Annotated in this window: 45 protein-coding genes and 1 pseudogene (2 of these 46 cut by a window edge); 20 read left to right on the top strand and 26 right to left on the bottom strand. The window is 40.4% G+C overall.

Going from position 1 to position 57,671, the window contains the following annotated elements; genetic code table 11:
- On the top strand, nt 1-656 hold the 3' portion of the coding sequence (locus PS1M3_RS17535; protein ID WP_008126578.1) for a LysR family transcriptional regulator. 223 nt of this gene lie to the left of the window's left edge; 656 of the gene's 879 nt are visible here — the last part of the coding sequence; its start codon lies off the left edge, out of view; it ends in the stop codon at nt 654-656.
- 132 nt (nt 657-788) lie between these two features.
- Here PS1M3_RS17535 and PS1M3_RS17530 read toward each other — a convergent pair whose 3' ends face one another.
- Together PS1M3_RS17530 and PS1M3_RS17525 are read right to left on the bottom strand one after the other, a co-directional pair.
- A complete protein-coding gene (locus tag PS1M3_RS17530; protein ID WP_138740906.1) occupies nt 789-1,235 on the bottom strand; it encodes a hypothetical protein in 447 nt (148 codons plus the stop codon).
- A gap of 323 nt (nt 1,236-1,558) precedes the next feature.
- Nucleotides 1,559-2,020: a thioredoxin family protein gene (locus tag PS1M3_RS17525; protein ID WP_033024905.1), complete on the bottom strand. Its 462-nt coding sequence runs from the start codon at nt 2,018-2,020 to the stop codon at nt 1,559-1,561.
- A 129-nt stretch (nt 2,021-2,149) separates the two neighbouring features.
- On the opposite strand from PS1M3_RS17525, the gene PS1M3_RS17520 reads away from it, so the two are divergent.
- The 4 genes from PS1M3_RS17520 to PS1M3_RS17505 all read left to right on the top strand — a co-directional run bounded on the left by PS1M3_RS17520 (nt 2,150) and on the right by PS1M3_RS17505 (nt 7,379).
- Complete coding sequence (locus PS1M3_RS17520) at nt 2,150-4,705, top strand: CotH kinase family protein (protein WP_008126574.1); 2,556 nt, start codon at nt 2,150-2,152, stop codon at nt 4,703-4,705.
- A gap of 77 nt (nt 4,706-4,782) precedes the next feature.
- The gene (locus tag PS1M3_RS17515) at nt 4,783-5,697 is read left to right on the top strand and encodes a polyphosphate polymerase domain-containing protein (RefSeq protein ID WP_008126573.1); all 915 of its coding nucleotides are present in this window, start codon (nt 4,783-4,785) and stop codon (nt 5,695-5,697) included.
- Nucleotide 5,698: 1 nt separating this feature from the next.
- On the top strand, nt 5,699-6,286 hold the full coding sequence (locus tag PS1M3_RS17510; RefSeq protein WP_039037236.1) for a DUF4956 domain-containing protein: 588 nt from the start codon (nt 5,699-5,701) through the stop codon (nt 6,284-6,286).
- Between the two features lies 1 nt (nt 6,287).
- On the top strand, nt 6,288-7,379 hold the full coding sequence (locus tag PS1M3_RS17505) for an OprO/OprP family phosphate-selective porin (RefSeq protein ID WP_203987854.1): 1,092 nt from the start codon (nt 6,288-6,290) through the stop codon (nt 7,377-7,379).
- A gap of 383 nt (nt 7,380-7,762) precedes the next feature.
- Here PS1M3_RS17505 and PS1M3_RS17500 read toward each other — a convergent pair whose 3' ends face one another.
- From PS1M3_RS17500 to PS1M3_RS17490, 3 genes are all read right to left on the bottom strand, one after another.
- Nucleotides 7,763-8,644 carry an NAD(P)-dependent oxidoreductase gene (locus PS1M3_RS17500; protein ID WP_203987850.1) on the bottom strand — a complete coding sequence of 294 codons (882 nt, stop codon included), beginning with the start codon at nt 8,642-8,644 and terminating at the stop codon, nt 7,763-7,765.
- A gap of 42 nt (nt 8,645-8,686) precedes the next feature.
- Nucleotides 8,687-9,463: a hypothetical protein gene (locus PS1M3_RS17495; RefSeq protein WP_203987847.1), complete on the bottom strand. Its 777-nt coding sequence runs from the start codon at nt 9,461-9,463 to the stop codon at nt 8,687-8,689.
- Between the two features lie 133 nt (nt 9,464-9,596).
- Complete coding sequence (locus tag PS1M3_RS17490; RefSeq protein WP_239104513.1) at nt 9,597-9,992, bottom strand: hypothetical protein; 396 nt, start codon at nt 9,990-9,992, stop codon at nt 9,597-9,599.
- A 655-nt stretch (nt 9,993-10,647) separates the two neighbouring features.
- Between PS1M3_RS17490 and PS1M3_RS17485 the strand changes: the two genes are divergently transcribed.
- The gene (locus PS1M3_RS17485) at nt 10,648-11,133 is read left to right on the top strand and encodes a hypothetical protein (protein ID WP_203987845.1); all 486 of its coding nucleotides are present in this window, start codon (nt 10,648-10,650) and stop codon (nt 11,131-11,133) included.
- A 20-nt stretch (nt 11,134-11,153) separates the two neighbouring features.
- On the opposite strand, the gene PS1M3_RS17480 is transcribed toward PS1M3_RS17485, so the two are convergent.
- Nucleotides 11,154-12,359: an anhydro-N-acetylmuramic acid kinase gene (locus PS1M3_RS17480; protein ID WP_203987843.1), complete on the bottom strand. Its 1,206-nt coding sequence runs from the start codon at nt 12,357-12,359 to the stop codon at nt 11,154-11,156.
- Between the two features lie 147 nt (nt 12,360-12,506).
- Here PS1M3_RS17480 and PS1M3_RS17475 point away from each other — a divergent pair, with 147 nt between their 5' ends.
- From PS1M3_RS17475 to PS1M3_RS17465, 3 genes are all read left to right on the top strand, one after another.
- The gene (locus tag PS1M3_RS17475; protein WP_203987840.1) at nt 12,507-12,995 is read left to right on the top strand and encodes a GNAT family N-acetyltransferase; all 489 of its coding nucleotides are present in this window, start codon (nt 12,507-12,509) and stop codon (nt 12,993-12,995) included.
- Nucleotides 12,996-13,175: 180 nt separating this feature from the next.
- On the top strand, nt 13,176-14,204 hold the full coding sequence (locus PS1M3_RS17470) for an NADP-dependent oxidoreductase (protein ID WP_203987838.1): 1,029 nt from the start codon (nt 13,176-13,178) through the stop codon (nt 14,202-14,204).
- A 54-nt stretch (nt 14,205-14,258) separates the two neighbouring features.
- A complete protein-coding gene (locus PS1M3_RS17465; protein ID WP_203987836.1) occupies nt 14,259-14,876 on the top strand; it encodes a glutathione S-transferase family protein in 618 nt (205 codons plus the stop codon).
- Between the two features lie 154 nt (nt 14,877-15,030).
- On the opposite strand, the gene PS1M3_RS17460 is transcribed toward PS1M3_RS17465, so the two are convergent.
- Nucleotides 15,031-15,699: a response regulator gene (locus PS1M3_RS17460; protein ID WP_008130878.1), complete on the bottom strand. Its 669-nt coding sequence runs from the start codon at nt 15,697-15,699 to the stop codon at nt 15,031-15,033.
- Nucleotides 15,692-17,017: a DUF4118 domain-containing protein gene (locus PS1M3_RS17455; RefSeq protein ID WP_203987832.1), complete on the bottom strand. Its 1,326-nt coding sequence runs from the start codon at nt 17,015-17,017 to the stop codon at nt 15,692-15,694. The genes PS1M3_RS17460 and PS1M3_RS17455 overlap by 8 nt, the downstream gene beginning before the upstream one ends.
- 281 nt (nt 17,018-17,298) lie before the next feature.
- On the opposite strand from PS1M3_RS17455, the gene PS1M3_RS17450 reads away from it, so the two are divergent.
- Both PS1M3_RS17450 and PS1M3_RS17445 read left to right on the top strand, forming a co-directional pair.
- A complete protein-coding gene (locus tag PS1M3_RS17450; RefSeq protein WP_203987829.1) occupies nt 17,299-17,952 on the top strand; it encodes a TrkA family potassium uptake protein in 654 nt (217 codons plus the stop codon).
- 2 nt (nt 17,953-17,954) lie between these two features.
- On the top strand, nt 17,955-19,319 hold the full coding sequence (locus tag PS1M3_RS17445) for a TrkH family potassium uptake protein (RefSeq protein ID WP_203987826.1): 1,365 nt from the start codon (nt 17,955-17,957) through the stop codon (nt 19,317-19,319).
- Nucleotides 19,320-19,355: 36 nt separating this feature from the next.
- On the opposite strand, the gene PS1M3_RS17440 is transcribed toward PS1M3_RS17445, so the two are convergent.
- From PS1M3_RS17440 to PS1M3_RS17425, 4 genes and pseudogenes are all read right to left on the bottom strand, one after another.
- Nucleotides 19,356-19,664: a YkgJ family cysteine cluster protein gene (locus PS1M3_RS17440; RefSeq protein WP_203987824.1), complete on the bottom strand. Its 309-nt coding sequence runs from the start codon at nt 19,662-19,664 to the stop codon at nt 19,356-19,358.
- A 140-nt stretch (nt 19,665-19,804) separates the two neighbouring features.
- Nucleotides 19,805-20,212, bottom strand: coding sequence for a substrate-binding domain-containing protein (locus PS1M3_RS17435; RefSeq protein WP_006793538.1), 408 nt, complete (start codon nt 20,210-20,212; stop codon nt 19,805-19,807).
- A 12-nt stretch (nt 20,213-20,224) separates the two neighbouring features.
- A pseudogene (locus PS1M3_RS17430) lies at nt 20,225-21,297 on the bottom strand (porin).
- 117 nt (nt 21,298-21,414) lie between these two features.
- Nucleotides 21,415-23,343 (bottom strand): ATP-dependent DNA helicase RecQ, encoded by a 1,929-nt coding sequence (locus tag PS1M3_RS17425; protein WP_203987820.1) that lies wholly within the window; start codon nt 23,341-23,343, stop codon nt 21,415-21,417.
- A 237-nt stretch (nt 23,344-23,580) separates the two neighbouring features.
- On the opposite strand from PS1M3_RS17425, the gene PS1M3_RS17420 reads away from it, so the two are divergent.
- Both PS1M3_RS17420 and PS1M3_RS17415 read left to right on the top strand, forming a co-directional pair.
- Nucleotides 23,581-24,885: an NAD(P)/FAD-dependent oxidoreductase gene (locus PS1M3_RS17420; RefSeq protein ID WP_203987818.1), complete on the top strand. Its 1,305-nt coding sequence runs from the start codon at nt 23,581-23,583 to the stop codon at nt 24,883-24,885.
- Nucleotides 24,886-24,995: 110 nt separating this feature from the next.
- Complete coding sequence (locus PS1M3_RS17415; RefSeq protein WP_008130858.1) at nt 24,996-26,495, top strand: DUF2235 domain-containing protein; 1,500 nt, start codon at nt 24,996-24,998, stop codon at nt 26,493-26,495.
- A gap of 702 nt (nt 26,496-27,197) precedes the next feature.
- On the opposite strand, the gene arfA is transcribed toward PS1M3_RS17415, so the two are convergent.
- The 8 genes from arfA to PS1M3_RS17375 all read right to left on the bottom strand — a co-directional run bounded on the left by arfA (nt 27,198) and on the right by PS1M3_RS17375 (nt 37,231).
- Nucleotides 27,198-27,398, bottom strand: coding sequence for an alternative ribosome rescue factor ArfA (gene arfA, locus PS1M3_RS17410; RefSeq protein ID WP_006793520.1), 201 nt, complete (start codon nt 27,396-27,398; stop codon nt 27,198-27,200).
- Nucleotides 27,399-27,769: 371 nt separating this feature from the next.
- Nucleotides 27,770-30,310: a TonB-dependent siderophore receptor gene (locus PS1M3_RS17405; protein ID WP_203987816.1), complete on the bottom strand. Its 2,541-nt coding sequence runs from the start codon at nt 30,308-30,310 to the stop codon at nt 27,770-27,772.
- A 248-nt stretch (nt 30,311-30,558) separates the two neighbouring features.
- Nucleotides 30,559-31,470: a sensor histidine kinase gene (locus PS1M3_RS17400; RefSeq protein WP_008133203.1), complete on the bottom strand. Its 912-nt coding sequence runs from the start codon at nt 31,468-31,470 to the stop codon at nt 30,559-30,561.
- Nucleotides 31,471-31,590: 120 nt separating this feature from the next.
- On the bottom strand, nt 31,591-32,718 hold the full coding sequence (locus tag PS1M3_RS17395; protein ID WP_203987814.1) for an HDOD domain-containing protein: 1,128 nt from the start codon (nt 32,716-32,718) through the stop codon (nt 31,591-31,593).
- On the bottom strand, nt 32,715-34,724 hold the full coding sequence (locus PS1M3_RS17390) for an EAL domain-containing protein (protein WP_203987812.1): 2,010 nt from the start codon (nt 34,722-34,724) through the stop codon (nt 32,715-32,717). The genes PS1M3_RS17395 and PS1M3_RS17390 overlap by 4 nt, the downstream gene beginning before the upstream one ends.
- Before the next feature lie 292 nt (nt 34,725-35,016).
- A complete protein-coding gene (locus tag PS1M3_RS17385; RefSeq protein ID WP_008133196.1) occupies nt 35,017-36,294 on the bottom strand; it encodes an ATP-binding protein in 1,278 nt (425 codons plus the stop codon).
- Nucleotides 36,294-36,869 (bottom strand): chemotaxis protein CheX, encoded by a 576-nt coding sequence (locus PS1M3_RS17380; RefSeq protein ID WP_008133195.1) that lies wholly within the window; start codon nt 36,867-36,869, stop codon nt 36,294-36,296. Before PS1M3_RS17380 ends, PS1M3_RS17385 begins: the two co-directional genes overlap by 1 nt.
- Entirely contained in the window at nt 36,866-37,231 is a 366-nt protein-coding gene (locus PS1M3_RS17375; RefSeq protein ID WP_008133194.1) for a response regulator, read from the bottom strand. The genes PS1M3_RS17380 and PS1M3_RS17375 overlap by 4 nt, the downstream gene beginning before the upstream one ends.
- 245 nt (nt 37,232-37,476) lie before the next feature.
- Between PS1M3_RS17375 and PS1M3_RS17370 the strand changes: the two genes are divergently transcribed.
- Together PS1M3_RS17370 and hemH are read left to right on the top strand one after the other, a co-directional pair.
- Complete coding sequence (locus tag PS1M3_RS17370; RefSeq protein ID WP_008133193.1) at nt 37,477-38,811, top strand: HD domain-containing phosphohydrolase; 1,335 nt, start codon at nt 37,477-37,479, stop codon at nt 38,809-38,811.
- Between the two features lie 74 nt (nt 38,812-38,885).
- Complete coding sequence (gene hemH, locus PS1M3_RS17365; RefSeq protein ID WP_006793511.1) at nt 38,886-39,905, top strand: ferrochelatase; 1,020 nt, start codon at nt 38,886-38,888, stop codon at nt 39,903-39,905.
- Between the two features lie 2,849 nt (nt 39,906-42,754).
- On the opposite strand, the gene PS1M3_RS17360 is transcribed toward hemH, so the two are convergent.
- The gene (locus tag PS1M3_RS17360; protein WP_203987810.1) at nt 42,755-43,912 is read right to left on the bottom strand and encodes a benzoate/H(+) symporter BenE family transporter; all 1,158 of its coding nucleotides are present in this window, start codon (nt 43,910-43,912) and stop codon (nt 42,755-42,757) included.
- Nucleotides 43,913-44,266: 354 nt separating this feature from the next.
- On the opposite strand from PS1M3_RS17360, the gene PS1M3_RS17355 reads away from it, so the two are divergent.
- Nucleotides 44,267-44,965 (top strand): hypothetical protein, encoded by a 699-nt coding sequence (locus PS1M3_RS17355; RefSeq protein WP_203987796.1) that lies wholly within the window; start codon nt 44,267-44,269, stop codon nt 44,963-44,965.
- 159 nt (nt 44,966-45,124) lie between these two features.
- On the top strand, nt 45,125-45,868 hold the full coding sequence (locus PS1M3_RS17350; RefSeq protein WP_006793508.1) for a zinc-dependent metalloprotease family protein: 744 nt from the start codon (nt 45,125-45,127) through the stop codon (nt 45,866-45,868).
- 125 nt (nt 45,869-45,993) lie between these two features.
- Here PS1M3_RS17350 and PS1M3_RS17345 read toward each other — a convergent pair whose 3' ends face one another.
- Entirely contained in the window at nt 45,994-47,217 is a 1,224-nt protein-coding gene (locus PS1M3_RS17345; protein ID WP_138740016.1) for an alkaline phosphatase family protein, read from the bottom strand.
- A 191-nt stretch (nt 47,218-47,408) separates the two neighbouring features.
- Between PS1M3_RS17345 and dgt the strand changes: the two genes are divergently transcribed.
- Together dgt and PS1M3_RS17335 are read left to right on the top strand one after the other, a co-directional pair.
- Nucleotides 47,409-48,875 carry a dGTPase gene (dgt, locus tag PS1M3_RS17340; RefSeq protein WP_039037273.1) on the top strand — a complete coding sequence of 489 codons (1,467 nt, stop codon included), beginning with the start codon at nt 47,409-47,411 and terminating at the stop codon, nt 48,873-48,875.
- 168 nt (nt 48,876-49,043) lie between these two features.
- On the top strand, nt 49,044-50,660 hold the full coding sequence (locus PS1M3_RS17335; protein WP_203987792.1) for a cell surface protein: 1,617 nt from the start codon (nt 49,044-49,046) through the stop codon (nt 50,658-50,660).
- A 1,488-nt stretch (nt 50,661-52,148) separates the two neighbouring features.
- Here the strand turns inward: PS1M3_RS17335 and PS1M3_RS17330 are convergent.
- From PS1M3_RS17330 to PS1M3_RS17315, 4 genes are all read right to left on the bottom strand, one after another.
- Nucleotides 52,149-53,695 (bottom strand): IS3 family transposase gene (locus PS1M3_RS17330; protein WP_086007399.1). Its coding sequence is split into 2 segments (ribosomal slippage): nt 52,149-53,215 and nt 53,215-53,695, totalling 1,548 coding nucleotides; the frame shifts between segments, so codons are not numbered across the junction.
- Nucleotides 53,696-54,229: 534 nt separating this feature from the next.
- Nucleotides 54,230-55,297 (bottom strand): hypothetical protein, encoded by a 1,068-nt coding sequence (locus tag PS1M3_RS17325; protein WP_203987789.1) that lies wholly within the window; start codon nt 55,295-55,297, stop codon nt 54,230-54,232.
- 93 nt (nt 55,298-55,390) lie between these two features.
- Complete coding sequence (locus PS1M3_RS17320) at nt 55,391-56,521, bottom strand: DUF1570 domain-containing protein (protein WP_203987786.1); 1,131 nt, start codon at nt 56,519-56,521, stop codon at nt 55,391-55,393.
- A 2-nt stretch (nt 56,522-56,523) separates the two neighbouring features.
- Nucleotides 56,524-57,006: a hypothetical protein gene (locus tag PS1M3_RS17315; protein ID WP_203987783.1), complete on the bottom strand. Its 483-nt coding sequence runs from the start codon at nt 57,004-57,006 to the stop codon at nt 56,524-56,526.
- Nucleotides 57,007-57,465: 459 nt separating this feature from the next.
- On the opposite strand from PS1M3_RS17315, the gene PS1M3_RS17310 reads away from it, so the two are divergent.
- On the top strand, nt 57,466-57,671 hold the 5' portion of the coding sequence (locus PS1M3_RS17310) for a DUF3427 domain-containing protein (RefSeq protein WP_203987781.1). 2,947 nt of this gene lie beyond the right edge of the window; only the first 206 of its 3,153 coding nucleotides appear in the window; it begins with the start codon at nt 57,466-57,468; its stop codon lies beyond the right edge, outside the window.

The raw sequence follows: 57,671 nt of genomic DNA, 5'->3' as shown, positions 1-57,671 counted from the left end.
CTATCGAAAAAGCCGCCATTGACGATATAAAATCGCGCACAGGGCTTAAGCGCGGTACATTAGTTATAGGCACCAGCACCACCATTGCCAGTTATTGGCTACCGCCCTACTTAGCCAAATTTTGTGCGCAGTACCCACACATAAAAGTAGAAGTACAAGTGGCTAATACCGCGCAAATTGAGCACGCATTACTTGAATGCACTATCGATTTAGCACTGGTTGAAGGCACACCTACCGAGCCGCATATAATAAGTAAGCACTGGCAAAACGATTTAATGAGTGTGGTTATACCAAGTAACTTTAAGCCCGCTAAAGACTTAAACGCATGGTTAAACGAGCAGTTTTGGTTATTACGCGAGCCAGGCTCGGGCACGTTAGAAATGTCTGTAAAGTTATTAGCAGAGCATGGCGTGCAAGCTGAGCGCAGTATGCAATTAGGCAGCAACGAAGCCATTGCAAGGGCCGTTGCGCAAGGTATGGGAGTCGCTTTATTGCCAAATGTAGTTACTGAGGATTTAGTGCAGCTAGGTAAATTAACACGCCTGAGCCAAAAAAATAACGAGCAACTCTCTCGGCCTCTTCATCAACTGCATTATAAAGACAGGCCATCCTCGCATGCTGCCCAAGCGTTCGAAAAAAGCCTGTTTAGTGAATAGTGAATAGTGAATAGTAAATAGTGATCACAATTTATGTGCGGTAAGGCACCTGTAGAAAACTTATAAAGTTTAACATATGAAAAGCTCTTTAGTCTTTCTAATGCCTATTAGCTAAGTTAAAACTCAATTGCGTTAGGTGACACACCTCTCATGCTTCACTATTAAATTAAAATAATTTTTAAACATGTGTTCAGAACTGATATCCCTTAAATCCACATCAAAATAGTAGCCGCTTTCTAAAAGTTCCAAACTTTCTAAATCATTACAAATGCGTTCAAGAATTAAATATTTATACTTTGGAGTTATGCTTTTAATGTCATCCGGAATGAGCCCTTCGGCATCAAAATTCAAAACAACTCTTATACTGGTACCTGAATAGCCATAGTTTACAAAACTAATTCGGCTATCAATAGATGAAAAAAAAGCGCTGTAGTGATTTTTATCTTCTTCGTATTCCCATTGAGAAGCATCCCCCCAAATCAAGACAAAAATAACGCCAAAAGCAGCTGCAGCTACAAACAATTTGTTGGCATTTATCAAAAACCACAATTGAACTTTTTCAGATCGCATTAATTTCATAAGCCACATAACTTTTAAGTAAAAGACTAATAATCAAAACTAAAGTCTTGCTCATTCACATGTGTGAGTAATATAACCAGGCTCAAGACAAATACTTTGATGCTAAACCAATACCAATAATTAAAATAATTAATAAAACCCAATATCTTTTTGAACCATCTAAATTTTCACCGCACACAGGGCAAGATGATGACGCGATTGGAGTCTCGTTAAGATTTGTCGTTTTAACTACAGGTGAAGTAATCCCTGCTTTACACTTTTTACACTTCATAAATATCCATTTTAACTATAAATAAAATTGCGGGATGATTCTCACATAACCCTTACAAACCCTGTGTTAAATCTTCTGCCAATGACCCCGTTGGTTTTTCAATCACACGCACCAACTCTTTACCATTTTGTTTAACAATAAATGTAGGGGTGTATTTTAAATCATGTGCCTCAGCAACACCTGCATCGTCTCGCTTGTTGAAACCCACAGCCACATAGTTAACACTTGCCAGTTCAACTTTTGACTGTTCAAGAAGCTTAATGAGTTTAGGTACTTCGCGGTGGCTGTCGTGACACCAAGTACCAAATAATACAATTAGCTCTTTACCTTCTAGCTTTTGCATTAACGCAATGTCTTGTGCTGTTGGCGTGAATGCTTTGTATTGCTCGCTAAACTTATCGTAATCGTTTAGTAAAGCCTGCGCGCTTATCTCACCTGAAAATGGCGCAACATCGTCAGCACACGCTGCCAATGGCATGCTTAAGGCGCATAATAAAATTAATTTTTTAATCATTAGGTTAAGGTAACTTTTAAAATGAGTAATTAAGTTCACTATACTGAATATTACTGAATGTTTACACATTGTTTGCACCTTCTTTTTTTATTGTTTTACCACGTTATTAAAATAAAAAAGATCGCATCAATGACCATAAAACCCCTACTATTTTATTCATTAATTACCTCCACTACATTTTTGTATGGCTGTGGCGGTACTGAGCAAACAACCGATAGCAGCACAGAGCAAACTGACTCATCATCAACAATTACCTCAACGGGCTTAGTTATTAACGAAATTGTTGCAAGCCCACGCGATACCACCTACGATTGGATTGAGCTATACGCCACTGAAGATATAGCCGACTTATCGGTATTTTCACTTGTTGATGATAACGCCGACAGAGAGCCTCAAGCTTTGCCCGCAGCATCGCTTTCCCAAGGTGAGTTTATTGTTATTCAAGCCATTGATGAAACCGATACACCGCCCGATAACGGTTATTACGTCACCTTTAAACTAGGTAGCGACGATGCGGTTACGTTATACGAGGACGGCACTGCTATCTCTGTACTTGATTGGGAAGAAGGCGAAGCCGCTGAAGGTTTTAGTTACGGCTTATATACCGATGGCACCGGCACCGCGCAAACACTAACGCCCACAGAGGGCGCAGCTAACCAAACAGCAGATACCTCAACACTTGTTACAACGCTAATTGCTGAAGATGCGCCACTGCGTATAAACGAAGTAGTAGCAAAAGATAGCGGCGGTGGCGAGGACTGGATAGAGCTTTATGTAACAAGCAGTAGCGATGTGTATTTAGCAGACTACACACTAAGTGATGACAATAACGAACAATTTGCTCTACCCGATATCACGTTATCGCCGGGTGAGTTTTATCGTATTTACGCAAGCACCGATGATTTAGGCGACCTGCCAAGCGTTGCGTTTAAATTAGGCTCAAGCGATACCGTAAACCTTTACAGTAACAATGTAATTATAGAGCAGTTATCGTGGAATAAAGGCCAAGCGCTAAGTGGTTACAGCTATGGCCGCTACCCAGATGGCAGTGATGCAACTGCGGTACTCACTCCAACAGAACTTAGCTCAAACAGCCAAGCAACCCACGGGCCTCTCGTTATTAACGAAATAGTGGCAAGCGCCGCAGACGATGGCAACGACTGGTTTGAGCTATACAACAACAGCGCAAATACAATTAACTTAGCCAACTACCACGTTATTGATGAAAGCGACGACATAGACCCCGTTACCCTGCCCGACATAGATTTATACGCGGGTGAATACATAACCATTTATGCCACCGATGAAGACCCAGGCACTTACTACGTCCCGTTTAAACTAGGCAAAGAAGACGAGCTAAGCTTAATACTCAACGATGAAGTAATTGACTACATTGACTGGGATGAAAGTGATGTAGCCACAGGCTTTAGTTACGGCCTAAGTAGCAGTACAGGCTTTACTCATGCGTTTTTAACACCTACCCCAAGTAGTGAAAATACAGTTGCAACTGCCTTTACACCCACAGCGGTTAATACGCTTTCTATTACAATTAGCGACGAAAACTGGCAAGACATTCTAGATAACCCACTTGATGAGGAATATCACGAAACCGCTATTACCTTTAATGGGGTAACACTCGATAGCGTAGCTATTCGCACTAAAGGCGGCTCAAGCTTAAGCAGCGTTGCCAACTCTAGCAGCGACCGTTACAGTTTTAAGGTCGATATTAACGAATATGTGTCGGGGCAAAAGTTTTTTGGGCTAAAAAAATTCACACTACAAAACTCGTTTAACGATCCGTCGTACATGCGTGAAGTAATCGCCTACGAGCTAATGGATGAAATGGGCGTACCAACGCCTGAGCATGCTTACGTTAACTTTTATGTAAACGGCGAACTATTTGGTTTGTATTTAATGGTAGAAGCCGTAGATGGCGAATTTGTTGAAAAACACTTTACCAACAGTAATGGCGATTTATACAAGCCAGATGGCACAGGCAGCGATTTATTATGGCTAGGTGACGACATACAAAGCTACACCGATATAAACCTGCAAACCAACGAAGACACCACAGATAACGGCGCCTTTATTAACTTTGTTGAATCGCTCGATAAAGGCGAAACCAGCGCCATAGAAGTAGACACACTTTTACGTTATATGTCGGTAAGTACTTCACTGTCTAATTTAGATAGCTACCACGGCCCGCTTGCACATAACTATTATATTTACGATGACGATGGCGTATTTAGCATTTTGCCGTGGGATTTTAACGAGTCATTTGGCACCTTTGCCATGGATTGTAATGGCGTAGATGTAAGAGAGCTCTACATTGATGAGCCAGTAAGCGGCGCATTAAGCGAGCGCCCGTTAATTGCTAATGTATTTGCCGAGCAAAGCAACCTAGACACGTACCACAGTTACTTAACACAGCTTATTAATGGCTCACTTTCAAGCGACACATTTAACGCACGCGTAAATGAAATAGCCGACCTAATTCGTGAGCACGTACAAAACGACCCAACCAGCTTTTATGGATCAACCTACTTTGAGCAAAACCTAACCTCTACAACGGGGCAGTTTTACGGCTTAACGTCGTTTATGCAGTACCGCGTAGCAAATATGGCCGCGCAGCTCGATGGCACATTGCCTTCAGCTGGCGATGGCAGCGGATTTTGCGCTAGATAAACAACCCATCCTTCATGCGGTGTCAGCACGCTGGCACTGCACTCTATAACTTTGCAATTTAATAATCTGAGAAAATTATGACAATTCAAGCACGTTTTAAGGATGAACTTTTTGAAAAGGACGCTTCAATCTCACCTGTAACAATTACTGCAATAAACACTAAAAATAAGCAGGCTCAGCCTGAAAAACCAGATGCGCATGGCTCATTAACAAGCTTAATTAACGAGTTACTTATTCCGTTTGAAGGTTACGGATTAAACGATCTTAATAACGCTAATTTAATGAACCGTGTAGACAGTAAGTTTATGCTGCCACTTTCTTTTTTACCTGAGCTACTTACTCATATACAAGGCCAGTACCGTGTACTTGATATACAAGGCAAGCGTTTATTTTCTTATTATAATCAGTATTTTGATACGCCCGAGCTTGATTTATATAAAGCCCATCATAACGGTAAGCTTAATCGCTACAAAGTACGCCAAAGGCGCTACGTTGATACCGCCACCGAATACCTAGAAGTAAAACTAAAAAACAACCAAAGCCGCACAGTAAAAACACGTATTAAGCTCGAAAAAAACAACGAGCAAGCCCATTGTACTGCGTTTATGAAAGAGCAAATGAAAAACAGCTTTGCACATTTAAACGTAACCCAGCAAAGCGGCTATAACCGTATAGCGCTAGCCAACGAAGAAAAAGCCGAGCGCTTAACGCTTGATTTTAACCTGTGGTACAACACCCCAAAAGGGGATAACAAAATAACCTTACCAGGCTTTTTTATTGCCGAACTTAAGCAACGTAAAAAAACAAAACGCTCGCCATTTTATAAACTTATGAGCAAACACCACATATTCCCAGCCTCGTTTAGTAAATACTGCATTGGCTGTGCTTTGCTCTACCCCGAGCGCTTAAAAGTAAACCGCTTTAAACCTGTTTTAGCCCGTTTAAAACACCTTAACCGCACTAACCCACTATTACCTTTAGAGAATAATTAAAATGACAAAATTAGATCTTATTTTTCTTTCCCGCTTTTTAGTAAACATCCTATCGCTGGCTGTACTTTGCTATGGCTGTTATTTTCGCATCAGTAAAAATGCAGTGGTGGCAGGCTCGTTTATTTTATTTGGCGTAGGCGTTTTTATTATTACCTTTTTGCTGCACGGGGTTGATATGTCGATGGAATTTGCATTTGGCCTATTTGCCGTATTTACCATGCTAAGGTACCGCACTGAGTCTATTTCTATTAAAGAAATGACTTACTTATTCCTTGTTACTGCCATTGCTTTACTGACCTCTGTAGGGCAAATGAGCCTAATTGAGCTAAGTATTCTTAATGGCATAATTTGCTTAATTGCCTTTTTGATTGACTCTAGCGTATTTGTAAAACGCTACGAAGTACAAAGCGTTTGCTACGAGCGCATAGAAAACATAACCCCGCAAAACCAAGCCACACTCATCCATGATTTAAAACAGCGCACAGGCCTAAACGTCGTTGCCGTAGATATAGAACACATCGACTTTTTAAGAGACGTAGCACAGCTAAAAGTAAGTTACTTAGCCGAAAAACAAACAAAGGCAGCCTAACATGACCTCTAAACAAACGATTACTTATGCGGCACTTTCAGCACTTTGCTTTGTTAGTAGCACAAGCTTTGCCAAAATTAACGACGATATAGACCTAAGCGGCTATATCATGCTCGACTACAACAAGCTTGATACCTCATTGTTAGAGGGAAAATACGACAGCAGCGATTCAGAAAGTACCTCTGAAATACGCCGCGCACGCCTAAGCTTTAAATCAGACATCAGCAAAGGCTGGAAAAGTAAATTTCAACTTGGCTTTGCCGATGGCGAAACCGAAATAAAAGACGCCTACCTAGAATACTCTGGCTGGGAATTTGCCGATTTAACCATAGGCCAACAAAAAGAAGGTTTTGGCCTAGAAAAACTAACTAGCTCGCGCAAATTACTAATGCTTGAGCGCAGCATGATAAGCGAAGCGTTTTCACCAGGACGCAGCTTAGGTATTAGCCTTTCCGGGGACATAGCCTCAGTAAATTGGCAGCTAGGTTATTACGAGCCCGATGAAGACGAAGCAACGTCTGCTATTATAGGGCGCGTAGCCTGGGTGCCATGGCAGCAAAACACCAACCTTTTACACCTAGGCATCGCCTTTAGTGAGAGGCAGTACGACGGTAACGAATTTAGAGTGAATGAACCTCTTGAAGTTTATACCGCCGACTCATTAATAGAAGGCGATAAAATTAATGCAGATAGCCTCTCGCAACAAGGCGCAGAGCTACTATGGCTTAAAAACAGATTTACCATGATGGCCGAGTGGCAACAAGCACAAGTAACCAGTATTGAAAAGTCAACTAACGATTACGAAGGCGGCTATTTGCAATTTGGTTATCAGCTATCGGGCGGATACCGTAAGTATAAAAACGCAAAACTAGGCGCAAGCTCAGAGCCAGGCTGGGAGCTCAATGGCCGCTACAGCCTACTTAAGCTCAAGCAAGAAAACCAAGACGCAAAAACCTACTCCCTCGGCGTTAACTACACCGTAAACAAAAACATAAAGTTTATGGCCGACTACATTAAAGCCAATTACTACGAGGCAGGCGGTACTATCACATCGGGCAATGCAATCTCATTAAGGCTGCAGTATTCGTTTTAATACGTTTGGTGTTTAGTAGATTAGCCCAAACCTGTGTTAAACGTTACGTTTAATACAGGGGCTTATTTTAATAGAGCTGTTATAAGCTCCTAAAGGTTACTTATCAGGCTTGTACTTATTCCACTAATTACAGTAAGGGATTAAAGTTTACCTGTTCACTAATTAATATCGTTCAATAAAAATGAACACCAGCATTTAGTGAACGAAAGATGGACAAAGGCTAATACAGGCAGCTATCGAAAAACTAAACTTGCAAACGAGTTTAGGCACAAAGTATGAAACTTTTAAAAAAGAGTGTACTGAGGGCGAACTCGCTTTGCCTAATGTTAAAAGCAATGCATAGTAAAAACGCAGCCCATGCCGAATCACTCTTAATTGCTTTGTTAGCTGCGTTTCAAAATTGGCAATACTTCAGGTATTTCAGTATCTAGCATTTCCAAAACGCTTTTAAAACCATGTATAGGTGACCACCCTAATTTGTCACATGCAGATGATGAATCATATACGCGATCTAAGCTTTGAGGTAGTTGCCAATCTCTTTGTTTAAATGCTAGCGCGATGTCAGGACATTGACGCTCGATGACAGATGCAGCATCAGTATATAGCGCTTCACAATCAGAAAGTTGAAAAGGTGTAGCGCCTGAGATTATAAAACGATTAAAACCACTTAAGCGTTTTTCCACAGAACATAAATGAGCGTTTGCTACATCACGAGCATCTATGCCACGAGTAAGGCGAAATACTGCCATTAAATCCGCAGGTTCAGGAAAACATCTCGACATTTGCAGCACAGTAACTGGAAGCTGAAACAACTTTGAAATTTCTTCTAGCTTAGCTTCAGCCGCAATTTTACTATTATGATAAATCGACTTGGGTTGAGGTGTGACGTCTTCATTTATCCAACCTGCAATACCTTTAGGTGTTGAAGCATAGCCGTACAATGCAGTAGTGCTGGTAAAAATAAAGTGCTTAATACCTGCTTTTAATCCAGCCAGAGCGAGTTTCTCGGTCGCGTCTACGTTGATAGACTGAAACTCTGAATCAGGTACTAAACCAACATGTGGAGCGTGAAGAGCCGCTGTATGAATGATGACATCAACATTTTTAAGAGCCCGATCAATCAGATCACTATCAAGAATATCACCAATGTAATCGGCTGTTGAGCAAGGCGTTTTATCAATGCCGACCACGTCATGGGTGCGCATTAATTTAATATAGGTTGCACGCCCGACTCTACCGGCAGAGCCTGTTACTAAAATTCTCACTATGACACCTTACTAATGATTGACCTCAAAGCAGCTAACGCTTCAAGAACCGGCGCTGCTTGCAGCGTCCGAGTTACTTGACTTGTTAGCTTTACATTCTCCGTCACTTGAAGACATGATCCCCCGAGAATGCGTTCTAACAAACCAATCATATTCGTCACTGATTGAATATTTACTATTTAAGGCGCTGATCTGGTCAATTAGAGCTTTGCCTTGATAATACCTGCTCGTGTAATCTTTATCACACCAATCAGGCTTTCTAATATTGACACCTAAAGCCGAAAATTCATTCATGGCTTTCAATATTAGCTCTTCAGCCTTCGCTTTTAGTGCTTCTTTAGAATAATATGAGTAGAGTTCATTGACTTCTTTAACTCTGCTCTGATATTGATCAATCAAAATCTCAAGCTCACGTTCTTTGTCCTTAATCGAGTCGCTTGTCATTGACTGCTTGCTAGATAGAGAGTTCTTAAGTTTATTAACTTCGTCTTCTAGTTCAGCTTTAGTGCTTTCCAATTTCGCTTCCTTTTTGGAAAGCTCAAACTCCTTTTCTTTTAGCTTTGATTGCAATGTCGTCTTTTCTTTCTCTAGTTTAAATTCAGCATCCTTCAATTCTAACTGTAAGAGCGACTTTTCCTTTTCTAGTTTTATTTGTGCATCTTTCAGGGATAGTAACTTGGTTGATACAGCCTCTTTATCAACCTGCACTGCTTTGTACTCCCCCCATAAGAACGCACTTGCAACTGCAAAGCAGACAACAAAAGTTAAAAAACCTGCCAAATAGGATTTTATGGCATTAAAAATCTCTGTAAAAGTCAATACTTGTCCTTAATATATTCGTGATTTTGGGTTTAAGCTAACACCCGCATAACGGGCAATAACACGTAGGCTAAAATTTGGAGCGTAGCGACTGAGCCTCCGTGTTATTGTCCCAGCGAGCCCGCGAGCGAGTTTATGAGATTGTTATACGATTTCTATCGCGTTCCTTTAATACTGAAGCTTTTTTTAGTGCCCACCAACCTATAACGGCACTCATCACAATCCTCGTTGGGAAGTATGCTAAAGCAGGAACAGAAAATAACCAAGTTGCAAAGTCTTTAGGCATAACCACGAATGCGACGCTTTTTACCCAATATATAATCTCTACATAGCTTTTTAGAAATTCATCTAAGGATATGCCAAACGAGACAAAGTCTGATGACATAGCCAGCCATAAAGCGTAAATACCTAGCCCGCCATCTCCGAAGCTTCCAATAACTGAAGACCAACCAATAAAGAGTAAGAATGCGCGCACAAATGTGTCCTTCCGTGAATCGTATAACAATTTAATAGTGCGCTCATCGCGCATAATTCTGCCGACTTAACGCTCACTTATCTACTTTATATAGTTTTAACAAATTACCTAAGGTATTACTATCACTAAGTTTTCTAAAGTTTTTAGGTAAACTTAAATAATCCAATTTGCGCGCAGCGCTCATTTTCATGAATATATGCGCAAAGTGCAGTTTAACCAATCAATTAACGACGATATTTAGCCAATCTCAATGACCTGTTATCGCTCATAAAGGCCTTACTACATTTTTAGCATAAGATAGCTTGGCTTGTGCGGGCACTCTTTTAATACGGGCTACAACATTCAACCGCAATGCATACCGTATTAAATCAAAAAAGATAAGTATGAAATTTTAATTTGGAATCTCTATTTAATGCTTTGATTAGGTAAAGCCTAAAAACCAAATTCTATTCCCGATGAAGAGAAGCCTATGAGAAAAACCCAAATAAGGAACGACAGCACCATCGCTACAAGCCTTGCCACGTAAGGCTCTTTATTCCAGATGTGTGACAAACCATTCCAAAACCGAATGAGAAAGAACATATAGCGATCTTTTTTGATCAAAATACAGCGATTATACGATTAAGTGCAATTTGTCATAAAACTGCAATCAAAATAGGTGATAATTTAAACTCGAACTGTATTTTTTATAATCTAGAAGTTGAAGTAAATGAGCACACCAATGACGCAACTCACATTTGCGTTACAATCGTTTGAAGATCCTCTCTCTGCGGCTATGGGCCACACAATGGAATACGAGCTGTTAACCTTGCAAGCCAGTGCTATGCATGAAATAACGCTGCAATGCGTATTGCCTGACGACGCCCACGAAAACGATATTATTTCGCTGAGCGCAACGTATCCCAGTGCCCGTGATGCACAATACTTTACTGAAAAGGTACTCACTAACGCCGATTTAGAGCGTGGTTATGTGTATTTAACATTAAGTAAAATTACCCAAAGCCACTGCTTAGTAATGCAATTGATGCTGCATGGCTTAAATGCCACTTTAAAAAATAGTTTACAGTTTGATATGAATATTAACGCATTTGATGGCGGCTATAACGCGCCAGTCGTAAATATGGAGCAGTCAAAACCACAAGGTTTTCGCCGATATTTTGCAGGGGTAAGCTCGACCTTTTTATCATTGTTTTAAAACGCTTTTATCAATAGCGGTTAGTCGGGAAAGCTTATTTTTCCCATAGTCACTCCCGCAATACCTTGCGCGGTATTATTAAGGTGTTGCTGCTCACCTGCTAGGCATTCGTTGGCTAAAATAGCAAATAACACGGCTTCTTTAGCATCGGGATCTATTCCTAATACCTGTGTGTTTTTAAACGCTTTAACCTCTGGGCAAAGTGTTAAAAGCTGCTCCATTAATAGTGGGTTATGTATTCCACCACCACTGGCATACACCACACAATTTTCCTCGTGTTTAGCACACTGTTTTATTGCATCGCTTATTACATTAGCACTAAATGCATTGAGTGTTGCCATTACATCGTGGTGGGTTAAGTCAAGCGTATTGGTGAGTGCTTGAGCCGCTTTTAAATATGCTAAATTAAACACTTCTGGCCCTGTTGTTTTGGGCATGCTTAAATTAAAAAAGTCATCTGCGCATAATGCATGAAGTAAAGGCATATTTACTTTCCCTGCTTTTGCTATTTTTGCACCGTCGTCAAAATGCATCCCCTCAAAATATCTTTGTACATAGGCATCCATTATTGTATTACCCGGGCCAATATCAGAGCTAAATACACTGTTTGCATCACCGCTTTTGGGTAAAAAAGTTAAGTTAGCTATACCACCCATGTTAAGTAAAATACGGTTTTCAACAAGACTTGAAAAAAACAAGTAATCGCCATATACCGCAAGTGGGGCACCTTCGCCTCCTGCGGCTATGTGCTTTTGCCTAAAATCGCCAATAGTTGTAATGCCGGTAGTAACGGCTATTTGGTCGCTGTCGCCGATTTGTAATGTGCCATTAGTAAAGCTTTTATGATTATGCTGCGACTGTGGGCAGTGGTAAATTGTTTGCCCATGACTGGCTATTACATCAATACTTGCTGGATTTACCTGCCAAGTATGTAAGCACTGATTAACCATATTGCCATGGAGCTTACCTACCCAAGGGTGCAGTAAGGTTACTAGTTCTAAATCGCACTCTCGCTTTGCAAATACCTGCTTTATTTTGCTTTTATAATCGTCGCTATATTCAACGGTGGTAAAATTTAATATTTCAATATGTGTGTTTAAGCCCGCGCCGCTTACCTTACACAGCGCTACATCGAGCCCATCTAACGAGGTACCACTCATTAAACCTACAATTAAACGGCTTGGCTTTTGGGCACTATTATATATGGCGGCTATGTGTGGGTGCATAAAAGGTATCTTAAACAGTATTATATTTTGCTTATATTAGAGTACTTTAAAACAAAGTTATAGGCGTAAGCGGTTAATCTTTGTGATTGTGCAATCTCTAATTGCTTGCTAAGTTAAACCGTATTCAGCCCATACTTAATTAAAACAATGATTACCCTAAGAGACTTTAAACCAGAGGACGCGCCACACATTATTAATACCTTAAACGATGAACAGGTGACGCGGTTTTTATCGTCTAAAATTCCATTTCCGTATACTCAAGCCGACGCCGATTGGTGGATAAACCAAGGCTCTAAAAGTGGAATAGTTAGGGCCATTGTTGTAGATGAGCAATTTGCGGGGTGTATAGGCATAACGCCCGGAGAGTTCGAGTATAGCCGCAGTGGCGAAATAGGCTATTGGCTTAATAGCCACTTTTGGGGGCAAGGAGTAATGACTCACGCTATTACAAAAATTTGCGATGACGCGTTTAAAACCTCAAACCTAAACCGTATTTTTGGCGCAGTATTTGCTGGTAATACTGGTTCTATAAAGGCACTGACTAAATGTGGTTTTAAGGCCGAGGCCGTTCTTAAACAAGCCATTTATAAAAATGGCGCATTTTACGATAGCCATATTTTTAGCAAGCTCAAATGAACCGTTTAGAATAATTACTCCGCTTAAGGTTGAATTAACAGCCCCTCGCCCAAAACTCCTGTTATAAGGTACAAATTTGTACATACATTTACTACTTAGCGCGCATTATTGTTTATGCCAATCGGGTTATTAAACGCATACACATTCGTTAAGTGGGTTCATATTCAAAAGGAGAATTTTATGTCTGCAACTAGTCGTCAACTTACTTTGGCATCACGCCCACACGGTGCTCCAACCGATAAAAACTTTGAGCTTAAAACAGTCGATTTACCAGCCCTTAAAGATGGCGAAGTACTGCTGCGCACTATTTACTTATCACTTGACCCATACATGCGTGGCCGCATGAGCGACGCAAAGTCGTACGCCGATCCGGTAAACGTGGGTGACGTAATGGTTGGCGCTACCGTGTGCCAAGTAGAAGAGTCTAAAAACGATAAATACAGCGAAGGCGAATGGGTACTTGCCTACACAGGTTGGCAAAGTTACGCCATTAGTAATGGCGAAGGCCTTATGCAATTAGGCAAAGAACCTGCAAACCCGTCTTATGCGCTTGGCATTATGGGTATGCCTGGCTTTACGGCGTATATGGGCTTACTTGATATTGGTGCGCCTAAAGAAGGCGAAACGGTAGTCGTAGCCGCAGCAACGGGGCCAGTTGGCGCAACCGTTGGCCAAATAGCTAAAATCAAAGGCTGTAAAGTGGTAGGCGTTGCTGGTGGCAGCGAAAAATGTGCCCATGCAGTTGAAAAACTAGGGTTTGATGCCTGTATTGACCACAAAGCCGATGACTTTGCAGAGCAACTAGAAAAAGCCTGTGATAAAGGCATAGATGTTTATTACGAAAATGTGGGCGGTAAAGTGTTTGATGCCGTATTACCATTACTTAATACCGCAGCTCGTGTACCGCTGTGTGGTTTAGTATCGCAGTATAACGCAACAAGCTTACCTGAAGGCCCTGACCGTATGGGTATGCTAATGGGGCAGTTGCTTACTAAACGTATTAAAATGCAAGGCTTTATAATTTTTGACGACTACGGTCACCGCTACGATGAATTTGCGCAAGACATGCAAAAGTGGCTACAGGATGGCAAAGTACAATACCGCGAGCACATGGTAGAAGGTATTGAAAACACTGTAAGCGCATTTAACGATATGCTTAGTGGTAAAAACTTTGGTAAAACCGTTGTTAAAATCAACGATGCACTTTAACTAAAATATACAAACACAGCGTTGCTGCAACCAGCAACGCCAACAAGGACTGACATGATAAAACTACATCATTTAAATAAATCGCGCTCAAAACGTATTATTTGGCTTTTAGAAGAACTAGAAGTTGATTACGAAATTGTTGCTTATCAACGTAACAAAGACACATTTTTAGCCCCTGATGAGCTAAAGCAAGTTCACCAACTCGGTAAGTCGCCAGTTATTGAAGACGGTGGGTTAATTGTTACCGAATCTGGCGCTATTACTGATTACTTAATTACTAAATACGGTAACGGAAAGTTTGCACCAAAGGCTGGCACCGCTGACTACGTTGATTACCAACAATGGCTGCACTTTGCTGAAAGCTCTGCCATTTTACCGCTACTACTTAAAATGTTTGTGCTTAAAGATGGCGCTAAAACACAATTTTTAGAAGGCTACGCCGACGCCGAAACCGCTAAAGTTATTAGCTACTTTAACGACCGTCTAGAAGGTAAACGTTATTTAGTTGGCGACACCCTAACCGGCGCCGATTTTATGATGTCGTTTATTGTTGAAATTGTTAAAAACTCAGGCCAGCTAGGTCACTTTAAAAACCTAGTAAAATACGACGAGCAATTACAAAGCCACGAGAAGTTTCATACGGCTAATGAGCTAGAAGCTAAATACGACTAATTTTATACGCCTATGACTGTGGAAACACAGTCATAGCAAACATTTTTGCTGCTCTGTTTTATTTACACTAATTAGCTCAAGCGTATTAAAATTCAATTAAAAATAATTTATCTGGATCATTGTGCTGTAGAGTAAAACTCTAAAGTTCTCATTTTTAGTCAACCAATCGATAACCCACGGCCGGTTCAGTTAAAATATATTTTGGACTCGCAGGGTTAGCCTCTAGTTTTTGTCTGAGCTGTGCCACATGGACTCTTACGTATTCAGGACGCTCTACATACTGCGCGCCCCAGATATGGCTTAAGATTGCATTATGGGTGAGTACTTTATTTTTATTTTGAAACAGCAATAAGAGTATTGCGTACTCTTTTTTAGTGAGTTTTACCTCACCTCCAGAAGCAGTAACACTGTGCTTTTGCGGATCTATTTTTATATTCCCGCAGGTAAATGCCACACTCGGTTGGCTTTGGGTGCGTAATAAAACCCGAATTCGGGCTAGCAACTCATTCGCGCTAAACGGTTTAGTAATATAGTCATTTGCCCCATTATCAAGCGCTGTGACTTTTTCAACTTCGCCATCTCGAGCTGAGAGTACTAAAACAGGTAAGGCACTCCATTGTCTAAACTCAATTAACCAGTCTTGACCATCCATGTCTAAAAGGCCCAAGTCTAACAATACAAGATCGTAACTTTGCTCACTTAAACGTGCAAAGCCATCTAACCCTTTATCACAAATACTTAGCTCGTAGCCACTGGCTTGCAACAAAGTTTTTAAAAAGCTTTGTAGTGGGGGAGAATCTTCTAATATCAAGATTTTAGTCATTACTTTTTTCCCAGATTAACTTTGCGTACGCCATATTTGTTTCGTTATTAATTGTTAATGTAAATGTGCCCTGATGAAATTTAGCAACCACATCACAAATAATGCTGCCTAACCCAACGCCTTCATTGCTACTTGTTTGCGCTTTAGTGATCACGTTATTAGTGAGAATTAGCTGATAACATATCTTTTGCTGATTGCTACTTCGAGTAAATTCAACGCTCACCTTTTTATCACCATAACGCCATGCATTTTCGAGCATATTAGCCAGCGCAATTTCTAACAAAGTCACATCCCCTTCGCATGTTGTCTGAGCGTCTATATTGGTATTTATGACAAAATCAGTGAGTTGCTGCTGCCTTCTAGCTTTAGCTTCACTAAGTAGTGCTTGTAAGTTTATTGTTTGCCAACTTAGGTTTTCACCCATTTTATTAACTCGGCTTAACTCCATTACTTTATCAAAGTGCTCATTTAGTATTTTACTTTGCTCATAAATATTACTCGCTTGCTCTTTTATCACGCTGTCACTGAGGGTAATCTCATCATCTGCAAGCATGCTCGATGCGCCCATAATGGTTGCCAGTGGTGTGCGTAAATCGTGAGACAAACTACGTAAAAGTGCATTTTTAGCGCGCTCTAATTCCGCTTGCACCGAAATAGCAGCCGACTGCTGGCGTAATAACGTTTTTTCATGTACCTGATAAAGAAGCGAAATAGCAGTGTCAGCAAAGGCTTTTTGCCCTTGCGTTAACCGTTTAGTAAAATTAAACCCGCCCCAGCTAGGGTTAACTTCACTAAGCAATATAAATTCACTATAGTCCCGCGGTGCTGCAGGTATAAATGTACAAGATGCGTTTAAATGCTTGCTGATCCGCTGCACAAAGTACTTTTTTTGTTCATCCAGCGTATCTAGGCTGTTTAAGTCTTTGGCCAGTTCGTACAAGGTGCGACTATTACTTGCATGTAATTGCACATCCCTAACTTTAGTACTGAGCTCCCCTGCTAATTGACTGATCACAAAACCAACAATGAGCATAACCATAAAGGTTACTAAATATTCTATGTTTTCAATATGAAAAGTAAAATTTGGGGCAACAAAAAACCAATCTGTACACGCTACACTCACTAAGGTGGTCAGTATGGCAAGACGACGATTACTGCGCACAGCAACCCAAGTCACCCATAATAACTGAAGCATCACGATATCGGTGGTAGTAAACCAATTACGCATAGGGTAAATGGCAATAACCACAATTAATGGCATTATTACTGCCAAAAACAATGCGTTATACCAACGTGGTTTAGCCTCTGCCTGATTCATTAATTATTCCTCTAACATTTGAGCACCTAGATTACTGCCTTTTCGATATTGCCTCTATAAAGTTTTTATAAAGTTTTTTATCTGATTCGTTAAATCTTTATAAAGCTTTTAGCGCCTACCTTCATTGTTACTTTAATAACTCATATTCTAACTTCAGCAGAAGGAGTAATAGGTGTGTTGGGTTGGATAAAAATAGTGATGCTTACAGCCTATGTATTAACTGTTTATTGACCAAATGAACTTTACCACTTCTCTCTTTTAACTTTAATTTAGGTATCAACATGGCACATTTTACAGTGATCGGATTAGGTCGATTTGGCATTGCAGCAAGCCTTGAGTTAATTCATTTAGGGCATACAGTCACTGGGGTAGATAGTAACCCTAAACTAGCTGAAAAATATGTTGAGCATTTATCTGAAACCGTTGTTTGCGACTCCACTGATGAAGCCGCACTTAAAGAGCTTGATTTAGCGAGCAGTCAGGCAGTTTTAGTGGCGATTGGAGAAGACATGCAATCGAGCATTCTGTGCACCCTTGCATTAAAAAACCTAGCTGTTAAGCAAATATGGGTAAAAGCGAGCACCAAAGCCCATCACACAATTATTTCTAAGCTAGGTGTAACACGCATTATTCATCCTGAAGAAGAAATGGGCGTGCGCGTTGCACAAGCGCTTAATTACCCTGTAGTAAACGACTATATTTCCTTAGGCAATGGCTTATACGTTGTTGAAGTAAGTATAAAAGCGCACTTACATAAAACAAAACTAGGGCATTTACTTAAAGAAATAAAAGGCACTGTAAACCCATTATTGGTCAAGCGCGCAAAGCAAACGTTTGTCAAACTTGATGACGACTTTGAGTTACTTACCTACGACATTTTACTGTTATCAGGTAGCCGAGTCGAACTAAACTATCTTGCACCAAGGCTTTTATAATTATGGTTTTATGGCACCCTCTCAAAACACCTATAGATCGAAAAGCCAATGGGCATAAAAAACTCAATGCGGCTCCACCGCTTGTTCTCTGCTGTAGTTTTTTAATATTAATAACGCTAGGGGCGTTAGCGTTAAAACTACCTTTTGCAACCTATGCGCCTATTTCATGGATACAAAGTGCGTTTACAGCAACCTCCGCGGTGACTGTAACCGGATTAGTTGTAGTCGATACTGGTTCAGTGTTTACTCCTTTTGGACAAGGCGTTATTGCGCTATTAATTCAACTAGGTGGTCTAGGTTTAATGACCTTTGCGGTTGTAACTTTAATGGCACTGGGTAATAAAGTTGGCTTTATTCAAAAAACAGTGACCAAAGCTGCTTTTAATCAAACAGATACATCTACTTTGGTAAATACCGCTAAGTCTGTTTTGCTGTTTGCGCTAATCGTTGAATCTGTAGGCATTATTATTTTAACGCTGTATTGGCTACCCGAGATGGGCTTACAAAAAAGCTTTTTTCATGCACTTTTTTATACTATTAGCGCTTTTAACAACGCAGGGTTTGCATTGAGCCCCAATAGCTTAATGCAATATGTAGAAGACCCCGTTGTAAATTTAACAATTACCTGTTTGTTTATTATTGGTGGCCTAGGCTTTACCGTATTAACCGATTTATATAAATCAAAGCGTTGGGCTAAGCTCAGTCCCTACAGTAAATTAATGCTGATCAGCACTGTTATTATTAACGTTATTGCATTGTTGCTTATTTACGTAATTGAATACGATAACCCAAAAACACTGCAGCCGTTATCTGAAATAGGGAAATGGCTAGCAGCTTGGTTTCAAGCCGTTACTCCTCGCACTGCGGGGTTTAATACCATTGCTATTGAAGAGTTAAAAAATGCCAGTACCGCTTTAACTATGATGCTTATGTTTATTGGTGGCGGCTCTTTGAGTACTGCAAGTGGCATAAAGGTCGTTACGTTTATCGTTTTAATATTAGCAACCTATAGCTACTTAAGGCGTGACAAGGGCGTCACCGTGCTACGCCGAGAAATAGACAAAGATTCAGTGTATAAAGCATTAGCCTTAACCGTTATTTCAGCGGGAGTCACTTGGTTGGCTATTTTTACATTACTGGTCGTTGAAGATGCACCTTTTTTAGATATTGCTTTTGAAGCGGTATCGGCACTGGGTACGGTAGGACTTTCACGCGGTTTAACGTCATCGTTATCACCGCTGGGGGAGTTTATCATTATGTTTTTAATGTTTATGGGCAGAATAGGCCCGCTCACTCTCGCCTACTTTTTAGCAAGTCCACGAAGTAAAAAACTAAGATACCCAAGCGCACAACTCTCTATTGGTTAAAAACACAAACGCGGGTTTATTAGTTAGTCCGTATTTTTAAATACCGGCTATTTCGCGCTCTGTAATACACTCGTTCGAGGCCATTTCAAACTCACGGCAAGTAAGTGGGCGGTTGTCATAAATGGTACACATTAGCGTATTGCGGTCGAGTGCTTGGCACCAACCATCATCGCCGCGTTTCATTACTTCGCTGCCCCACTTGTCGTAATCAATGTACTGAAAAGGCACACCGGTGTCGGTTACTATGCGCACTTCTAATTGGCAACAACACGCTTGGCAGTTAGCGCAGGTTACGGACTCAGGTGTAGAGGAAATAGTTTTACTTGGAATAACAGTGTTAGGCATAGTGGCTTAAATAAAAGAAACACACTAAGTAGGATACACGAGCTGGCTAAACGCGCTAGTTAATTTTAATGGTGAATAAATAGAATAATAAAAAGCGTGCTACTCGCTAACACGCTTTATTGTTGGCCTTTAATTTTAAATTAAAAGTTTAATACCACCTTCACATCATCAGACACGGCAGATGTCGAAACAAACCCAATCGTATTTGGGTTAGCTGCAACCATTTTGATCACCTCTGAGTCATTTTCTAGCTCTTTGGGTGGTGTTCCTTTTCCCGTAAAAATAAGCTTTGACCAATAGGCTCTTAACTGCGACGCACTTTTATTAAGCAGTTTACTGTTAAACTGCTCCGTAGTCGGATTTTTTGAATCTTGTGATATTGGAATGATCGTATTGCCATTACTAAACGACTTTTCTTTTCCGGTATAAATTCGACTAATGACGGACTCATCAAAACTACTCTCGTTTGAAGGATGTACAATAATAGCAAAATCAGCAAAGGCAACATTGCTAAACAAAAACAGTACACATAACATTAATTTTTTCATTTTTAATTCCCCTTAAAATACAACATCAACACCAAGCGTGATTGCTTTACTATCACCCGCTACCGCTAACTCGAATGAATCATCTTTTACCCTGTCGTACTGCATTTTGAGTGCCGCCGAAGGATGAAAATCCCAACGAACCCCCACCGCAAAGGTATTATGGCTTTCAGTATCTCCCTCACCTTCTTGCTCAAAATCTGAAAACATCACATAAGGCGTAATTGCATCAAACCGATACCCTGCACTGATCATATAAGTGTCTAGGTTTCCGTCTAGATCTAAACGGTTAAGTTCGCTTAGTACAAAAAAGTCGCCAAAATCAAAATTGGCAGCTAAGCCATAGAATTTGCCATCACGGCTATCTTTTCCATCCCATAAAACCGGCTCTCCAGAACGAAAGCGTTTATTAGTGTATTGCATATGCGTTACTCTCAATTCAAGCCAATCATGGCTTAACGAAAGTACACCACCTAGCATATCTTCCCAAATTTCTCGGGTAGGCTCTTGAAAGAAAAAGTCTGATAGCAGTTTGTTGTCGTCATCATCTTCTTTACCAGCATACACATTAGCAGACACACCCCACTCTCCAATCGAACCAGAATAGAGAAGGTTTATGCCCTCATAGTTAAATACTTGCCATGTATAATTGTCGGCAGGTGCACGCATCCATACATATGCGTAACCTACGTCAAAAAAATCTGAGTAATAAAAAAGAGGCAAACGCTTTTTACCTGCTTGAACCGTCCAATTATCATTTATTTCGTACGAAATATATGCCCACTCAAAATTAGCATCAAAATCGTTTACACCTCGGGCAACAATTTGACCTGTGACAGATAAGCCCTCACCAAGATCCCCCGACACTTGTTACCAATTAACGACTCTGGAGAGAAAGATAAATCTTCTGTGTAGCCACTCACATTAGGGTAGTCCGCCAAAAAGGTTGGCTCAACACCATATTGCGGCACACCACTTCCACTGAGTACTTTACCCGCGTTAATACTTGCAAAGCCTGAAATATTAATTTCAGCGTAACTAGTCCCTGAAATAAATACTCCTAACAGCATCAATTTTTGCAGTTTCATCGTTCACCTCGTTTTATATGACCTTAATAGTCATGTTGAGTATAGTTAAACGCTGAAAAAACAAACAAAAATTTAACATTTTTTATAATTATGCAGGTTTGATCATTACTTTAATGGCTATCTGCCAAGCAGTGTAGCTTTTATATCGCTATACCGCTGTTGCTCACAAAGCGCAAATCCGCTGAGTTGGCGTACCTTATTACGAGCAAACAATGGCACGCTCATACCCGCTAAAAAACGGCACTGGGTTTCAACACCCACGTTATGAACTCCCTTTGTGGCCATATGCGCCAAAAACTCATCTACTTTTTGATAAATAACCTCATCTGCAATAGTTACAGGCGCTAGTGAGTATTCTAGTTTTACAGCATTACCACGGCATACACTGCAATGCCCGCATTGCGCTGGCGCGTTTTGGTCGTCAAAGTAGCGCGCTAAGTTATAACTCAGGCAAGTTTGTAGCTCAAAAAAGCGCACTAAAGCAGCAATTCGTTTTATTTCAGCTTGTTCTTTATCAGCAAAGTAGTGGTGTAACTGCTGGGCAAGCTCTGGGTTATTTATAACTTCACTATGCACTTTATATACTTGGGTAATGCGTTTGGTTTCAAGCGTTATAAGGTTTTTTTCAGCTAGGTAGTCAAGCGCGGCCACAACCCGTTTACGGTCAACCTGCGCGGCTTGGGTAAGGGTGTCAAAATTGAGCGTGCCCCATATTTTTTTAAAATCAGTATAGCTAAATATTTGCGTTAAAAAAGCTTGGCGCTGCTCGTCAAACTGGCTAAGTAGCTCGTTTTTATCAACCAAGAACTTGTATTTAAAATCGGCATAATAGGCGTACTGCGGCGTAATTGCGCCTTGCATTTCAAGTTGAACCAGTAATGTTTTAAGTGCCAGTTGCCTAATATTACTTTCGCTTGAAAGGCTGTATTCTTGCATTTCCCATTGCTGTTGGGCTTGGCGAATATCGTTAATTACATATTCAATGCCACTCAGCTCAGGGGTGTCGCCATATACAAAGTTTTCTACTGTGTTTAGGCCATCTAAATTAGCAAGCGTGTAGCAGTTTGATGGGTTGCCATCGCGCCCTGCGCGGCCAATTTCTTGGCTGTAGTTTTCAATCGATTTTGGTAAATCGTAATGAATAACAAAGCGAATGTCTGATTTATCAACGCCCATACCAAAGGCTATAGTTGCTACAACTACGTTAATTTTACCCGCCATAAAATCATCTTGAATGTGCCACCGGAGTGTATCTTCAAGCCCTGCATGATACGCAACCGCCTGAATACCTTGCGCACTTAGCGTGTTAGCCACTTGCTCAGCACTTTGCTGCAGTGTTACATACACAATACCTGGGCCATTTTGCGCACGCACTATGTTTGTAAGTTCGGTGTTTTTATCAGCCGTTTTTACACTTAGCACGCTTAAATCGAGGTTAGCGCGGTAAAAGCCAGTTTGTACAATGCACTCAGGGGCAATATTAAAACGCTCGCTCATGTCGCGTTTTACTTTTTTAGTGGCGGTGGCGGTAAGCAATAGTACTAGTGGAATATTTAGCTCTTCGCGATATCGCGGTAGTTTTAAGTAGTCAGGTCTGAAGTTATGCCCCCATTCAGATATACAGTGCGCCTCATCTACCACCAGCATAGACAGCGCAACCTGGCTTATAAACTCTCTAAATCGCTCGTTTTTAAAGCGCTCTACCGACACCATTAACACTTTAATTTTACCATTTCGCACATCGTTCATTACGGTGCTGCTTTGCATTTGGTCTTGGCTAGAATCAAGGCTTGCCGCGTAAATACCTTTGCTATTTAAAAAACTAATTTGATCTTTCATTAAGGCTAGTAATGGCGACACCACTAACGTTAAGTTTTCTAAATGCATAGCCGTTAGCTGATAACACAACGACTTACCCGACCCTGTAGGGAATATAGCAAGGGACGATTGCCCATTTAAAAGCTGCTCTATAGTTTGCTGCTGCCCTGCTCTAAACTGGTTAAAACCAAAATGTTGCTCAAGTGATTGTAAAAGCGGCGTATTCATAAAAATGTCCTTTTTGGCGTTGATAACACAGGGCTATAACAGAAAAATGCAGCCTAGATGAAGTATTTGCAAGTTAGTATACCGTAAATTAGGTGATTTACTGCTGACATATCCATTATTTAGGCGCACACTATAGCCCCATAAAAGTGAGCTTTGCCAAAATAATTTTCGATACCCAAGTCATTTTAAAAATAATAAAACAGATTGCTTGGGTATATTATTTTTAAGGGCATAGTCATGAACATAACCACTCCTAAGATCGTCGTTATTGGCGGCGGCGCTGGCGGATTAGAGCTTGCAACTCAATTAGGGCATAAACTAGGAAAGAAAAAACACGCAGAAATTTTATTAATAGACAAAAACCGCACCCACATATGGAAGCCATTACTGCACGAAGTAGCCACAGGCTCTATTGACCCCGATTTAGATGGCGTAGTTTACTCTGCCCATGCCGCAAAACATCATTATAATTTTCAACTTGGTACCTTTTGTAACATCGACCAAAGCAATAAAACAATTACTCTCGCACCACTTTTTGACGAACTTGGCCACACTATTTTGCCCAAACGCACTGTACGCTATGACCACCTTGTTATTGCTATTGGCAGTGTAAGTAACGACTTTAATACCCCAGGCATAAAAGAGCATTGCTACTTTTTAGATTCAAACCAGCAAGCTGAACGTTTTCAGCATTCTTTGCTCGATAGCTTTACCCGCCTTCATCAAGACGACAACCAGCAACAATCTCTTGATATTGCCATTGTTGGCGGCGGCGCAACAGGCGTTGAGCTCTCGGCAGAGCTGTATCACGTGTCTGAGCTATTAAAGCTATATGGGCTTACAAATATGTCGTCTAAGCGTTTGCACATTCATTTAATTGAAGCCGGCTCACGTATTTTACCTGCATTACCAGAGCGTATTGCCGTAAGTGCCAAACGCGAGCTGTTAAAATTGGGCGTAAACGTGCGAGAGCAAACACAGGTAAAAGAAGCCACCGAGCAAGGCTTTATAACAAAAGACGAAGAACACATAGATGCCGATATTATGGTATGGGCGGCAGGCGTAAAAGCGCCAGATTTTATTAAAGACCTAGGTGTTTTTGAGCTTACTCGCAGCAACCAAATTCAAGTAAACAAGTTCTTACAAAGCACCGTAGATAAAAGCATTTTTGTACTTGGCGATTGCTGCGCCTTTACCCAAGAAGACGGAAAACTTGTACCGCCACGCGCGCAATCGGCCCATCAAATGGCACAATGTGTTGAAAAAAATCTTATTGCAACACTTAAACACCAGCCGCTAAGCGAGTTTAAATACAGCGACCACGGCTCTCTCGTTAACTTATCGCGCTACAGCACAGTCGGTAATTTAATGGGTAACTTAACCAGCAACACCTTTTTTATTGAAGGTAAAATAGCCCGCTTTATGTATATATCGCTGTATCGTATGCACCAGCGCGCCATACACGGTAGCGCAAAAACCTTTGCGTTATGGATAAGCGAAAAAGTACTGCGTGTAGTGCGCCCTAAAATGAAATTGCATTAATAAATAACCCATGGCGGTAATAAGCAGATTTAATAAATTTTTATTACCGCTGTCTTTGATTTTTCACAATTCCCATGTAAATTTATACAAACCACTTAGGGAATAAGGCAATGACGGGAAAAACACTAGTTTTTAACTTTGATGGCACAGGAAATGAGCCCCGTGACGCAGACCAATTTAGCTCAGAGCATTTTAAAGAAGACAGTAGTATTTCTAACATTGTTAAGCTGCACTTATTATTAGGCGGCAAACTTGATGGTTCCCCCACTACACCTTTCTCGCAACAATTGAGCTTTTATTATCAAGGTATTGGCACTAAAGGTAGCCGGTTAAAACGCATTTTAAACCAAACTTTAGCGCCACGTGGTGACGATGTTGCCAGTATTTTAAATCAAGCCATGCGTGATTTTAAAACGCATTACCAACTAGGCGATACCCTTTTACTTACCGGTTTTAGCCGAGGTGGCGCTCTCGCTAGGCGTTTTGCAAAAATTCTGGAACCTTTGATTAGTAATAATGTGTACGTATGTGTATTTGATACCGTGGCCTCAATTGGCTTATCAAAAGTGAGTAAAGCGACACGCGGCGCCGAGCACGTTATTTTTGAAAACCACACCATTGCTAATAATATTTCACAAGCACTGCACTGCGTGGCACTTGATGAAAAACGCCGTGCGTTTGAGCCTACGCTGATGAACCATCAAAATAACATTACTGAACTGTGGTTTGCAGGCGCGCATTCAGACATTGGCGGTGGATACTACCGTGATGGTTTAGCTGATATTTGCTTACGTTATGCACTTGAGTGGATTATTGAGCAGCCGTTAGCTATTTCATTGTTAACAAGTCACGATATTAACTACAAAACTCTTCTTCCAGATAGTAATTTAATTGCACAAGACGATCTCACTGTTATCCCCGACTCACTTGCACTGAGCCACCAGCAAAATTACTTTTGGTTAAACTCGTTCTTTAAGCTGGTAGATAGAGAGTGCTTTGTGCTGGTGGACAACGAAGCAAGTAATATTAAGCCATTAGTTCACCACAGTGTAGCTACACGAATTAATAAGCTCACCAGCTACCGTCCAGAGTCACTTAAAAAGCAGTCATACAACGTTAGCTACAGTGACAACAGCACCTTAAGTTTTACCGGCTTAAGTGCGCACATTACGCTTGCCAACCAAAATATGAGCGTATTAAGTATTGGCCAAAGCCAAGATGTGGTGGTATTTGCCAGTGAGTTTTATAACAAAACGGGCTTAATGCTCGAGCAAGGTGCAACTTATCGCTTTACCCCCTACCCTGATCAACATTGGTTTGACGACGGCATAAAGTGTACACCTAAGGGATGGCATCGAGATGACGTGCAATTAGGCGTTAAAGAAATTCCAATGGCATTACTTGAACCATTCAGACGACTTCCAGATGCTCAGTGGTTCTCATTAGTTGGTGCAATTAATAATAACGAAGAATTTTTATTTAAAATAGCTAATGACGCTACGGTGACTATTACTAAATCAGGTGAATTTAGTCCCTTCGCCAATGACTTAAGCCGCTTTTATGGCGCCAATGCAGGAAAAATAAAAGTAAAAGTAAGCCGCATAAGTTAAATGGGCTGAAGACGCGCAGCTTGATGGCGTTTAAAAGCAACGCTTTAACTGGGAACCACCGAGAAGCGAAGGAGAATACCTAGAAAAGTGACTAAACGATACGTGTGTTTTCACTGTGCAGCGCGAAGCGCCTCGGTGTACTCGGTGGTCATATACAGATAACTTATACTAATTTGCTTTGGCTGCTCGTTTACTCCTCTCTCTTCTCTTTGTGCATTTTTGTATTAAAGATCAATAAATCACAAAGAGGTTTAGAGACGCTTCACTTTTAGAGAAGTAAATAGCATCTTGCGCGAGCAAGCTTCGCGCCTACAGCTTTCACTTCTCATTTGCTCCTCATTTACTTCTCTTTGTGCATTTTTGTATTAAAGATCAATAAATCACAAAAGGGTTTAGAAACGCTTCGCTTTTAGAGAAAAAAATAGCATCTTGCGCGAGCAAGCTTAGCGCCTACAGCTTTCACTTCTCATTTACTCCTCATTCCCTTCTCTTTGTGCATTTTTAATAAAGATCAATAAATTACAAAAAGGTTGAGACGTGCTTTGTTCGGGCTAGAGCTCATACAGCAAATGCACTTCTTATCGCGTTAAATTTACATATCGTGGGCGCCTTAAAGCACCATATTATAGATAAAGACAACACACTTACCCGCATGCTGCGGCAAAAAGTAGGCAGTTAAAAGTCTTATTTGATCGGTGCTATTTAAGCCGCGATTAAATAAGACTCTCGTCCTACGTGTTTGTTATTGCGTTTAAATGAGCCTTTCCCTTTTTTAGCTTTTACCACTTGAGGTTTAAACACTTTAGAGGTTACTAAAGCCGCCAGCGCATTATGATTAATAACACCCCGACCGGTGTCTACCGCACTATTATTTGCGGCTTTGCTTTTCGATTTTTTAGCCATTTTATTTCCTAACTATTTATAACAATAAGAACCTTAAGAAGTGGCGATTGTATGCCTAATTTTCAAGCTTGCAAGTAATTTTATCATTACACAACGCTCTTTTTTCATAATAAATAAACATAAAAAAAGCGCAGTAAATAACTGCGCTTAGTAGTAACCTGAACACTGGATAATAAATCTATCTCTAGCAGCTATTTCCAGCGCTAACAGCGTTGAATTTACTTGAAATAGGCTAGCTATTGACGCGTAAATTCGCCTTGTTTCCACTGAAAACCTCTGGCTAGAGAAATAAGCTTAAATATCATCATGATAAAATATGTTGGTATATCTCTTAACCAGAGTTCAGGTTAAATAGTTTTTAGCTCAAGTAATTAAAATTCAAAGCTTACTTTTGCATAATATGTACGCCCGTCAAAGCCATAAGGCAATGCACGTACTGGGTATTTAAACGCACCATTGGTAATAAAGTTAAGTACTTCGTCATCACCTAACTCATTAGGTGTTTCATCAAATACGTTGTCGGCACCAACAGAAAGCGTAAACATCTCATTAATGTCATAACTTACGTTTACATCAACTAACACAGCTGATTCAACTGTACTTGTTGGTTTAAACGACCCCGTTGGAGAAAGCTCTCCCGGTAATGAAATATGGTCGTTACCAAAGTATTTTACATCGGTTTCGCCAAAGTAATTAAAACGAAGTGTTGAAGTATATGCGTCGCGCGCATAATCAAATGTCAGCGTGGCACGCTCACTTGGCTGTCCATCAGTAAAAAAGCTACGTTGTAAGTCATCAAAGGCAACCGCTTCTGGAATACCTTCTTCTGCATTTACGTTATCAATTTTAGTGTCGTTCAAATTACCAGCAAAAGTAACACCCAAATTAGCCCCGTCGATCTCAGTACGATACGAAGCAATAATATCAACACCTTGTGTAGTAGAATCAACGGAGTTTGAGAAGTAATTAGCCTGTACTGCGCCTGTAGCTTGAAGCGCAGCAAGCGCATCTGGGCTAAACGATACGTCGTCAGCCGATAACAAACTTCCTAACGTTATGCGGTCTTTAATTTCCACACGGTAAAAGTCAACTGTAAGTGAAAGCTCGCTGCTTACATCGTAAACAAATCCCGCGCTGTAGTTAGTTGAAGTCTCAAGCTCTAAAGTATCAACCCCTAACGCACTTGGAAATGCCGTGCCTGTGTTAGCAGTAAACGACTGAGTTAACGAGCCATCCGACCCTAGGTTGGTTGTAAAAGCTGTATAACCGCTTTGCTGAAGCGAAGGCGCTCTAAAGCCAGTTGATACCGCACCACGAACAGCAAAGTCATTATTAAACTCGTAACGTGTCGCTAGTTTACCTATTAAATCGTCACCCGCATCTGAAAAGTCTTCATAGCGAAGTGCACCACTAACGTTCCATGCATCTGTAATCATCGTTTCTACATCTACAAATATCGCGTAGCTATTTCGATCACTATTATTTGCCGCTTCTGGGCGTAGGCCGTTATACGCCTGAAATCCACACTGCGCAAATTGATTTTCGTCATTGACTGACGGATAAGAAGTATCAGTATTAGCTAAACCACAAGCATACGACGCTTGGCTGCCTGGTACTATTTCGTAATTTTCTTTTCGGTATTCTGCGCCAATAGTTACGTATAGTGGTTCACTGCGACCAATATCTACAATGCCGTTAAAATCAGCATTAAATGTAGTTTGATCAAATCTAAATCCACCTGAATAGCCACCGGTTGGGCCTGCATTAGCTGCAATATCAGCATCGCTTGCATCAGGGTTATTAAATAAGTACTCGGCAGCGTAAGACGCATTTAAGGTATTACGCGAGGTAAAATCGTATTGGTTTTCACCATATACAGCCGACACATCGTAAGTCCAATCTGGGTTTATATCCCCTTTAAACCCTATTGCAAACGAAAGATCTTGTGCTTCATTGTATATACGCGGTAAAAAACCATCACTGTATACTTGAGTCACGTTTTTAGACGCTTCGTTAAAGTTACGATAAAAACCATTACCTAACGCGCTTCGCTCTGAGAACCCACCAAACGAGTAAAGCTCGCTATCGCCAACAGGCAGTGCCATATTGTAAAACAGCGATGTGAATTCGCTATCAGCGTTACCCTGTCCCCAGCGAACATCCTCTGAAAGCGTTCCGGGCTCTACATTTAACGACCCCCCCGTATCGCGTTCTGCACGGTTAGTCCCGTCAGCATCTCGGTATTCTAGTGATAAATTAATAAAACCACCTTCGTTACCTAACTCAAAACCACGGTTTAAACCTGCGGTAACTGTGTCGCCGTCGCCTTCGCTTGTGCCGCCATACTGAACAAAGCCCGTTGTTACACCTGTTGAATTATTAAGTGATAAGTTGATTACACCCGCTATTGCATCGGAGCCATATTTTGCCGCTGCGCCATCACGAAGTACTTCAACGCCTTTAAGCGCAGTTAACGGAATTGCGTTCATATCGGTACCGGCAGCACCAGCACCAACCGTCCCATTAAGACCAAAAATAGATTGATTATGACGGCGTTTACCATTGACCAATACCAGCGTTTGATCGGGTTGTAAACCACGAAGTGTAGCAGGTCTAAATAAGTCAGAACCATCTGACACCTGCGTACGCGAAAAGTTAAATGACGGTGCTGTAGCTTGTAGGCTTTGGCCAAGCTCAGTGTAACCGCCTTTATTTAAATCATCTGAGTCTATTAAATCTATTGGTGAAGATGACTCTGTTGAGGTGCGATTAGACACCCGAGAGCCTAATACAGATATTTGTTCAATATTTTTAGCAGCTTGAACGGGGGCTTCTTGCGCGATAACAACGCCTGGTGCGCATACTGCAAATGCAACTGCCGCTGCAAGTGTATTTAAACGATATGTTGACATAGTGACGACCCTGTTTATGTGTGTTCTTATAGTTTATTTGGCGATTTAGCATCGCCAATGAGGAACATCCTAGCAACATTAGCAAATAAAAAGAAATGAAAAATTTTAAATTAAAGGCCTAAGTATGCAAATAAAGTTCAAATTAAGAAAAAAACACACCAAAAAGGCTAAAATTAATGCAAACAAGGAATTAAACTTACAAAATAAATACTTAACACATTATTTACATTGAGTATTTATTTATTAACTTATTCTTTTAAGGGGAGTGAGCATAAAATGGACGTACCTGTCTCTATTATGCTGTTAACTTGTATCTTTCCTGCGTGTTCTTGCACTATTGAGTGCACAAGAGTTAGCCCCATCCCACTATTTTTTCCTACTTCTTTGGTCGTGAAAAAAGGGTCAAACATCTGTTCTTGTACATGGTTTGTCATGCCACAACCGTTATCTTTTATCTCAATACAAATAAAGCTATTTTGTTCAAAAACACGCACTTCAACAATGCACCCTTTGGTGTCATTATGCTCACAGGCTTCTCGGGCATTAATGAGTAAATTAACAAAAAGCTGATTAATTGAAGCTAAATTACAATAAATAGGCGGTACATTTTCAAAATCGGTTTTTATAGCGCACAGCGATAGCTGACTTTCAAGAAGCTTAAGCATATTTACAGCAACATCGACTATGTTGACGAGCTGAACTGCATGGCATTCATTAGATTCAGAAAAATTAAGTAAATTTTGAACGCAATAGTTAACCTGCCTTAAGGTGCTCGCGCTGTCTTTTATTTTGGCCGACAAGTCATTGCTAATCCAAGCAAATGGGTGTTGTAAATTAAGTAAGTCGAGCTCGTGTTTAAACTGGCTTTCTTTGAGTTCACCGTTTAAGTATTGCTCGCTGATATTTAGTAATGTGGAGATTATTGGGCTGCTATGGCTAAGGTTATCTATCGTATTAATTGCTTGTGACAATGGGGTGCTTATTTCCGAAGCCGCATCAACACTTAACGTACCCAATGTTGCCATTTTAGTACTTTGGACAAGCATTTTTTTATACCGTGCTAATTCGGACTCTTTTTCACTTAGTTGCTTTTGTAACGACTTAAGGTTTTTTTCATCGTTTAAACATACACTTTCTAAAAGACTCTCTACTTCATTCATGCCAGTATCCCTATAGCTTGTATAACTAATATTTAGTTGCCAAACTGAAAATACGCAACCAGATCTCCTTTTTGTTCTGTAAATAAATGTGTAAATTGACAATAAACAGGCAGGTTAAGCTTAAAGCACTTCCCACTCAAACGTATTTATTGCCTCACAAAAGGATGAACAAATCCCCTGTTGCTGACAACCAACAATAAGGGCCTCGTTAGACTGCTTTTGAAATAACTTTTGATGAACAATATAAAGGGTATTACTCAAATTATCAGCGGGGGTTTTTAACTCATTGGAGTTTAAAATTAATGCGCACAGCTGCGTACTCTGCCCCCATAGTTTCATGATATAAGCAGATACATGGAGGTAATTTATACTTTGCTCAGGCTCAGTTAATTTGTGTTGGTCCGTCACTTCTTCAACATTTATTAATTTACCAACAAAACTCAATAGCGCCACTGAAAATAGCAAAGCCTGCTCTTTTAAGTTCATACCTATATGTTGTGCAAATTTTTTAACACAACTAGCATAATGTGTTGCAACATGTATTTGCTTTTCGTGATCGATGGCCGATATAGAAGGAGGCAAATTTTCTGCCATTAATAATGATGTACTAATTGACAATAAAATAGTCGTACCAAGGCGAGAAACGGCTTCTTCTATAGAGACTGTTTTACGTGTGAAGCCCAAATAGGCCGAGTTAGCAAGTTGCAGCAACTTAGCAACAATAACAGGCTCCTTAGAGACAAGCTCGGCTACTTCAGTTAGGTCAAACTCTCCACTATCAATAAGCGTATTGAGCTCTTGCAGCAGTGAAGGATAAACCGGAAAGCTAGACATTGCCCCCAGTTTTCTTCTCATACTTTCTGAAAACGGGAGTGCTTTTAATTCTGCCACATTGTTAAACAAAAGTATTAAATCGTCTTTATTAAATGGTTTAGCAAGATACATATGCACAACGTTACATTGACGCATTTTTTCGGTTAACGACGGGTCCCCCGTGAGCAAAGCCCTCACTGGGTACGAATTTTCAATTAAACAGCGCTCTAACACATCTAATCCATTAACGTGCGGCATTAAGTAATCGCTTATAATTAGGTCTATTGATTTATTATTTTTAAGCACAGACCAAAATTCATTTATTCCACTCACCGTAATAACGTCAGCAGCGGGGTATATTCTGTTAATAGTTCTATGTAGCGCCTTTAATATAAACAGCTCGTCGTCAAATAAAACTACTCTCATTGTTTTCATTCATCACCGCGCACATTAGTATTTATTAAGTAATCATAAAACTCATCCGCAGGCAAAGGTCTAGAAAAATAAAAACCTTGAATATAATCACAGCCAAGTCTTTCTACCAATTTACATTCGTGAGCCGTCTCGACTCCTTCTGCAATCACCTTTAAATTAAGATCATGGGACATACGCACAATGTTTCTGATCATACTTTGCATTTCAAGGGATGAATCTAAACCACTTATCAGCTCCTTATCTAATTTTATGCCATCGATTGATAACTTTGAAAGATACGCAAGCGATGAATAACCAATGCCAAAATCGTCAATTTGCACTTCAAAACCCAAGCCGCGTAGCCTTGTTATTTGCAGCTGACATTCGTGTAAGTCATCCATTAAATACGTCTCTGTAAGCTCAAACTGAATACTTGATGCACTGAGGTTGTTCTCATTTAGAGACTCAAGCATAAAGTCTATCCATTCAGGGTCTTCTTTAATTTGCCGAGCAGAAAGGTTTATAGCGAGTTTACCTACTTCAACTTTTTGCAAGTTCCATTGCTTAAGCTGCTTAAAACTCTGAGAAATGACAAATCGGCTAATAGCAATAATTTGGCCATCGCATTCTGAAATAGGTATAAATAAACTAGGAGACACCCACCCATACTTTGTTGGTTCGTACCACCTAATAAGCACTTCGGCACCACTTACTTTATGTGTTGTTAAATCTATTTTAGGCTGAAAACATAAACTAAATTCTTCGTTATCAATTGCTTTAAAAAGTAACCGGCTTAACTCAAAGTTTTTTCGGTAGTCATTCACAAGCTCTGCATCAAAGCGGGTAAAAAATCGTTGCTGTTTTTTAGCCAAGTAGTTCATATTCAAACTAAGATGATTTATAAGCTCTTTGCCCGACAAAACATCGTCAGGAAAAATGCCGTACACGCCATAAAGCTCTAAACTCATTCCTTTGTAACGTTGGGGGATAGCCTCTGTAAATAAGGTCATTGTTTTATTAAGTGCGGCAAGTAATGTGGCATCGTTACTTGCGTGAGGTACAGATAACATAAACTGGTTAGAATGCTTTTGACACATTCTTACCTTTTCACCAAAGGTATTGTGCAATACTTTTGCAAGCAAGTGTGTAAACTCGTAAGCGCTTTGGTAATCTAATAAATCAGCAATAAGTTCAAATTTAGCAATACCGATAAAAATAACCGTGTAGCTAGTGTTTTCACCTTCATACTCATTTAGCTGTTGATAAAAAGCAGGTTCTTTAATTAAAAAATCACCAAAGCTTTCTATTAAAAATTTGTTACTCGATTTACTCGGGTTAACCGACAACTTCAGTAACTGACAAAAATCATCAGACCAATAACGTTCCAAAATAAACTCGTATTCTTTTTCGCTTTCTGCGCATTTACGAGCAATAAATAACATATTGGTTTTATTACTTAAAAAGGCCATCAAGTCGTCTTTATTTGGCTGTGCGTCTATATTAATTATGTAATCATCAACATAGCTGTATAATCCAGGGAAAATAGTCTGGGCGGGGGCATTAAAGCGAGTTATTTTGCCTTCCTCATTTATTTCAATAAGTGCCGTTACGCTTCCAAGTAGTAGTTGATCACGCTCGTGCTGTGCAATGCGTTTGCAATACAGCCTTTGTGCTTGTTTAATTGTGTCAACCAGCTCACCTTCGCCCCATGGCTTTTGTAAAAATTTAATCGCAAGCCCTTGATTAAGAAGCTCAACAACCGAATTAAAATCAGCACGACCACTAAGCACTATGTTTATTATATCTGGCCAATGTTTTTTGGTTTCTCTTAGTAAGTCGGCCCCTGTCATTTTAGGCATTCTGTAATCGGTAATAATCACCGACACATCATGTACTTTTAAGTAAGCCAGTGCTTCTTGTCCACTAGTCGCTAGAGCTACTTGTTTAAAGCCGGCGCGCTTTAAAACGCGCTTTAAAGAGCGTAAGACATTTTCTTCATCATCAACCAAAAGGATACTAGGTTCCACTATTGGCTCCCATTGTTATTTAATCTCAAATAAAGATTAAAACGGCTAATACGACAGCGAATAAAGCACTTATCGTCATTTAAATTGTTATGGCTATAACTTACATATTTTTTTACATAACACTATTGCAAAAATATCGCTTGCTATTTACAAACCACCAACCCAATCATAAAGAATTAATATAATAAAAAATACCAATCCAATATAATTAGCTAATAATAAACAATACCAGCAACACTATTCAATCAACCTTTAGTCACAAAACACACCTCTCTTCGCGCTGTTTTTTAACTCATGAACTTTTTGGGGTATTGAAAACAAACACAAAGCGACTGCCTTCACCCACTTTACTCAGTACATCAACACTTGCTTCGTGCTCTTCAATAATGGTGTACACCTCAGACAAGCCTAAACCGGTACCTTGTCCAACCTCTTTGGTTGTATAAAAGGGGTCAAAAATTCGCTCTAAATCAGACTCAGCAATACCTGCGCCAGTGTCTTCAATAATAAGCCTTATTTTGTCTTGTTCTTGCTTACACTCAATGGTCAGTGTTCCTCCAGAAACCATAGCCTGTAACGAGTTTAAAATAGTATTAAACAAGAGTTGCCGTATTTTACTGGCCTTACCCCATATAAAAACAGGCTCTGCAGGGAACTGCTTTTCAATTTGAACTTTATATTTGAGCTCATTTTTTAACACAATCAAAGTAGACTCAATCTCAGCGCATAAGTCTACTTCCATCCAGCTTTCTTCATCGCTTAATGCAAAATCTCGTAAGCTATTAACAATTTTTTTAACTCGCTCTGCGCCATCTAGCGACTCATCGAGTAGCTCTGGTAAATCTTCTAGTATAAAGTCAACACCCTGGCGTTCGTATACATCCTCAAGTAATTTTATAAAGCGATCTTCAGCCTGTTTTACAATGATTTTTTTTTGCGTCTGCGTTGTTTTTATTAGTTTTAATGCATAATCCTTGAGCGTTTCTAGGTTTGAGCTCACAAACCCTATTGGGTTATTAATTTCATGTGCAACCCCTGCAGCCAACTGACCTATAGACGCCATTTTTTCTGATTGCAGCATTTTCTTTTGCGCTATTTTTAACTCTTGATGCATTGCCTTTAATTGTTGATGCTCGTCTTCTAGCGCATTTTTTAAATCAGATTGCTGAATAAAATAACTGGCCTCTGCGGTTACATCTGTCACAAAAATGCTGACGTGTGTCACCTCCGCATTTTCATTTGATAGCGGCATAAATTGCACATTTTGATACATTTGCGACTCATCCCCGGTAATAGGACGACTGCTTCGCATGGGGAATACATGGGGGCGTTGTTGCCAGTAACTAAAGCTTGGGTTTTTTAAAATAAATACACTGTCAATTTTACGTTTTAAAAAACGCGCTTGTTCTTCAAATACAGTTAATAGAGGTTGGCCAACTAAATCGGGTTGGCGAATGGTTAATCCACCTAAAAACGTAGGGTTAGCGAAAGTGATTGTCATATCCTGATTTATAATACAGGCACCAATAGGAAGTTGATCAATGACACGTTCAAACTCGCTTTTTTCCATCAATCCTCCAATAAGGCTTTGATTGGTATTAACAGCTGTTCAATAGACCCTTCACTTAAGCCAATGAGTATGCGCGCATCAAATTGCATTTGCTCAATAAAAAATTCAACTTCTATAATTAAAATAGACGACCACTCATTACTATGAGCAGATTGCACCGGATAATAAAACGCAGGCATATTTAATTGCGTTGATAACTCAAGCTGGCTGGTAAAGCCTTGTAAGCAAGCAGCAGATAAAATGTTGGTAATTTCTAAAACAAGTTCTTCTGTTGCGGCTTCATCGAGCGGTAAGTCAAAATCCATCACTTGAGCCAACGCATTGCAACCGTCTTTGTGCATGCTCATTATCACTTCACCACGAATGGTGCCTGTGAACGACTGCCGGGCAAACCAGTTATTTGAAAGGCTATTAATCATTCCCTGAAAATCTTCAGGAGACATTGCTTGAATAGCAGGAATAGACAAAGACACTTTGGTTTGAATCAGTCGAGCAAGCGCATCGGCCGCTTGCCCCATAGAAATGTTCATTATTTCTTGAAGCGCATCGCGCTCGTCTTCGTTTATTTCAATCATAACAAGCCAACATCCAGCAAGGTTTCGCGTAATTGGTCGGCTTTTAAAGGCTTTTGTAAAAACCTAAAAGCGCCCATAGAGCTAACAAGCGCCTGTGCTGCAGGTTGAATATCTGCACTAATTACTATAACAATGGTTTTTTGATGCTCTTGCTGCAGCTCTTTTAACACTTCAAAGCCATCCATTTGTGGCATTTGCAAGTCTAAAAACAGTACCTCCGCTAACCCAGCATGCACAGCGTCTAGCGCTTCAACTCCATTTTTAGCTTCGTGAATCGTAATATCCCAATCTTCAGGAAGTGCGCGTTTAATTGTTTTTCTTGAAAGTGCTGAGTCATCAGCTATTGTAACCGGTATTGGCATACAGTCCTCGCTATACAATATTAGTACGTAACCTTCTGTTTTAGAGTAGAAGTAATTAGTAATTTCTGCAAAAAAATAGCCTAAAAATTCGCTTTTTACGCTGGGTTTTTATTGTTTTTTTATGCATTTTAAATTCACGCATTAATAAAATTTGTTGTGGTTAATAAAATCTGACAATTCAGTTGTTTATAAGCCGAGGTTAGACTAAATTTAACCGTATATCAGATTTGGCTGGCTTTACTTTTATGCAAAAAACCTCTGAACTAGAAGAATTTAACAACAGACCTGCCCACATTTTATGCCTAGACGACGAAGCAAGTGTTTTAAAGTCACTTGTACGGCTGTTACGAATGAACAAATTTAATGTGGTTGTATCGACCGACGGACACGACGCACTTCAAAAAATGACAGCCACACAGTTTGATGTGGTCATAAGTGACATGCGTATGCCCAAAATGAGCGGCGCAGAGTTTTTAGCCAAAGCAAAAAAGCTAGCTCCTGATACTCAACGTATTTTGCTAACGGGCTATTCTGATCTAGAGTCAACGGTTAGTGCAGTAAACGATGGGGGTATTAACGCCTACATTCAAAAGCCTTGGCAAAACGATCACTTAATCGGGGTTATAAAATCAGCAGTTGAAAAGTTTCGCTTAAAAAAGCACAACGAACTACTTCAAGCGCATGTCAAAAAACAAAATGCGCAATTAACCGAACTGAACCAGTCGTTAGAACTCAGAGTAGAAAAGCGTACAAAGCAAATAAAACAAGTGCTCAGGCAGCTTGAAAAAGCAAATGAACGAGAAAAAAACGAGCATAAATCTACCGTAGAACTGCTCTACAATTTTATTAATGCAAACCCTTATCTCGATGGTAACAGAGCACAAAACATTGCTAATACCTGTACGCATATAGCCTTGTACTTAAATGCATCACAAAAAAGTATCGAACTTGCGCCAACTGCGGGTTACCTAGCACAAATAGGATTGCTAGCCATGGACCCCGATCTTTATAAAAAACCAGTGAATAAACTAACCGAAGCACAACGCAAAACCTTTTACACACACCCAAGCACCGCGCAGCTAATGCTTATGCCTGCACTGCATTTACACGATGTATCTGATGCTATTTACTATCAATATGAGCGCTATAACGGCAACGGGTTACCTAAAGGGCTTTCGGGTAACGAAATACCCATTGGTGCCATGGTATTAAGCGTTGCACGTGATTATTGGGAAGCTTATGAACAAAGTGTGGGCGATAACGAGGCCGAACATCACCAGCATGCACTCGACACTATAAAACTTTACAGCGGTACGTTTTATCATCCAAAAATTGTGCGAGCACTTGAAGCCAGCCACAACAAAATGAAAGAGAAGAAAAGCACAGCGGGTTCGGTCACTATTTGTAATGCTCAAGAGCTTAAAGAAAATATGGTATTGGGGAACTCGATACAAAGCCACACTGGCATTATGTTATTACCTAAGGGCCATGTGTTTAGCCGTAAATCAATTGAAAAGTTACAACAACTTGAAGCAAAAAAACCAACCCCCTTTAGAATTATGATTAAAAGCGCTAAATGATTGATCTAAAGCAGGCTTTTTTTCGTTACAATAAGCCTAAAATATACATATAACTTTGCTTGAAGGAGCACAACGTGTCGCGATTTTCTGCCGTAACCGACAATCCCCACGACGGGCGTTTTAATCAAAAAACGGGAATACTACTTACTAATTTAGGGAGCCCAGATGCCCCAACGGCCGCGGCACTGCGTATTTACTTACGCGAGTTTTTATCTGACCCACGTATAGTAGAAATACCACGCCTTGTTTGGATGATCATATTACATGGCATTATTTTAAGAGTACGTCCAAAACGTTCAGCAAAGTTATACAAAAGTATTTGGACAGAAAACGGGTCGCCCCTCACGCACATTACGCGCCAGCAAAGCGAAAAGCTCAACACATTGTTAAAGCAAAAAGGTTACACAAACACCGAAGTTGTTATGGCCATGCGCTACGGGAATCCTTCAATAGAAGCAGGCCTTGAAGAGCTAAGAGACAAAGGCCTCACGCGCATAATTATCATGCCAATGTATCCTCAGTATTCAAGCCCTACAACAGGGTCTACATTTGACGCTGTATCAAGCGTGCTACGCAAATGGCGCTGGGTGCCTGAGCTTCACTTTATAAACGGTTACCACAAAAACACCACTTATATTGAATCGTTAGCTAATAGCATAAGCGAAGATTTAGCAGCCAACGGGATGCCACAAAAAATTGTTTTTTCGTACCACGGTATGCCAAAATTATTTTTAGACAATGGCGACCCATATCATTGCCTGTGCTTACAAACAACGCGACTTGTTGTTGAAAAGCTTGGCCTTGATAAAGACAATGTCATTAGCACTTTCCAAAGCCGATTTGGTAAAGCAGAGTGGTTAAAGCCCTACACCGATGCAACGCTAGAAAGCCTGCCAGCCGAAGGCATTAAAGACGTGGCAATTATAAGCCCTGCTTTTAGCGCCGACTGCCTTGAAACACTAGAAGAGTTAGAAGGCGAAAACCGCGAAATATTTGAAGAAGCAGGCGGCGAAAAATACAGATACATCCCAGCTTTAAACGACAGAGACGATCACATTGAAGCCATATTTGATGTGTTAAAACCAATGTTGTAATCAACTCAATATAAAAAAGGCGTTAATATTAACGCCTTTTTTTATGCCAATAATTCACAAAGAGGTTAAGAGACGCTGCGCTTTTAGAGTTAGTGAAAAGCCCATTATTTACAATGCCATGGCTGAATTTACCTGTAGACGCGCAGCTTGCTGGCGTTTAAAAGCAACGCTTTTACGGGGTATAAAGTAATTAACTCACCACCGAGAAGTGAAGGCCAGGAGAAGTGACCAAACCAATATTTTTTTAACTCTGTGTAGCGCAAAGCGCCTCGGTGTGCTCTGTGGTCATATTTATTTTTAAATAACAAGAAGCTGCCGCTTCTAACGTGAGCAAGCTCTACGTCTACAAAAACAAACTAAACATTGGTATTGCTCTTCTCATTTACTCCTCATTCACTCCTCTTTGTGCATTACAGTTTTGTAAGCTCATTATTTCTAAATTTACTGGTAGACGCGCAGCTTACTGGCGTTTAAAAGCAACGCTTTTACGGGGTATAAAGTAATTAACTCACCACCGAGAAGTGAAGGCCAAGAGAAGTGACCAAACCAATATTTTTTTAACTCTGTGTAGCGCAAAGCGCCTCGGTGTGCTCTGTGGTTATATTTATTTTTAAATAACAAGAAGCTGCCGCTTCTAACGTGAGCAAGCTCTACGTCTACAAAAATAAACTAAACATTGGCTTTGCCCTGATCATTCACTTCTCTTTGTGCATTACAGTTTTATAAGCTCATTATTTCTAAATTTACTGGTAGACGCGCTTTGCTTTCGTTTAAAAGCAACGCTTTTACGGGGTATAAAGTAATTAACTCACCACCCAGAAGTGAAGGCCAGGAGAAGTGACCAAACCAATATTTTTTAACTCTGTGCAGCGCAAAGCGCCTCGGTGTGCTCTGTGGTTATATTTATTTTTAAATAACAAGAAGCTGCCGCTTCTAACGTGAGCAAGCTCTACGTCTACAAAAATAAACTAAACATTGGTATTGCCCTGATCATTCACTCCTCTTTGTGCATTACAGTTTTGTAAGCTCATTATTTCTAAATTTACTGGTAGACGCGCAGCTTACTGGCGTTTAAAAGCAACGCTTTTACGGGGTATAAAGTAATTAACTCACCACCGAGAAGTGAAGGCCAGGAGAAGTGACCAAACCAATATTTTTTAACTCTGTGCAGCGCAAAGCGCCTCGGTGTGCTCTGTGGTTATATTTATTTTTAAATAACAAGAAGCTGCCGCTTCTAACGTGAGCAAGCTCTACGTCTACAAAAACAAACTAAACATTGGCTTTGCCCTGATCATTCACTCCTCTTTGTGCATTACAGTTTTATAAGCTCATTATTTCTAAATTTACTGGTAGACGCGCAGCTTGCTGGCGTTTAAAAGCAACGCTTTTACGGGGTATAAAGTAATTAACTCACCACCGAGAAGTGAAGGAGAAGATCAGGAGAAGTGACCAAACCAATATTTTTTAAACTCTGTGTAGCGCAAAGCGCCTCGGTGTGCTCTGTGGTTATATTTATTTTTAAATAACAAGAAGCTGCCGCTTCTAACGTGAGCAAGCTCTACGTCTACAAAAATAAACTAAACATTAGCTTTGCCCTGATCATTCACTCCTCTTTGTGCATTACAGTTTTATAAGCTCATTATTTCTAAATTTACTGGTAGACGCGCAGCTTGCTGGCGTTTAAAAGCAACGCTTTTACGGGGTATAAAGTAATTAACTCACCACCGAGAAGTGAAGGCTAGGAGAAGTGACCAAACCAATATTTTTTTAACTCTGTGTAGCGCAAAGCGCCTCGGTGTGCTCTGTGGTCATATTTATTATTAAATAACAAGAAGCTGCCGCTTCTAACGTGAGCAAGCTCTACGTCTACAAAAATAAACTAAACATTGGTATTGCTCGGCTCATTTACTTCTCATTATATTCTCTTTGTGCATTACAGTTTTAAAAGCCAATTGATCACAAAGAGGGTAAGAGACGCTGCGCTTTTAGAGTAGTAATTAAGTGACTCGTTATTAAAACCAATAACTTAAATAAAGTAGCTTTGCTCTTCTCATTTACTCCTCATTCACTTCTCTTTGTGCATTACAGTTTTATAAGCCCATTATTTCTAAATTTACTGGTAGACGCGCAGCTTGCTGGCGTTTAAAAGCAACGCTTTTACGGGGGTTAATAAAATGATTGTGTTACCACGGAGAAGTGAAGGAGAAGATCAGAAAAAGTGACCAACCCAATATTTTTTTAACTCTGTGTAGCGCAAAGCGCCTCGGTGTGCTCTGTGGTTATATTTATTTTTAAATAACAAGAAGCTGCCGCTTCTAACGTGAGCAAGCTCTACGTCTACAAAAACAAACTAAACATTGGTATTGCTCTTCTCATTTACTCCTCATTTTATTCTCTTTGTGCATTACAGTTTTAAAAGCCAATTATTCACAAAGAGGGTAAGAGACGCTGCGCTTTTAGAGTTAGTGAAAAGCTCATCATTTACAATGCCATGGCTGAATTTACTGGTAGACGCGCTTTGCTTTCGTTTAAAAGCAACGCTTTTACGGGGTATAAAGTAATTAACTCACCACCGAGAAGTGAAGGCCAGGAGAAGTGACCAAACCAATATTTTTTTAACTCTGTGTAGCGCAAAGCGCCTCGGTGTGCTCTGTGGTTATATTTATTTTTAAATAACAAGAAGCTGCCGCTTCTAACGTGAGCAAGCTCTACGTCTACAAAAACAAACTAAACATTGGTATTGCTCTTCTCATTTACTCCTCATTCACTTCTCTTTGTGCATTACAGTTTTATAAGCCCATTATTCAAAAAAATTAAAAGGCGCCGCGCTTTTAAGTAACCCACCATCATTAACCCTTACGAGTGATCATTACTGTACATACGCCCGCTATAATTCCCCAAAAAGCAGATCCTACTGAAAACATCGTTAAATCAGACGCCGTAACTAAAAACGTCACTATTGCAGCCTCGGTATATTGAGAACCCGTTAACGCTTGCTGCAAACTATTTGCAATAGTGCCAAACAAAGCGATACCCGCCAACGCCAAAATAAGTGCCTGCGGCAAACTAGCCACCAAACCGACTAAAGTTGCAGCACACAACGCCATTAAAATGTAAAACACACCACCCGCAATACTTGCCCAATAGCGTTTATCCGGGTTTTTATCAGCCTCATCACTCATACAAATAGCCGCCGTAATCGCAGCTAAATTAATTGAATACGCTCCAAACGGCGCACAAAGTACATTTACTAGCCCCGTCACATTAAGCGTTGCCGAAATAGGCGCTTTGTAATTATGCGCCTTTAACACAGCAATACCTGGCAGATTTTGAGAGGTCATTGACACAATATATAAAGGTAAACCAATGCTTATACAGGCTTGTAAATTAAACGAAGGCGCAATATAGGTAAAGTGACTCATTTTCCACTGCAATGCGCTGGTATCTACATGGCCAAATTGCCACGCTAATAACACCCCCACAATTAACACGCTTAGCATGGCAAAACGCGCAAAAAAGCGCTTACCTACAAAATAAACCAATACCATTAACCCTATAACTAAGGGCATATCATTCATAAAATTAAATACATCAATACCAAAAGTAACCAGCACGCCTGCTAACATGGCACAGGCAAGTTCGCTGGGTATTCGGTTCATTATTTTTTCAAACCAACCCGTTATACCCGACAAAAAAACCAACAACGCGGCAAACATAAATGCTCCAACCGCCTCGTTTAGGTTATACCCCTGTGCGCTTGATATAAGCAAAGCAGCCCCAGTGGTCGACCATGCAATTAAAACAGGAACTTTGTAATAGTAAGATAAACCAATTGAGGTTGCTCCCATTACTAAACCTAGCATTAAAATCCAGCTCGCAACTAGGTCGGGCGTTCCCCCTAGGGTGATCACAACCTGATAAATTAATGCAATGGAACTAGCAAAACCAATAATCACTGCCACTAATCCAGCGGTTGCTCTGTTAAGTAATTGATCTGAAAACGCCATATATCCCTCTTGCATTTATTTTTATGCACACAACATACGTTGCTCAATTTCACATTGCAATTGGCTATTAGTGTAAGAATCGTGAATTATTTTCATTTTTATTTTAAAAAGTTTTGAGCCTTTAAATTATTGCATTTTAAAAAACAAACAAGTACCTATAAAAGCGCCACAGGCCGCATGAAGCCTACAAAAAGCAATACCTAAAATGTACTAAAAATAAGCTAACCATTACTTTACAACAACTTAAAAAATCAAAAAACAATACATTAATACTATAAAACCAAACTTGATCTAATTACTCACTTAGTATAAAACGTAACAAATAGTTAACCAAAAACACCAAAAGAGAAACAAATGAAGCGTTTAATCATTGCTGCCATTGCTACTGCGGTACTCGCATTTGCCATTTACAAAGGAGTAATTGAGACCAAAAAAGCCGAGGAGCCTACTGCTCCAATAGCGATCGATTTTGTTCCTATTGATCTGCAAAAAACACGCACAACCAAAGCGCCTGCGCCTATTGATATGAGTAAAGACCCTATAAAAGCCACGCCTAAAATAGAACAAACAGCCCCATTTGAAAGCTTTGACGCGGTAAACCGCTTATCAGATCGTGCCAAAGCAGTACTTACCAATGCCAAAGTACTGCCTACCGACCTTAATAACGAGGCCTACATAGAGTTTGATTTAGCCACTTTACAAGCACTAAAAACAGGCGAAAACTTTGATTTAGCTATTCCACAAACAACCGAAACTTATACAGCCGAAGTCACTAACGTTATTGAGTCGGCCAATGGTGACAAAAGTATTTTTGGAAAAGTACTTGGCGTTGACGGACGTATGCACAACACGGTACTTACCGTTGGAAAAGACGCTATATACGGTCAATTTACCGCACCTTCTGGTAACTACGTATTTGAAAGCAAAGGTCAATACGGCTGGATAGCCGCTAAACGCGATTTATATAAAAGCCATATTGAGCACGACGTAAGTGCCCCACAACCAAAAACTGATAACACTGCCGATATGTTTGCGCCTAAAACCGACGGCTAATCACTTATTCCGCCCGCTTAATTAAGTGCTATCGCGGATTGCTATTACCTAATTTTTTATATTAAGCCCCATTAAATGGCTGCTTAAGCGTGCTCGTTATGCTTAAGCAAAATTTAATAATAACTATATTAACCACTACAAGAGTAAGGAAATACAACAATGAAGAATGTAATCATCAAAACAGCAGTAGCAGCTGCATTGTGCGCTGCAAGCACAGCTCAAGCAGAAACAATCGATATTGGTATTTTATATACCGACCAGTCGGCTGCAGCAACCAGCAATATTAATACAAAAATTAACCAGCTTATTGCGTTTAGTAATCAAGTTTACAGCCAAAATGGCGTAGACATTACGCTGCGTTTAGTGGGCTCGCAAAACTTAGGCGACTACGCAATTACTCCATCTGAAGATTGGCTTAATGCAGTAACAAACAGCAGCTACGTAGATAACCTACGCACAGGCTGGAAAGCCGATATGGTAGCAGTGCTAGGTATGGGTCAAAGTGCAGGTGCTGGCTTAATTTCATGTGGTTTAGCATGGGTTGGACAAGGTACAAACGGCAACCTTTACAGCTCAATGAGCGATCGTATGTACTCAATTACAGCGATTGATTGTGGCGCAAGCACATTTGTACACGAGCTAGGCCATAACCAAGGCTTAGCGCATTCACGTAAACAAGGTGATACGTCGGGTGGTGTTTACACTGACGGCATGGGCCACGGTGTACAAAACGAGTTTGCAAGTATCATGGCGTACCCACAAGTATTTGGTAGCGCAACACAGTACGATTACTTCTCTAACCCAAATTGGAGCGTAAACGGTATTCCTTACGGTATTACAAACCAGGCATACGCAATTCGCACTGTAACGGCTACAAAAACAAGTATTGCTAACTTTAAATAAATGAGCACAAAAAAGCGGGCATATGTAATGCCCGCTTACGTTATTTTGTTAGTCTAATCCGTTTAATTAAGTGATCTATTTTGCGGATTGGTATTAGTCCCTTTGGAGCGCGTTATGCGCTCTTTTTAATGCACAACAACTTTTTGCTTAATAGCCGGCATTAACGTTTTACCATCGCCATCTACCTTATTTAATAGCTTTAAGCCCATTACTTTTGCAAGCACCGGATATATGTCGAGGTTATTTACTTTTTTAAGGCTTACACCTTGTTTAAATGCAGGCCCAGTTGCAATAAACGTGGCTGCCATGTCGTCTGTGTAAGCGTAACCGTGTGTGCCAACATAAGTCGATTTACCCTTACTGGTAAATACAGCAGGCGCGTTAGTTTGCACTATAATATCGCCCACTCGGCTCCCTTTATTATAATGATACCCAGCCAACTGCTCATCAGTTAACACTGTATAACGGCCATTTGCCGCCTCGCGTAAACGCGCTTTGTAATTGGCTATGTCGGCTACGCTGGTTTCGGGTTTTGCATATATTAGTAAACGCGGCCCCGTATTTTTAACTATAAAACCGTCATCACTAGGTAACGTGTTTAACAAAATGCTTTTATCAGGATCAACAACCGCCATACCATGGTCCGACACAATCACTAAGTTCACATCTTGTTCTAATTTATTTAAACGCGCTTGCAACTGCCCCATTAACGTATCGAGCTGTTTAACTGCATCACGTGTTTGTGGCGCATCGGGGCCAAATTCGTGCCCCATGCTATCGACTAACGAAAAATAACTCGCAACAAAGCGAGGGCGCTGCGCCTTAGGTAAGCTCAACCACTGAATAATTTGGTCAACCCGGCCTTGGTACTCACTATGCTTAGAGTAATGATAAAAATAGTCGGGAGTCATACCATTAAACCGCGCATCAGACTCAGGCCAAAAATACGCCGCCGACTTAAGACCCTGCATTTTAGCTAAGTTCCACAGCGGAATGCCTTTTACCCACGTACTGTCGCCTAATGCTTTACCCATGCTGTAACACTCATTATTACGCGCTTTGTCGCAAAATTTGTTATCAACAATGCCGTGATTCACTGGCAATAACCCAGTCACAATAGAAATATGATTAGGAAACGTTTTTGTGGGGTAAACCGGTATTAACTTTTGTGCCCTTACGCCTTTATCGGCCATAGCTTTTAAATTAGGTGCACCGTGTTTTTCAATGTAGTCCCACCTAAAACCGTCAATCGACACAAGTACTACCGTTTGCTCTTTTGCTGCAAACGCCGTATGGCTGGTTAACACCAAAAGTGCCCACATCATCGCCGTTACAAATCCATACTTCATTACAAATACTCGCCTACATTAAAATACGTTAAATACTGAAAAATATAACTTTATAATACAATTGCCAGGCCTTAAATGATACAAGCACCTGTACCTAACTCCTCTAGGTGTATATATTAGCTAGTAAGTATTAAAAACGAATGACAACGCGCATTTAACTTGCCAGTCATCGCCACTAAACAAGGACACCGATGACTATCGACTTTAGTAAAAAAATAACCCCCGCACGTATGTACAGAACCACCTCTAATTTACAAATGGCGCTCGAAAGCGACCGTGGCCGCATAATGAACAGCGCCGCTATTCGTCGCTTGCAACAAAAAACACAAGTATTTCCGCTTGAGCGAAACGCCGCTGTGCGTTCAAGGTTAACCCACTCGCTTGAAGTACAACAAGTTGGCCGCTTTATTGTACAGCGTATTTTTGCCAACCTAAGCTTTGAGCAACAAAAAGATTATGGCTTAACCGACCTAGAACGCCCACTCGAAAGCCTAGTAGAAATGGCTTGCCTAATGCACGACATTGGCAACCCACCTTTTGGCCACTTTGGCGAAGCCGCAATAAACCACTGGTTTAATACTAATTTAGCCAGTGTAACGCCCGAGCGATGCCGCGAGCCAAACACCGGCATAGGCGTTATTTTTAAGCACCTAGCGCAAGACATTTGCAACTTTGAAGGCAACGCCCAAGGCATTCGTATTATTCACTCGTTGCAAACCCTTAACCTAACCTACAGCCAAAGTGCAGGTATTTTAAAATACACCCGCCCAGCAGGGCTTGATGTAAAAGACATACCCCAAAATAAAAACTACTTAATGAAAAAAGTAGGCTACTACTACAGTGAAAAAGCCTTTATTGAAGCATTACAAAACGAGTTAACCATAGAGCCATACTGTCGTCATCCTGCCAGTTACATAATGGAAGCCGCCGACGACATATCCTACTGCCTAGCCGACATAGAAGATGCAGTAGAAAAAGGCATAATAACCATTGAGCTACTGTGCACCGTGCTTAAAAATCACTATCAAAAAGTACTTATAAACCTAACCATTGACGACACCGAACACCAAGACTTTGTTAGCAAAGCGGTAAACTACGCACTAGAGCGTGGCAAAGCACAACCGTATAACTTTAATAGCGAATTTTTTATATACCTGCGTGTAGCCCTGCTGCACCCGCTAGTTAACCATGCCGCAAAACGCTTTATAGAAAACATAGAACCCATTTATCACGGCGACTTTAACCATGCCCTACTAGAAGACCGAAGCCACTTGCATGCCGTAACACAAACGCTTAAACAAGTTGCCCAAGCGCATGTGTTTTCAGATAAAGAAGTAGAAAAGCTTGAGCTACAAGGCTACAGAATTATTAACGGCCTACTCGACAGCTACAAACCTCTACTGCAATTAACAAGTGACGACTTTAAACGCGCCCTAAATGGCGACAAACGCCTACTAATAGAATCAAGGCTTGTTAAAAAGCTCTCTAAAAAGCACTTAAACAGCTACCAACATGCCATAGACGCCATGCAAGAAGAGCCCGACCATTTTGCAGCCTACGAATTTTATTACCGATGCCGGTTAATTCAAGATTACATTAGCGGCATGACCGACCAATTTGCCTACGACGAATACCGCAGCCTAATGGTAATAAGCTAATTAAATAGCGCTTACTCAGCGCTATTTAATAACCGCCAGGCTAAGCTTTAATATTAAAGCAAATAAGCTTAGCCATATTCGCCCGCCATTAAGCGTAATACTCCCCTAGATAATTTTTAATTTTACGCTTAAAATCAACTTATTAATGTTTAAACGCTAACCGCCCTTATGACCACTTTACTCACACGCCTGACGCTTTGTTTTGCCTTATTTTATAGTGTTAATAGCGCTGCTTATAACGAAGCAATGTGCATACTTATAAAGCAAGAAGTACAGCAATACAGTAATAACAAAACAAGCGAAAAATACCGTAAAGCGGCGCGTGATTACAAAAAACATTGTAACAAACCTAAGCAAGTACTTACTCAGCCTAAACCTGTAGTAAAAGAGCCAGAGCCAAGCGTAATAATAACCCAACCACAACCAAACAGTGTGCAACCTACTCCGGTTATTGAGCCCACCAACCAAACCACCGATGGGCTAATTGACGAAAAAACACTAAACTTAACCGATGAGCAAAAACAGCAAATTAGCGACATGATTGACGCTAACGCAAGCGAAGTAACCATAAATGTAGAGCCTACACAACCTACACCTACTGAAAAAAACGAGCCTAACACTTCGGCTAACAACCAAACGCTAGCAGAGCCAATAGTAACTCAAAAACGTGAACAAGCTTCAGCACAAGTGCTTGAGGAAGAATCAAAAAAAGTACAAGAGCCAGCGCAAAGCCAAGTAACAGAGCAAGCGACACCGGTTAAACAACCCACAGAGCCATCAGTAGCGCCGGTGATAAAACCAGCGCCAGTGATTACTCCGCAACCAGCGCGCGAGCAACCTAGCTCGTTATTATTACCAAGTTTTGTATTAGTACTGGTTGTGCTTATTGGCGCAATGGTGATCATTCGTTTGCGCCGCGCAAAACAAACCAATGCCAGCGCAGCCGTTACAGCGGTTAGTACGCAAACACAAAATACACAAAGCGCCGAAAAACAAACAGCTAATGTAACCTCAGAGCAACAGCAACCAAAAACTACACACAAAACACCGGCACCCAGTGAGCAATCGGCTACAGAAACAGCCGAGCCAAAAGCCCCTACTAACGACGCCGTTACTAATGACAAACCAAGCGAAGAAAAACCACAACCCAATACCGCCGAGTTTGAAGCCGCAGCTAAAACTACATTAGAGCGTATTAAAAACGCCAGCAGCTTTAACGAACCGCAAGTACGCGACTTTGATCCAGATGCAAAACCAGTAAAAAAACAGCGCAAGCACAGCCCAGTAAAACCAGAGCCAACACCAGCAAAGCCTATAGAAAAAACTGAACAACCAGCAGAGCAAACACCTGAGCCGCTACCAACAAGTACACCTGCTAAATTAGATAAACCCGAACCAGAAGCGCCTGCATTTAAAACTGAACACGACTTTAAAGAGCCCGAAGTACGCACGTTCGATCCTAATGCACCACTGCCCGGCAAAAAGAAAAAACCACGTAAAACAGAGCCAACACAAACTGAGCCGGAGCCACCAGCGCCACAAAACACCCCTGAAACAATGCAACCAGAGCCAGAAGCATCTGAGGCAAAAGCCGAGCCAAAAACCCCTACAGCAGAGCCTAAAAAAGCAGATACCAACAACCCATTTGCCAACCTATCACTTGATGCAAGTTGGGACCCAAACTCAGCCGAAAAACCCAAAATAGAAGAAAAACAACGCGCCCCTAAATCACAAGCACTAATAGACGCAGAAGAACGCGCTAAAAAGCTACAAACAAAAGAGTAGCAACCTCACTCAATCCTCTTTGTGCATTACAGTTTTATAAGCTCATTATTTCTAAATTTACTGGTAGACGCGCAGCTTGCTGGCGTTTAAAAGCAACGCTTTTACGGGGGTTAATAAAATGATTGTGTTACCACGGAGAAGTGAAGGAGAAGATCAGAAAAAGTGACCAGCCCAATATTTTTTAACTCTGTGTAGCGCGAAGCGCCTCGGTGTACTCTGTGGTGATATTTATTTTTTAGCAAGAAGCTGCGCTTCTAACGTGAGCAAGCTCTACGTCTACAAAACCAAGCTAAAAATAGCCCTATTCACTTTGGCTCCTCATTCGCTTCTCTTTGTGCATTACAGTTTTATAAGCTCATTATTTCTAAATTTACTGGTAGACGCGCAGCTTGCTGGCGTTTAAAAGCAACGCTTTTACGGGGGTTAATAAAATGATTGTGTTACCACGGAGAAGTGAAGGAGAAGATCAGAAAAAGTGACCAACCCAATATTTTTTAACTCTGTGTAGCGCGAAGCGCCTCGGTGTACTCTGTGGTGATATTTATTTTTTAGCAAGAAGCTGCGCTTCTAACGTGAGCAAGCTCTACGTCTACAAAACCAAGCTAAAAATAGCCCTATTCACTTTGGCTCCTCATTCGCTTCTCTTTGTGCATTACAGTTTTATAAGCTCATTATTTCTAAATTTACTGGTAGACGCGCAGCTTGCTGGCGTTTAAAAGCAACGCTTTTACGGGGGTTAATAAAATGATTGTGTTACCACGGAGAAGTGAAGGAGAAGATCAGAAAAAGTGACCAGCCCAATATTTTTTAACTCTGTGTAGCGCGAAGCGCCTCGGTGTACTCTGTAGTGATATTTATTTTTTAGCAAGAAGCTGCGCTTCTAACGTGAGCAAGCTCTACGTCTACAAAACCAAGCTAAAAATAGCCCTATTCACTTTGGCTCCTCATTCGCTTCTCTTTGTGCATTACAGTTTTATAAGCTCATTATTTCTAAATTTACTGGTAGACGCGCAGCTTGCTGGCGTTTAAAAGCAACGCTTTTACGGAGGTTAATAAAATGATTGTGTTACCACGGAGAAGTGAAGGAGAAGATCAGAAAAAGTGACCAACCCAATATTTTTTAACTCTGTGTAGCGCGAAGCGCCTCGGTGTACTCTGTGGTGATATTTATTTTTTTAGCAAGAAGCTGCGCTTCTCACGTGAGCAAGCTCTACGTCTACAAAACCAAGCTAAAAATAGCCCTATTCACTTTGGCTCCTCATTCGCTTCTCTTTGTGCATTACAGTTTTATAAGCTCATTATTTCTAAATTTACTGGTAGACGCGCAGCTTGCTGGCGTTTAAAAGCAACGCTTTTACGGGGGTTAATAAAATGATTGTGTTACCACGGAAAAGTGAAGGAGAAGATCAGAAAAAGTGACCAACCCAATATTTTTTAACTCTGTGTAGCGCGGAGTTTTTCAAGTTAGTTGTCGCCTCAAGTTAAATTTTATGCCGCCCGCATTTCTTCTTTTTTCTCAGGGTTTAAATTTACTTCATTTATCATTGACCAGTCTCGTGACTTCCCTGACCAACGGCTTGGGTTATTCAATTTAGCTGCGTCGTTTACCTGCTGACGCTTAGCTAATATTTCTTTATCTAAACCTGAATGACGTTGGTTTGGCGTCACAAATTTTATACCACTGTGTAGGTGCTCATTATTGTACCAATCAACGAACCCACTTACCCATTCTCTTGCTGCGCTTATATCTTCAAATGGCTTTTCTGGGTATTCTGGGCGATACTTTAACGTTTTAAATAACGACTCAGAGTATGGATTGTCATTACTTACTGACGGTCGACTAAATGATGGCACAATCCCTAACTCCTGTAATGTTGCCAGTAATGTCGCGCCTTTCATTGGGCTGCCATTATCTGAGTGTAACGTAACTTGCTCGCGCTTTATTTGCTCCCGACTGCAAATATCCTTCATTAAATCTGCGGCTAATTCACTTAACTGTGAGTCGTAAACTTGCCAGCCAACAACCTTTCGACTAAAAATGTCCATCACTAAATATAAGTATAAAAATTGCCCTTTTACGCTCGTTGGTAAATAGGTGATATCCCAAGTGTAGACTTCATTTGCACGCACTGCTTTCAATACTCTTGGCTTTTTTATCGGCTTAGCTGGCTTTACTTTTTCTCTATGCGTTAATAAGTTATGTGCCTTCATGACACGATAAAACGAACTTTCAGACGCTATCCATATGCCCTTATCAAGCAGCTTAGGGACTATTTTACTGGCCGGTAAATGCCCATATTCGGCTGAATTAGCCGTATTAATAATGCGCTGCCGCTCTAACTCTGTGAGACGGTTAGGCGGCTGTTTTTTCGTACTCGTCCGTTTGTCAGTCATATCGTCTGCTTCAATCCACCGCTGAACGGTTCTTAGTGTCAGTCCAAGTAACTCACATGCCTTTTCTTTCCTTGCCCCTGAAGCCTGTGCGTTTGTGATAAGCGTTATTAATTCATGTCGCTCAGTCGCTGTTGTTAATCGTCCTCGTTGAAACCCCAAAGTGCATCCGCTTTTTTTTTGAGTACAAGTAGAGCGGCAGTTTCAGCTAAGGCCTTATCTTTGCGATTCAGTTCTTTTTGCAGTTGCTTTATTTCTTGCTTAAGCTGTTTACTGTCTGACTTTACTGTTTTATTTGAAGGTGGTGTTACTAAGTCTTTCTTCCATTGCTGAATATGATGCGGATAAAGCCCTATATTACGGCAGTATTCATTTATGGCGGCTTCATCTAAACTTCCACACTCAATTACTGCGTTGAGTCTTTCTTCTAAACTCCAGTCTTGTGGTCGTTTTTCTGCTGTCATTTGGCTACCCGTCTGGTGTATTTCAAGTTGATGCTTTTTTGCCAGTGCTATCCAACGTTGTAACGTTGAATAACCGACACCTAAGTCATCTGCAATATCTTCTAAGCGAACATCATCACATTGAGATAATGCTTTTTCAACAGCTTGAACTTTAAACTCTTGTGTAAATTGACGTTTCATTTTATTTGCCTCTGCTAAATGTTAGAGGCGACAACTATCCTGACACAGGGGGAGCGCGAAGCGCCTCGGTGTACTCTGTGGTGATATTTATTTTTTAGCTTCCAACGTGAGCAAGCTCTACGTCTACAAAACCAAGCTAAAAATAGCCCTATTCACTTTGGCTCCTCATTCGCTTCTCTTTGTGCATTACAGTTTTATAAGCTCATTATTTCTAAATTTACTGGTAGACGCGCAGCTTGCTGGCGTTTAAAAGCAACGCTTTTACGGGGGTTAATAAAATGATTGTGTTACCACGGAGAAGTGAAGGAGAAGATCAGAAAAAGTGACCAGCCCAATATTTTTTAACTCTGTGTAGCGCGAAGCGCCTCGGTGTACTCTGTAGTGATATTTATTTTTTAGCAAGAAGCTGCGCTTCTAACGTGAGCAAGCTCTACGTCTACAAAGCCAAGCTAAAAATAGCCCTATTCACTTTGGCTTCTCATTCGCTTCTCTTTGTTCTCTTTGTGCATTACGCTTTTAAATAACTAACACACTTTAATAAACAGGAATAAACTCGCCCTCAACCTGCTGCGATGCCTTTAACCACACTAAATACGCCTGCTCGTAATCTATAAAATAGGTAGAAAGCGCATTTAAAATCACCTCATTCTCAAGCGAATTGCACGGATTTTTAGCCTCAGCCTGCACAATTGCCTTTAACACCCTTCTACCCTGCTTATGCTGAATAAAAAACGCCAACCAATTATTCGCATTTGCGTATAAATCGCCACGGTAAGACTGCTGCTCCCACAACGCCTCTGAATCAATTAACGACCTAAACTCCATATACGTCCGGCGTACACGGTAGGTAGGAATAGCAATAGTTCGGTTAGTTTTATAAATCAGCGTGTTTTCAAAAACCTCAGCTATTCCCTCGTTTAACCAACTAGAGGTACTGCCAATTAAATTAAAATTAATGACATGCATTGCCTCGTGAATTGCTACGCGTAAACTACTTTGCGGATCGGCCTTATCAAACCTCACTAACGCCGTATTATTTTTACCAAAGTAAATCCCCGCATTGTTGCTTGGTAAAGCCCCAAAGCGCGACACATAATCGTCGTAATAATTATTAGGTAGTACAACCAAGTTCATTAAAATGGGTTTGTCGGGGTATAAACCAAATAAGTTTTGATACTTTTCGTATGCTTTAAATAAACGAATACGCAGCGTTTTATGATAATCGCTATTTACATTAGGGGTAATTAAATTAACAGAGGTGTAAGGGCCAATATCAAATTTTTCGGCTGTAAAATCGAGATTATCGTTTAACTGCGACAGCTCACTTTGCGCGTATTCAAGTTCTTCAGGGTCATGAATCAACTCGCAACTATTTTGCTGCACTGGGGCAGGTTTTGGCTGAGCTTTTACTTTACTAGCTACATTATCAACACGCTTATAATTAACGGTTTCAGTAGTATACACATGCGTATAACTCTCAGCATTTTCAGCTTTGTGCGTATAGTTATTTACTTCAACCACAGCGGTATTTGGTTTATAAAAAAAGTGTAAAACCAGCAACACCACAACCAACAACAATACATGACGTGTTTTTATTTTCATTAAATTAGCTCAGCATAATAGTTAAACAACAATACTTAAAAAACAAAACTCACACTAGGGCTAACGCTAAAAATAACTAAAATGTCATTGTTATTAAAAGTTATGCGCCTTAAACGGTGTTTTTAACCACTGGGCATAAACCTTACTAAAATTAGGAAACTCAGAGTGCAGCATGCTTTTTAACTGCTTGGGCTGCAATTTATTACAAGGCGACTCCTGCTCGGCTAGCATTATATTTTTAAGTAATATTCTCCCCTGTGATGAATCCATCAAAAAGTAAATTGTCGCCCAACTACTTGCGTATAATTTACTCGTATTGTTTTGTTTCCACGACTCTTCTGAACCTATTAACCTGCTAATATTAAAAACGCCCTTAGCGAGTTTATTATTTATTGTCCACGAATTATTAGGCTCTACAATACCGGTTTGCATATGGTTTTTAGTAATTTCAAAGTACTCTGCAAACCCTTCATTTAACCACCTAGGCGTATAACCTAGTACAGCTTTATTAATCGCATGAACCGCTTCATGCACCGCTGTGCTCATTGCATTTTGAGTATTTCTATACTCTATAAACGCAGAGTTATTAGCATGAAAATACATTCCCACTGAATTTCTAGGGTCGCCACCGCGCTGCTTAATAGCCACCTCATAAGAGCCTCTAGTAGGCAGAACTGTTAAATTTAACTTCACTTTTTTAAGTGCATGCACACCAATTATTTGACCATAAACCTTAAAAACAGTATTTAGCTTTATGCTTAAAGCTTGGTTAAAAGACGACGGTAACTTTGGGGTATTTAAGGTTAAATCAAAGTAATCGAGCGGCGCTTTAAAACCTGAATCGTACGTTGCAACTGCAAAGTTAGGTTTTTCATCGGTAAAATGCACAACGCCTTGGCTATCTGTCCAAGTATAAATATCGCCATTGCGTTCATATTTAACTTCCCCTAAAGAGGTATCAACACACCGAGTAATATCGGCCTGCGGAAAATGAAAATCAGTAGACGCTTTATTGCCCTGAACTTTAATAGCACTTTTATTTATTGCTGTTTTTGTTACCGATGGCTCTAAATTTTGTGTGCTTAAACGTTTATAAATGCGCTTAACTTCACCAATCGGATCGTAAAAATTAAATACACGCCCCGTTAAATGGTTAGCCACTAAGCCACAAGCAATTACAAACAAAAAAAATATAAACACAACACGCAACTTAGTTTTAAACATAATTACGGCTTCCCTTTCCACTGCGCTTCAAACAATGCTTTTTGTTTACCCCTATATTCACTGCACCAAACAAACTCTGATGTGTTCATTCCTTTTTTACGGCAGCGCTCAGGCAACTTATAAAATTTTGACCATGCATCTAGCTTTGCTTTATTACTATAGCTATCGCTATATAAAGACATAGTCGCCACTTTTTGATTCAGTAATGTACTGTTATTTGAAGAGTAAGCCCGTGCAGGTTTAACGTATTGGCGTGTAGCGGCTTTTTTGGGTTTATCGCAATGATTAGCAAGCTGTTTAAATAAAAAAGTAAAGCGAGTTTTGAGTCTTTCACCTTCAGCGGCTTTGTAACCCTGCCGCATTTTTGAACGAATATGTTCACGCTCTTTTTTAATGCCATCGCAACGCGATTGCGAGTAAACATCGCCGGCAAAAACTTCAGCGGTAAATAAAGTAGTAGAAACTACCAAAATCCATTTAATCATCACTTTTCCTTTACTTGCAGTGCTTAAAATTTATTTTTATAAAGCAGAATATAAGTGATTGGTGTTAATTTATAAATACAATGATTAATAAATCTGTAGGCGCAAAGCTTGCTTGCGCGAAAGCGCAGCTTTTAAAATAATTTACTTATATCGCGTTGGCGATGGCAACCAAGGGGCGGATACCGCCGACCGCCCCTTGGAACCCCACGGCGCCCCGAGTATTTTGCAATTACCTCAAAGTCTAAATCGATATGAACGTAACTGCCGTGTATTCGCCATCCATGGCGAAGTCACGGCTTCGATTGCTTCCATGCAATCAATTACTCATCAATTGAGTCTTTTCGGGCAAAATGACGGGGGAATTGTCTTAGCATTAGTCTTTAATTCAATAATGAGTTAATGCTTGTTTACAATGCACTTTTTAGTAAACTAACTACTCGCAAACAGGGAGTGGTTTCAATGCAGCAAATTGGTATTTACGAGCAGTTAATTACAAAAGTAATTGAGCAAAACTTAAATCGTGATCAATTTTATGTGGGTGAGCGCCAGCTTGAAACGGCCGAAGCGGCTACATGGCTTTCACGTTTTTTAAATAAACTTGTAACGCATGCAATCGATGCCATTCCTAACTCGAACGAGCGCCTACAAGAACAGATTAGCCTAGC

Origin of the sequence: Pseudoalteromonas sp. PS1M3 (assembly GCF_016865405.1) — a bacterium.
GTDB lineage: Bacteria > Pseudomonadota > Gammaproteobacteria > Enterobacterales > Alteromonadaceae > Pseudoalteromonas > Pseudoalteromonas marina.
The sequence above is the reverse complement of the archived record's forward strand: the minus strand, read 5'-3'. Positions and strand labels throughout refer to the sequence as shown.

Coding starts and splice junctions, on each gene's coding strand:
- PS1M3_RS17530 (WP_138740906.1), bottom strand. CDS start 1,235: ATGAAATTAATGCGATCTGAAAAAGTTCAATTGTGGTTTTTGATAAAT.
- PS1M3_RS17525 (WP_033024905.1), bottom strand. CDS start 2,020: ATGATTAAAAAATTAATTTTATTATGCGCCTTAAGCATGCCATTGGCA.
- PS1M3_RS17520 (WP_008126574.1), top strand. CDS start 2,150: ATGACCATAAAACCCCTACTATTTTATTCATTAATTACCTCCACTACA.
- PS1M3_RS17515 (WP_008126573.1), top strand. CDS start 4,783: ATGACAATTCAAGCACGTTTTAAGGATGAACTTTTTGAAAAGGACGCT.
- PS1M3_RS17510 (WP_039037236.1), top strand. CDS start 5,699: ATGACAAAATTAGATCTTATTTTTCTTTCCCGCTTTTTAGTAAACATC.
- PS1M3_RS17505 (WP_203987854.1), top strand. CDS start 6,288: ATGACCTCTAAACAAACGATTACTTATGCGGCACTTTCAGCACTTTGC.
- PS1M3_RS17490 (WP_239104513.1), bottom strand. CDS start 9,992: ATGCGCGATGAGCGCACTATTAAATTGTTATACGATTCACGGAAGGAC.
- PS1M3_RS17485 (WP_203987845.1), top strand. CDS start 10,648: ATGAGCACACCAATGACGCAACTCACATTTGCGTTACAATCGTTTGAA.
- PS1M3_RS17480 (WP_203987843.1), bottom strand. CDS start 12,359: ATGCACCCACACATAGCCGCCATATATAATAGTGCCCAAAAGCCAAGC.
- PS1M3_RS17475 (WP_203987840.1), top strand. CDS start 12,507: ATGATTACCCTAAGAGACTTTAAACCAGAGGACGCGCCACACATTATT.
- PS1M3_RS17470 (WP_203987838.1), top strand. CDS start 13,176: ATGTCTGCAACTAGTCGTCAACTTACTTTGGCATCACGCCCACACGGT.
- PS1M3_RS17465 (WP_203987836.1), top strand. CDS start 14,259: ATGATAAAACTACATCATTTAAATAAATCGCGCTCAAAACGTATTATT.
- PS1M3_RS17460 (WP_008130878.1), bottom strand. CDS start 15,699: ATGACTAAAATCTTGATATTAGAAGATTCTCCCCCACTACAAAGCTTT.
- PS1M3_RS17455 (WP_203987832.1), bottom strand. CDS start 17,017: ATGAATCAGGCAGAGGCTAAACCACGTTGGTATAACGCATTGTTTTTG.
- PS1M3_RS17450 (WP_203987829.1), top strand. CDS start 17,299: ATGGCACATTTTACAGTGATCGGATTAGGTCGATTTGGCATTGCAGCA.
- PS1M3_RS17445 (WP_203987826.1), top strand. CDS start 17,955: ATGGTTTTATGGCACCCTCTCAAAACACCTATAGATCGAAAAGCCAAT.
- PS1M3_RS17440 (WP_203987824.1), bottom strand. CDS start 19,664: ATGCCTAACACTGTTATTCCAAGTAAAACTATTTCCTCTACACCTGAG.
- PS1M3_RS17435 (WP_006793538.1), bottom strand. CDS start 20,212: ATGAAAAAATTAATGTTATGTGTACTGTTTTTGTTTAGCAATGTTGCC.
- PS1M3_RS17425 (WP_203987820.1), bottom strand. CDS start 23,343: ATGAATACGCCGCTTTTACAATCACTTGAGCAACATTTTGGTTTTAAC.
- PS1M3_RS17420 (WP_203987818.1), top strand. CDS start 23,581: ATGAACATAACCACTCCTAAGATCGTCGTTATTGGCGGCGGCGCTGGC.
- PS1M3_RS17415 (WP_008130858.1), top strand. CDS start 24,996: ATGACGGGAAAAACACTAGTTTTTAACTTTGATGGCACAGGAAATGAG.
- arfA (WP_006793520.1), bottom strand. CDS start 27,398: ATGGCTAAAAAATCGAAAAGCAAAGCCGCAAATAATAGTGCGGTAGAC.
- PS1M3_RS17405 (WP_203987816.1), bottom strand. CDS start 30,310: ATGTCAACATATCGTTTAAATACACTTGCAGCGGCAGTTGCATTTGCA.
- PS1M3_RS17400 (WP_008133203.1), bottom strand. CDS start 31,470: ATGAATGAAGTAGAGAGTCTTTTAGAAAGTGTATGTTTAAACGATGAA.
- PS1M3_RS17395 (WP_203987814.1), bottom strand. CDS start 32,718: ATGAAAACAATGAGAGTAGTTTTATTTGACGACGAGCTGTTTATATTA.
- PS1M3_RS17385 (WP_008133196.1), bottom strand. CDS start 36,294: ATGGAAAAAAGCGAGTTTGAACGTGTCATTGATCAACTTCCTATTGGT.
- PS1M3_RS17380 (WP_008133195.1), bottom strand. CDS start 36,869: ATGATTGAAATAAACGAAGACGAGCGCGATGCGCTTCAAGAAATAATG.
- PS1M3_RS17375 (WP_008133194.1), bottom strand. CDS start 37,231: ATGCCAATACCGGTTACAATAGCTGATGACTCAGCACTTTCAAGAAAA.
- PS1M3_RS17370 (WP_008133193.1), top strand. CDS start 37,477: ATGCAAAAAACCTCTGAACTAGAAGAATTTAACAACAGACCTGCCCAC.
- PS1M3_RS17360 (WP_203987810.1), bottom strand. CDS start 43,912: ATGGCGTTTTCAGATCAATTACTTAACAGAGCAACCGCTGGATTAGTG.
- PS1M3_RS17355 (WP_203987796.1), top strand. CDS start 44,267: ATGAAGCGTTTAATCATTGCTGCCATTGCTACTGCGGTACTCGCATTT.
- PS1M3_RS17350 (WP_006793508.1), top strand. CDS start 45,125: ATGAAGAATGTAATCATCAAAACAGCAGTAGCAGCTGCATTGTGCGCT.
- PS1M3_RS17345 (WP_138740016.1), bottom strand. CDS start 47,217: ATGAAGTATGGATTTGTAACGGCGATGATGTGGGCACTTTTGGTGTTA.
- dgt (WP_039037273.1), top strand. CDS start 47,409: ATGACTATCGACTTTAGTAAAAAAATAACCCCCGCACGTATGTACAGA.
- PS1M3_RS17335 (WP_203987792.1), top strand. CDS start 49,044: ATGACCACTTTACTCACACGCCTGACGCTTTGTTTTGCCTTATTTTAT.
- PS1M3_RS17325 (WP_203987789.1), bottom strand. CDS start 55,297: ATGAAAATAAAAACACGTCATGTATTGTTGTTGGTTGTGGTGTTGCTG.
- PS1M3_RS17320 (WP_203987786.1), bottom strand. CDS start 56,521: ATGTTTAAAACTAAGTTGCGTGTTGTGTTTATATTTTTTTTGTTTGTA.
- PS1M3_RS17315 (WP_203987783.1), bottom strand. CDS start 57,006: ATGATTAAATGGATTTTGGTAGTTTCTACTACTTTATTTACCGCTGAA.